Genomic DNA, 57,671 nt, shown 5'->3' with positions numbered 1-57,671 from the left:
CCGTCGCGACGGCGGCCGTGCGACAGGACGAAATCCACACCGCCCAGGTCCGGCAGACCCGGCCTGGCCGGCACCGGCGCCAGGCCCGGCGGGATCAATCCCCGACTGTGGGCCATCACGCCCAGCCCCGCGTGGGCCGCCGCGATCAGCCCGCTCAGACTGGTGCTCGTGCAGGCGACCCGCCAGGACCGGCCGTGCTCCTCCAGGACCTCCAGGGCGCGGGCCCGGGTGATGCCCGGTGGCGGAAAGAGGATCAGCGGCACCGGACGGTCCGGGGCGATCCGCAGCTGCGGTGCGCCGATCCAGGCCAGCGCGTCCTGCCAGACCAGCTCGCCGTGCGTGTCACCGGCGCGCCGCTTGGCGAGCACCAGATCGAGCCGGCCGGCCGCGAGGCGCTGATGCAGCGTCCCGGAGAGCTCCACCGTCAGCTCCAGCTCGACCTCCGGGTGGTCGCGGCGGAACGACTCCAGGATCTCCGGCAGCCGGGTCAGCACGAAGTCCTCGGAAACCCCGAACCGCAGCCGCCCGCGCAACCGGGTGCCGGTGAAGAAGGCCGCGGCCCGCTCATGGGCCGCGAGTATCGTCCGGGCGAAGCCGAGCATGGCCTCGCCGTCCACGGTGAGATCGACCCGGTGCGTGTCCCGGGTGAACAACTGCCGCCCCGCCGCATCCTCCAGGCGCCGCACGTGCTGGCTCACCGTGGACTGCCGCACCCCCAGCCGGCGGGCGGCCCGGGTGAAACTCAGCGTCTGGGCGACGGCGAGAAAGGTACGCAGCTGTGCGGGGTCGTACATGGCGCCAGGCTATCGCGGGCCGTGATGACAGTGAGAGCGGTGTGCGGGATTCCCGATCACGCCGATCGGGGGCAGCATGGAGAGGGCACGACCAGAACCAAGAGAACATGTGGAGCACATGAGCCGCCGTACCCCGAAGCTGCCGTCCTGGCTGCCGCTCGACCCGTACATCCTGGCACTGATCGGCACCGTCGTGCTCGCGGCGATAATGCCCGCGTCGGGCACCGCCGCGGATGTGGCGGGCGGTGCCTCCACCGGAGCGGTCGCCTTCCTCTTCTTCCTGTACGGCGCGCGGCTCTCCACCGCCGAGGCGCTGGACGGGCTCAGGCACTGGCGGCTCCACCTCACCGTGCTGATCTGCACCTTCGTGGCGTTCCCGCTGCTCGGGCTGGCCGGCAGGGGGCTGGTCCCGTACGTCCTGACGCCGCACCTCTACAGCGGCTTCCTCTTCCTCTGCCTCGTCCCGTCGACCATCCAGTCGTCGATCGCCTTCACCTCGATCGCCCGCGGCAACGTGCCCGCGGCGATCTGCGCGGGCTCCTTCTCCTCGATCGCCGGGATCTTCCTCACCCCGCTGCTCGCCGCCGGCCTGCTCGGCAACAGCGGGGACGGATTCTCCGCGGACGCGCTGCTGAAGATCGGGGTCCAGCTGCTGCTGCCGTTCGTCGCCGGGCAGCTGTTGCGCCGCTGGATCGGCGGCTTCCTCGCCCGTCACAAGAAGGTCCTCGGCTATGTCGACCGCGGCTCGATCCTGCTCGTCGTCTACACGGCCTTCAGTGAGGGCATGGTCGCGGGCATCTGGCACCAGCTCACCCCGGCCCGGCTCGGGGCGCTGCTCGGCGCCGAAGTGCTGCTGCTCGCCCTGATGCTCGCGCTGACCTGGTACGGGGCGAAGTGGTTCGGCTTCGACCGCGAGGACCGGATCACCATCCAGTTCGCCGGTTCGAAGAAGAGCCTGGCCTCGGGGCTGCCCATGGCGAGCGTGCTGTTCGGGGCGCAGGCTTCCCTCGCCGTGCTGCCGCTGATGCTCTTCCACCAGATGCAGCTGATGGTGTGCGCCGTGATCGCCAAGCGCCGCTCGCGCGACGCGCAGGAGGAGGGTCCGGCGAGCGGTGCGGTGTCGCGGGAGCCCGCCGCGGTGGGCTGAGCCGGAACCGGCCGGCGCGGGGGCGCTCCTCGCCGGCCGGACACGGGGCGCCTCAGAGGCTGTCGGGTGACCTCGGACCGGGCTGCCACGCCCTGGTGCGCACGCTTCCCGCGTTGTCGTCGGTCGACGACGCTCCGCGTCGCCTCCCTCCTCCGCCTTGGAATCGCACGCACCGGACCGCGTCCGCTTTTCCGATCCGAGGTCACCCGACAGCCTCTCAGCCCTGGCCGACCGTCGCCTCCAGGGCGATCCGGTGCTCGCCCGTGTACACGTTCATCGAAGGACCCCGCAGGAAGCCGACCAGAGTCAGTCCGGCCTCGGCCGCCAGATCGACGGCGAGGGACGAGGGCGCGGAGACCGCCGCGAGCATCGGGATCCCGGCCATCACCGCCTTCTGGGCCAGCTCGAACGAGGCCCGTCCCGACACCAGCAGAATGGCCCGGGACAGCGGCAGCCGGTGGTCGGTCAGGGCCCGGCCGACGAGTTTGTCGACCGCGTTGTGCCGGCCGACGTCCTCGCGGATGTCGAGCAGTTCGCCCGTCTCGGAGAACAGCGCCGCCGCGTGCAGCCCCCCGGTCCGGTCGAAGACCCGCTGCGCGGCGCGCAGCCGGTCGGGGAGGACGGCGAGCAGGGCGGGCCCGACCCGCAGCGGGGGCGTGTCGGCGACCGGGTGCCGGGTCGTGGTGCGTACGGCGTCGAGACTCGCCTTGCCGCACAGCCCGCAGGACGAGGTGGTGTACACATTGCGTTCGAGCGTGATGTCGGGGACCGGGACACCGGGCGCGAGCTTCACGTCCACCACGTTGTACGTGTTGACGCCGTCGGCGGTCGCTCCGGCGCAGTAGACGATCGACTGCACCTCGGAGCCGTCACCGATGACGCCCTCGCTCACCAGGAACCCCGCAGCCAGTGCGAAGTCGTCACCCGGCGTGCGCATCGTGATGGCGAGCGGCTTGCCGTTCAGCCGGATCTCCAGGGGCTCCTCGGCGACGAGCGTGTCCGGGCGGGTGGAGACGGCCCCGTCCCGGATGCGGATGGTGCGGCGACGCTCGGTGACCCGTCCCATAGCGGTTAAACCCGATTCTGTACGTGTGGGAAGCCGAACCGGCCTCTGGGGATCCCATTGTCCGGTACGGACCGGGCCGGGCAAGGCGCGGGAATCCGTGCCAAGTCGACAGAATATTGTCTACAGAATCCTTTCTGCGCGTCAATGCTGTTGTCAAGCCTCCAATGGCCGGGCGCTATTCCTGTGGGAACACGTGCCCCTGTACCGGGTAGTAGCGACCAAGACTGGATGGTTCCTGCCATACGTAGCGAGGGGACCCCGTACATGACCGGCTCACGTGTCGTGGCGCTCGGCCACTATCAGCCCGCGAAAGTGCTCACCAACGACGATCTGGCGGCCATGGTCGATACCAGCGACGAGTGGATCACCAGTCGCGTCGGCATCAGGACCCGTCATGTCGGGGGGCCGGACGAGCCGGTGGACGAGATGGCCGCGCACGCGGGGGCCAAGGCGCTGGCCGCGGCGGGGCTCCAGCCGACCGAGGTCGATCTGGTCCTGGTCGCCACCTCGACCGCGATCGACCGCTCGCCGAGCATGTCGGCGCGCGTCGCCGCCCGGCTCGGGATGGGCTCTCCCGCGGTGATGGACATCAATGTGGTCTGCTCCGGCTTCACCCATGCCCTCGCCACCGCCGACCACGCGATCCGGGCCGGCGCCGCCCAGCGCGTCCTGGTCATCGGCGCCGACAAGATGGCGGACATCGCGGACTGGACCGACCGCAGCACCTGCGTCCTGCTCGGCGACGGAGCCGGTGCGGCGGTCGTGGTCGCGGAACCGGACGGGGACGACCGGCCCGGGATCGGTCCGGTCCTGTGGGGTTCGGTGCCGGGGATGGGGAACGCGGTACGGATCGAGGGGACGCCGCCGCGCTTCGCGCAGGAAGGGCAGTCCGTCTACCGCTGGGCCACCACGCAGTTGCCGCCCATCGCCCGCAAGGTGTGCGAGAAGGCCGGTGTGACGCCCGAGGAGCTCGGGGCGGTGGTGCTGCACCAGGCCAACCTGAGGATCATCGAGCCCGTCGCCAGGAAGATCGGCGCGGTCAACGCGGTCATCGCCAGGGACGTCGTGGACTCCGGCAATACGTCCGCGGCCTCGATCCCGATGGCCCTGTCCAAACTGGTGGAACGCGGCGAGGTCCACAGCGGTGCGCCGGTTCTGCTCTTCGGCTTCGGCGGGAATCTTTCGTACGCGGGTCAGGTGATCCGCTGCCCCTGAGGGGTCCTGTGCTCGGTAGACTGTAGACGATAAGCAATCGCTGCTCGTCGGCCGGAGGGGGACCGCGATGTTGTCCGCAGGACTGCCGCAAGGGGCTGTGCCGAGGCTGGAACGGCCCGGTCCGCTGCGCGAACGCGTGTATGAGGCGCTGCTCGAACTCATAACGACGCGTGCGCTCCGTCCCGGCCAGCACCTGGTCGAGAGCGAGCTGGCAGGCCATCTCGGGGTGTCCCGTCAGCCGGTGCGCGAGGCGCTGCAGCGGCTGAACACCGAGGGCTGGGTCGATCTCCGGCCCGCCCAGGGCGCGTTCGTGCACGAGCCCACGGAGGAGGAGGCGGACCAGCTGCTCTCGGTCCGCACCCTTCTGGAGGCCGAGGCGGCACGTCTCGCCGCGGCCAACTCCGGCACCGCCGGCATCGCCGCGCTGGAGGAGCTCTGCGCCGAGGGCGAGCAGGCCGTCGCCGACGACGACGTGGACCTGGCGGTCGCCACCAACGCGGCCTTCCACGCCAAGGTCATGGAGCTGGCGGGCAACGTCGTCCTCGCCGAGCTCGCCGGCCAGGTGGACCGCAGGGTCCGCTGGTACTACACCCCGGTGGCCCGCCAACGCGGCATCCAGTCCTGGATCGAGCACCGCTCGCTCATCGCGGCGATCTCCTCGCGCGACGGACAGCGGGCCACGGAGATCATGCGGTCCCACACGGAACACACGCGCAAGACGTACCACCAGCGCGGGGACAGCGCTTAGGTCTTTCGTCCGGATCAGGGCCGGCCCCGGCGGGGGCAGACGAGGTGGTGGCTGATCCTGCAGCACTCCCCGGGGCCCGGTTCCCGGTCCTGCGCGTTCCACACCGTGCCGTCCCGGTCGAGGTGCCACCGCTGTCCGGGCGGCACGTCGTGTGCCAGGAGCGGCGCGGGCCCTTCGGGTTCGAGACGGACCCACCACCGGTAGTGGGTGGGGCGGATGTCGACGGCGAGCCCGCAGTCCGGGCAGTCGGGTGCGGGTTCCGGGCCGGGGACCGCCCCGTCCCGGAGGCCCTGTTCGTGATCGGTCGAGTGTTGGAGATCGGTCCATTCCTCAGCGGTCCGCAGCGTTCCGGTAACCCCCATGGTCAAAGGGTGCAGACAGGGCGTGAGGCGCGGTAGGTCGCGATCCGGCCGTGCCCGGTGGGAGACAACAGTGAGGCCGGACGGTGCGTGGGGCACGTGGGGCACCGCGCGTCGGCCCTGACCGAGGGGAGCCGCGGGGCCGTCGGCCCGGGTGTGCCGGACAGCGGGCAGACTTGCTGGTGTGACGATACTGAGCAAAGGTGCCAACGTGCCGGTCGCGGCTTCCGCAGTCAGGGCCGTACTTGACTGGTCGGCAGGGTCCGGAGTGCCTGATGTGGATGCTTCCGCTCTGCTGCTGACCGGCGGCGGGCGGGTGCGGTCCGATGAGGACTTCGTCTTCTACAACCAGCCGCGGCACGCTTCGGGCGCGGTGAGTCACGTCGGCAAACGACCCGGCAGCGACTCGCTGGACGTCCACCTGGGTGCGCTGGGGCCGGACGTCGAACGTGTCGCGCTCTGTGCGTCTGCCGACGGCGGCACGTTCGGCCAGGTGCCGGGGCTGTGCCTGCGGCTGCTCGACTCGGCGTCCGGTGCCGAACTGGCACGCTTCGACATCACCGCCGCGACGGAGACCGCGCTGGTCGGCGGCGAGCTCTACCGCCGCGACGGCGGCTGGAAGTTCCGTGCGGTCGGCCAGGGTTACACCAGCGGGCTGGCGGGACTGGCGACCGACTTCGGGATCAGCGTCGACGAGGAACAGCCCGCGGCCGGATCCGGCTCCCGGCCCGTGACGGCTCCGGACCCCGCCCCGGCACCCTCGCCCGACGCCTCGCCGGTGCACGCCCGAGGCGGATCCCGCCCCCGGCTCGCCAAGGGCGAGGAGAACCTGCCCGTGGACATGCGCGAGCGCCTGTCGCTGCGCAAGCAGCAGGTCCTGGTCAGCCTGAGCAAACACGGCGTACCGGAGTTGCGCGCACGCGTCGTCCTCGTCCTCGACGCATCGGGTTCGATGGGCGGTCTCTACCGGCGGGGCACGGTGGCGGGTGTCACCGAGCGGATGGTGGCCGTCGCGGCGCAGCTCGACGACGACGGCGAGATGCAGGCGTGGACGTTCGCCAGCAATCCGGCCCGGCTGCCCGACCTTGCCGTGGGCGACCTGCCCGAGTGGCTCAGGCTGCACGTGCGCGTGGGGCAGACCTACGGCTTCGGGCGCCGGAAACCGCCCAGGGGACTGGTCCCCGGTCAGATCGACATGCGTGCGGTCGGTATCCAGAACGAGGAACAGAAGGTCATCGCCGAGGTGCGGGCCTTCGTGCGCGATCACCCGGTGCCCGACCCGACGCTGGTCCTGTTCTTCTCGGACGGTGGTGTGCACCGCAACCAGGAGATCGAGCAGGAGCTGCGGGCTGCCGCCGAGGAGCCCGTGTTCTGGCAGTTCGTCGGCCTCGGCAGTTCTCAATACGGTGTGCTGGAACGCTTCGACACCATGCCGGGCCGGCGGGTCGACAACGTCGGCTTCTTCGCTGTCGACGACATCGAGAGGATCTCCGACCAGGAGCTGTACGACAGGGTCCTGTCGGAGTTCCCGTCCTGGCTGCGGGCCGCCCGGCAGGCCGGAATCCTGCGCTGAACCGGCCGGCCCCCAGCGGCCGGCCCGTTCCGGCGCCCGGCCCATGACGCGACCGACCGGCTTTGTCCTCGGTGTGGAGAAAGTTGTAGTGGATTCCTGCGCAACTTCTTCCCACTCCCGGCAACCGCTGCTACGTTCCCCTCGAAAGCCCGACGGACAGGCCGATGTGGCGGGGAGGGGCGCGTGAGACGTATGACGGCACGACCCGCGAATGCGCATCAGGCGCGACTGCTGCGGCTGTTGCGCGACGGCGGGCCCAACTCACGGGCACAGCTGGGGGATCAGGTCGATCTCTCCCGCTCCAAGCTCGCCGTCGAGGTCGACAGACTGCTGGAGACCGGGCTCGTCGTGGCCGACGGTCTCGCCGCATCCCGCGGCGGGCGCCGCTCGCACAACATCCGGCTCGCACCACAACTGCGGTTCCTCGGCGTCGACATCGGTGCCACATCCGTCGATGTGGCCGTCACCAACGCCGAGTTGGAGGTCCTGGGACACCTCAACCACCCGATGGACGTACGCGAAGGCCCCGTCGCCATCTTCGAGCAGATGCTGTCCATGGCGGCCAAGCTCCGGGCCTCGGGGCTCGCCGAGGGTTTCGACGGTGCCGGCATCGGCGTACCCGGACCGGTCCGCTTCCCCGAAGGCGTACCGGTCGCACCGCCGATCATGCCCGGCTGGGACGGCTTCCCGGTCCGCGAGGCGCTCAGTCAGGAACTGGGCTGCCCCGTCATGGTCGACAACGATGTGAACCTGATGGCGATGGGGGAGCAGCATGCGGGCGTCGCACGCTCCGTGGGCGACTTCCTCTGCGTCAAGATCGGCACCGGAATCGGCTGCGGAATCGTCGTCGGCGGCGAGGTCCACCGCGGTACGACGGGCAGCGCCGGAGACATCGGCCATATCCAGGTGGAACCCGAGGGCCGCGCCTGCGCCTGCGGCAACCGGGGCTGCCTGGAGGCCCACTTCAGCGGTGCCGCGCTCGCCCGCGACGCCGAGGACGCGGCGCGCACCGGACGGTCGGCGGAGCTCGCCGGCCGGCTGGAGGCCGCCGGAAAACTCACCGCCGCCGATGTGGCCGCCGCCGCGGCGGCCGGTGACGCCACCTCGCTCGACCTGATCCGCGAAGGCGGCAACCGGGTCGGCCAGGTCATCGCGGGACTCGTCAGCTTCTTCAATCCCGGCCTGGTGGTGATCGGCGGCGGTGTGACCGGCCTCGGCCACACGCTCCTCGCCAGTGTCCGGACCCAGGTCTACCGCCAGTCGTTGCCACTGGCCACCGGCAATCTGCCCATCGTGCTGGGCGAGTTGGGACCGGCCGCCGGAGTGATCGGCGCCGCCCGGCTCATCAGCGACCACCTCTTCTCACCGGCCTGACCCCGGACCGGCCGCACACGGGCGCACCCCGGAAACACCGGGAGCGCCGGGAACACCCGCACCACCGCACCTGGTACAGCCCTGCCCGCTCACCGGCCCTTCCCAAGCTCCCGGCTGCGCCCGGGCAGGGGAGACCCCACTTGCCGAGGGGATTCGTCATGGCACCAGAACCGCCCCTGCTCACCATGTCCGGCATCACCAAGTCGTTCCCCGGAGTGCGCGCCCTCGACGGCGTGGACCTGGAGGTCCAGGCCGGCGAAGTCCACTGTCTCCTCGGGCAGAACGGCGCCGGCAAGTCCACCCTCATCAAGGTGCTCGCCGGGGCCCACCAGCCCGACGGCGGCGAGATCACCTGGCGCGGCGAACCGGCCGCGCTGAAGTCGCCCATCGCCGCCATGCGGCTGGGCATCGCCACGATCTACCAGGAACTCGACCTGGTCGAGGGCCTCTCGGTCGCCGAGAACATCTTCCTCGGCCACGAGCCAACCACCGCCCGCTTCGTCGTCCGTACCCGCGAGGGCCGCACGTCCGCCGCGGCGCTGCTGAAGCGGCTCGGCCATCCGGAGATCGACCCGGCCCGCCCGGTCGGTGACCTGTCCGCCGCCCAGCAGCAGATCGTCTCCATGGCACGGGCGCTCTCGCACGACGTACGGCTCATCGTCATGGACGAGCCGTCCGCCGCACTCGACCCGGACGAGGTCGACAACCTCTTCCGCACCGTCGCCGCACTCACCGCCGACGGCGTCGCCGTCGTCTACATCTCGCACCGCCTGGAGGAGATCCGCCGGATCGGCGATCGGGTGACCGTGCTCAAGGACGGCCGCGCCGTGGCCGTCGGGCTGCCCGCCGAGTCCACACCGACACGCGACATCGTTGCCATGATGACCGGCCGCAATGTCGAGTACGTCTTCCCGCCACGCTCCACGGACCGCGCGGGAGCGACCGCTGCTGCGGAGCCCGTCCTGAAGATCGAAGGGCTGGCCAGGAAGGGCGAATTCGCCCCGGTGGACCTTGAGTTGAGGCCCGGAGAGATCGTGGGTCTGGCCGGACTCGTCGGATCGGGGCGCTCCGAGATCCTGGAGACCGTCTACGGCGCCCGCAGGCCGAGCGCCGGACGGGTGACCGTGGCCGGCAAGCAGCTGCGGCCCGGCAGCGTCCGCGCGGCCGTCGCCGCCGGAATCGGCCTCGCCCCCGAGGAACGCAAGGCACAGGCCCTGCTGATGCTCGAATCCGTCACCCGCAACGTCTCCGTCTCCTCGATGTCCCGCTTCTCCAGGGCCGGCTGGATCGACCGCGGTGCCGAACGCCGGGCGGCCCGCGAAGCCACCCGCGAGCTCTCGCTGCGCCCCGACAACCCGGACACCCCCGTCCGCACGCTCTCCGGCGGCAACCAGCAGAAGGCGGTCCTGGCCCGCTGGCTGCTGCGCGGCTGCCGGGTCCTGCTGCTCGACGAACCGACCCGCGGTGTCGACGTCGGCGCCCGCGCCGAGCTGTACGCCGTGATCCGCCGGCTGGCCGACGAAGGCCTCGCCGTCCTGCTCGTCTCCAGCGAGGTGCCCGAAGTGCTGGGCCTCGCCGACCGGGTGCTGGTGCTCCGCGAGGGCCGCGTCGTGCACACGGCGGACGCCCGGGAGCTCGACGAGCACCGCGTACTCGACCTAGTGATGGAAGGGAGCCCTACGTCATGACGCAGCCCGTCTCCTCGGCGCAGCAGGGCGGGCCGGACAAGGGGGCCGACCCCGCCCCGGTCTCCGAGCCCCGGAAGAAGGACGGACCCGCGCGCACCTCCGGCCCGCGCCTGGACGTCCGCAGCCTCTCGCTCCTCGGCGTCCTCGCCGTACTGGTCGCCGTCGGCGGATTCACCGAGCCCGACGCCTTCCTGGACACCGGGAACCTTCAGCTGATCCTGACCCAGGCGTCCGTCATCGGTGTCGTCACCGTCGGGATGACCTTCGTCATCACCAGCGGCGGAATCGATCTCTCGGTCGGTGCGATGGTCGCGCTCGCCTCGGTCTGGGCGACCACGGTCGCCACCCAGGAGTACGGCTTCGCGGGGATCCTGTTCACCGCGGTGATCGTCGGACTCGCCGCCGGGCTGGTGAACGGGCTGCTCATCGCGTACGGGCGGATGGTGCCGTTCATCGCGACACTGGCCATGCTCGCCTCGGCCCGCGGGCTCGCCCTCCAGATCACCGACGGCAAGACCCAGATCGTCACCGTCAAGTCGGTCCTCGACCTGGGCCTGCCCGACTCCTACGTCCTCGGCATCCCGCCCCTGGTCATGATGTTCGCGGCGGTCACCGTCATCGGCTGGCTGGTGCTGAACCGTACGACCTTCGGACGGCGCACGCTCGCGGTCGGCGGCAACGCGGAAGCGGCCAGGCTGGCCGGCATCGACGTACGGCGCCAGCGGCTCTGCCTCTATCTGCTCTCCGGGCTGTGCTGCGGCATCGCCGCCTTCATGCTGATCATCCTGTCCGGCTCGGGACAGAACACCAACGGCAATCTGTACGAGCTCGACGCCATCGCGGCCGCGATCATCGGCGGCACCCTGCTCAGTGGCGGGCGCGGCACCATCGTCGGCTCCGTACTCGGTGTCCTGGTCTTCACCACCATCACCAACATCTTCGCGCTCAACAATCTGCAGAGCGACGTCCAGCAGATCGCCAAGGGCGCGATCATCGTCGCCGCCGTCCTGGTCCAGCGCCGCACCTCGGCGCACGGGGAGACCTGACGCTCCGCATCCCTCCCGCCGCCCCGTTCGCCCCATGTGACATGTCACGCACCGGATGAAGGGTTTGACAGCCATGCCAGAAACCAGCCGCAGACGACTGCTCCTCGGCACCGCAGCCGTCTCCGCGGGTGCCCTCCTCACCGCCTGCACCAGCAATGACCCCAAGACCGAGGACACCGCCAAGAGCACCGGACCCGCCGCCGACGACAAGCCCGGCAAGCCCGTCACCATCGGCTTCGCGGGTCCGCAGGCCGACCACGGCTGGCTCAACGCCATCAACGAGAACGCCAAGTCACGGGCGGCCAAGTACTCCGAGGTGACACTGGAGACCACCGAGGGCTCCAACGACACCGCCGCCCAGATCGGCCAGGTCAAGACCCTCATCAACAAGAAGGTCGACGTCCTCGTCATCCTCCCGGCCGACGGCAAGGCGCTCACCCAGGTCGGTCTGGAAGCCATGCGGGCGGGCATCCCCGTCGTCAACCTGGACCGGATCTTCGCCTCCCCGCAGGCCTACCGCTGCTGGGTCGGCGGCGACAACTACGGCATGGGCCTCAACGCCGGTACGTACATCGGCGAGCAGCTCAAGGGCAAGGCGGGCGCCAAGGTCGTCGAGCTGGCGGGCATCGACAACCTGGAGCTCACCAAGCAGCGCAGCCAGGGCTTCGCCGACGCGCTGAAGAACTACTCCAACGTCGAGCTGGTGGCCCGTCAGGCCGCCGACTTCACCGTCGAGTCGGGCCAGGCCAAGATGGCCCAGCTCCTCCAGGCGCAGAAGAGGATCGACGCCGTGTGGAACCACGACGACGACCAGGGAGTGGGCGCGCTGCGCGCCATCCAGCAGGCCGGCCGTGACGAGTTCCTGATGGTCGGCGGGGCCGGGGCCAAGTCCGCGATGGACGCCATCAAGGCCGACAACAGCGTCCTGAGGGCCACCGTTCTCTACCCGCCGACGATGGCCGCGTCCGCCATCGACCTGGCCCGCGCACTGGCCCAGGGCAAGGGGGTCGGCGGCCTGGCCGAGCTGGAGATTCCGACCAGTCTCACCCTCTACTCGGCCGTGGTCACCAAGGAGAACGTCGACCAGTACCTGCCGACGGGCTTCAGCTGATCAGCCCCGCGGGAGGGTGCTGACCCTCCTGCCGCACCCATCGAACGACCGACGAGGAGGAAGCCCGGATGGCCCGTAGGGAAGAGACGGATCAGGAGGCCGCAGCGCCGCCGACGCACCGGCCGGCGACGAGTGTGCCGGTGCTCGGGGTCGGCATGGTCGGATACGCGTTCATGGGCGCCGCCCACTCGCAGGGCTGGCGCACCGCGGGACACGTCTTCGACCTGCCGATGAGACCGGCTCTCGCCGCGATCTGCGGACGCGACCGGGCGGCGGTCGACGCGGCGGCCGCCCGCCACGGCTGGGCGGCGGCCGAGACCGACTGGCGCGCCCTCATCGCCCGGGACGATGTGCAACTCGTCGACATCTGCACCCCCGGCGACAGCCACGCCGAGATCGCCATCGCCGCCCTGGAGGCGGGAAAGCACGTGCTGTGCGAGAAGCCGCTCGCCAACACGGTCGCCGAGGCGGCGGCGATGACCGAGGCCGCGGAGCACGCCGCGGCCCGCGGCCAGATCGCGATGGTGGGCTTCAACTACCGCAGGGTGCCCGCGATCGCCTACGCCCGACAGCTGATCGCCGAGGGGCGGATCGGCACCCTGCGGCATGTCCGCGCCGCCTACCTCCAGGACTGGCTCGTCGACCCCGAATCGCCGCTCACCTGGCGGCTGGAGCGGGAACGCGCCGGCTCGGGCGCGCTCGGCGACCTGGGCGCGCACATCGTCGACCTGGCCCAGTATCTGGCGGGGGAGCCACTGGTCGGGGTGTCGGCGGTCAGCGAGACGTTCGTACGCGAACGGCCGCGGCTCACGGGCCCGGCGGCCGGGCTCTCCGGAGCGGCGGACACGGGCACGCGAGGAGCAGTGACCGTCGACGACGCGGCCCTGTTCACCGGCCGGCTCGCCTCCGGGGCGCTGGCCTCCTTCGAGGCGACCCGGATGGCGGCCGGGCGGAAGAACGCACTGCGGCTGGAGATCAACGGGGAGCGCGGCTCGCTCGCCTTCGATCTGGAACGGCTCAACGAACTGTCCTTCCACGACCACACCGAACCCGCCGCCACGGCGGGATTCCGGCGCGTCCTCGTCACCGAACCCCAACACCCCTACCTGGAGGCGTGGTGGCCGCCGGGCCACGCCCTCGGCTACGAGCACACCTTCGTCCACCAGGCCCGCGACCTGGTGCGGACGATCGCCGAAGGGACTGCCCCGGCACCGTCGTTCGCCGACGGACTGCAGGTGCAGCGGGTGCTCGCAGCAGTGGAGGAGAGCGCCGAGAAGAACTCCGTACACACCCCCGTGGTTCTCTAGGAGGTCCCGCTCATGCCCCGTCCCTTCACACTCTTCACCGGCCAGTGGGCCGACCTGCCGCTGGAGGAGGTCTGCCGGCTCGCCCGGGACTTCGGCTACGACGGGCTCGAACTCGCCTGCTGGGGCGATCACTTCGAGGTCGACAAGGCGCTGTCCGACCCCGGCTATCTGGACGGCCGGCGGCAGCTGCTCGACAAGTACGGGCTGAAGTGCTGGGCGATCTCCAACCACCTCGTCGGCCAGGCCGTGTGCGACGACCCGATCGACGAGCGGCACCGGGGGATCCTGCCCGCGCGGATCTGGGGCGACGGCGAGCCCGAAGGGGTCCGCCGCCGGGCCGCCGAGGAGCTCAAGGACACCGCGCGGGCGGCCGCCGCCTTCGGGGTGCGCACCGTCATCGGTTTCACCGGCTCGTCGATCTGGCACCTGGTCGCGATGTTCCCGCCGGTTCCGCCGCACATGATCGAGCGGGGATACGAGGACTTCGCCGAGCGCTGGAACCCGATCCTGGACGTCTTCGACGCGGAGGGCGTGCGGTTCGCCCATGAGGTGCACCCCAGCGAGATCGCGTACGACTACTGGACCACGCACCGCGCACTGGAGGCCGTCGGGCACCGGGCGGCGTTCGGGCTGAACTTCGACCCGAGCCACTTCATCTGGCAGGACCTGGACCCGGTGAGCTTCCTGTACGACTTCCGGGACCGGATCTACCACGTGGACTGCAAGGAGGCACGCAAGCGCCTCGACGGCCGCAACGGCCGGCTCGGCTCGCATCTGCCCTGGGGCGATCCGCGGCGCGGCTGGGACTTCGTCTCGGCCGGGCACGGTGACGTGCCCTGGGAGGACGTCTTCCGGATGCTCCGGTCCATCGGCTACGAGGGACCGGTCTCCGTGGAGTGGGAGGACGCGGGGATGGACCGGCTGACGGGTGCGCCGGAGGCGCTGGCCACGCTGAAGCGGTACGACTTCGATCCGCCGTCGGCGTCGTTCGACGCGGCGTTCGGGGGCGGGGACTGACGGTCTCCCACCGGGGACGGTCCGGGCCCCGGTCCGGGCCGGGACGGGCCGGGGGCGAGAGCTTCGCGGCCGTCCCGCACCCACCCCTGCCCTCGCCCCGCTTTGTCCTGGCGCAGGAAAAAGTTCGAGCGGACCGCTGCGCAAGGGCTTTCCGTCCCGGACGAACAGGTCTACGGTCAAGAACGTGTACATGACATGACTCGGGTCGCCGGTGTCCCACGCACCCCGGACGACCCGCGCGGCAGTCCCCGCGCAGAACGGCACGGCAGCACCCCGCCCGTACAACCGGCACTCTCCGGAGGACACTCGTGCACAGAACCCCAACCGGAAACAGGAGCAGAACACGGCTCCGCGTCCGCAAATCCCTCGCACTGCTCACCGGCGGCCTGCTCGCCGCGGCCACCCTGGCCCTGGGCGCCACGCCCGGAGCAGCGGCGGGACCGTCCTCGCCGGCCGCCACCGACGCGGCGGCCGAGGAATTCCAGCAGGTCACCCTCGCCAAGGGAGTGGCCGAGACCGGCGAACCCATGACACTGGCGGTGCTCCCCGACCGCAGCGTCCTGCACACCGCGCGCGGTGGCGAGCTGTGGCTCACCGACAGCGGCGGCGACACCACCCTCGCCGGTGTCCTCCCCGTCTACTCCCACGACGAGGAGGGCCTCCAGGGCGTCGGCATCGACCCGGACTTCAGCAAGAACCGGGCGATCTACCTCTACTACGCGCCCCCGCTGGACACCCCGTCCGGCGACGCCCCCGAGAACGGCACTGCCGCCGACTTCGCCAAGTTCGACGGAGTGAACCGGCTCTCGCGCTTCGTCCTCAAGGAGGACGGCACGCTCGACACCGCCAGCGAGAAGAAGGTCCTCGACATCCCGACCTCGCGCGGCATCTGCTGCCACGTGGGCGGCGACATCGACTTCGACGCGCAGGGCAACCTGTACCTGTCGACCGGCGACGACTCCAACCCCTTCGCCTCCGACGGCTACACCCCGATCGACGACCGGCCCGACCGCAACCCCGCGTTCGACGCCCGACGCACCGCCGGGAACACCAACGACCTGCGCGGCAAGATCCTCCGCATCAAGGTCGCCGACGACGGCACGTACACCGTCCCCGAAGGCAATCTCTTCGCCCCGGGCACGGACAAGACCCGCCCCGAGATCTACGCGATGGGCTTCCGCAACCCCTTCCGCTTCACCGTCGACAAGCCCACCGGCACCGTGTACGTCGGTGACTACGGGCCCGACGCCGGTGCGGCCGACCCCAAGCGCGGACCGGGCGGCCAGGTCGAGTTCGCCCGCGTCACCAAGGCCGGCAACTTCGGCTGGCCGTTCTGCACGGGCAAGAACGACCCGTTCGTCGACTACGACTTCGCGACCAAGACCTCCGGCGCGACCTTCGACTGCGCCGCACCCAAGAACACCTCCCGGTACAACACCGGACTGGTCGACCTGCCGCCGTCCCAGCCCGCCTGGATCCCGTACGACGGCGGGTCCGTGCCCGAGTTCGGCAGCGGCTCCGAGTCCCCGATGGGCGGACCGGTCTACCACTACGACGCCGCCCTCGACTCGCCCGTGAAGTTCCCCGAGGCCTACGACGGCAACTTCTTCGCCGGTGAGTTCGGCCGGCGCTGGATCAAGCGCATCGACCAGGACACCGACGGCATGGTGAAGTCCATCAACGCCTTCCCGTGGTCGGGAACCCAGGTGATGGACATGACGTTCGGCCCCGACGGCGCGCTCTACGTCCTGGACTACGGGACCGGCTACTTCGGAGGCGACCAGAACTCGGCGCTCTACCGCATCGAGAACGCCACCGGCGGACGCTCCCCGATCGCCGAGGCGACGTCCAACAAGACCTCGGGCACCGCACCCCTCAAGGTCGCCTTCTCCTCGGCCGGAACCACCGACGCCGACGGCGACACGCTCAGCTACAGCTGGGACTTCGGTGACGGCGGCACATCGACCGCCGCCAACCCCACGTACACGTACAAGAAGAACGGCACCTACACCGCCACCGTCACCGCCACGGACCCCACCGGCCGCACCGGCTCGGCGAACGTCCATGTGACGGTCGGCAACACCGCTCCCGAGGTCGAGCTGGAACTCCCCGGTGACGGGAAGCTGTTCTCCTTCGGCGACGAGATCCCGTTCAAGGTGACCGTCACCGATCCCGAGGACGGAACCATCGACTGCTCGAAGATCGAGGTCCGCTTCATCCTCGGACACGACAGCCACGGCCACCCCATCACCTCGGCGCACGGCTGCACCGGCACCATCAAGACCGAGATGGACGGCGGACACGACCCCAACGCCAACATCTTCGGCGTCATCGACGCCTCGTACACGGACGGAGGGGGAGGCGGCCAGGCATCCCTGTCCGGCCACGACCAGGCCGAACTCCAGCCGCGCCACCGGCAGGCCGAGCACTACGGCGACTCCCACGGCGTCGCCCCGCAGAACAAGGCGACCGCCCACGGTGGCAAGACGGTCGGCGACATCCACAACGACGACTGGATCTCCTTCAAGCCGTACCTCCTGGCCGGTTCCACCAAGCTGACCGCCCGGATCTCCTCCGGCGGCGCCGGCGGCTTCCTCGAAGTCCGGACCGGCTCGGCGACCGGCAAGATCCTCGGCTCCGCACCCGTCCCGGTGACCGGTGCCTGGGACAACTTCCAGGATATCGACGTACCGCTGCGCGGAGTCCCGAAGAAGTCCACCGAACTCTTCCTGGTCTTCAAGGGAGGTGACGGAGCGCTCTTCGACATCGACGACTTCGAGCTCTCCGACAGCGCCCCCGACAAGACCGCCAAGCGGGTCCTGGTCTTCTCGAAGACGGCCGGTTTCCGCCACGACGCGATTCCGGACGGCATCGCGGCGCTCAAGGAACTCGGCAAGGACAGCAACATCACCGTCGACGCCACGGAGACGGCCGGCCAGTTCACCACCAGCAACCTGGCCCGCTACGACGCCGTCGTCTTCCTCTCGACGACCGGTGACGTACTGAACGCCGACCAGCAGAAGGCATTCGAGAACTACGTGGCCACCGGCGGCGGCTACATGGGCGTCCACGCGGCGGCGGACACCGAGTACGACTGGGCGTTCTACGGCGGACTCGTCGGGGCCTACTTCTCCTCGCACCCCGCCATCCAGCCCGCCACCGTCCGGGTCGAGGACCACAGGCATCCGGCCACCGCAGACCTCGGCGACGAGTGGAACCGCACCGACGAGTGGTACAACTACCGCACGAATCCCCGAGGTCAGGCGAAGGTCCTCGCCACACTCGACGAGACGACCTACACGGGCGGCACCATGAAGGGCGACCACCCCATCACCTGGTGCCAGACCTACCAGGGCGGCCGCTCCTTCTACACCGGTCTCGGCCACACCAAGGAGTCCTACGCCGAACCGGACTTCCGCAAGCTGCTCCTCGGCGGCATGCGGTACGCGGCCGGCCAGGTGAAGGCCGACTGCAAGCCCGACACCGGCTACCGGTCGATCTTCAACGGCAAGACGCTCGAAGGCTGGAAGCAGGCAGGCCCCGGCAAGTTCGACGTCGTCGACGGTGAACTCCGCTCCCAGGGCGGCATGGGCCTGCTCACCTACCAGGCCAAGGAGCTGAGCTCGTACTCGCTCAAGCTCGACTGGAAGATGCAGGGCGACGACAACTCCGGCGTCTTCGTCGGCTTCCCGGAGTCCGACGACCCCTGGTCCGCGGTGAACAACGGCTACGAGGTCCAGATCGACGCCAGCGACGCACCCGACCGCACCACGGGTTCGATCTACACCTTCAAGGCCGCGAACGCCAAGGCCCGTGACCAGGTCCTGCGCCCGCCCGGCCAGTGGAACAGCTACGAGATCAAGGTCCGGGGCGAACGTCTCCAGGTCTTCCTCAACGGGGTGAAGATCAACGACTTCACCAACACCGATCCGGTACGGAGCCTGAAGAGCGGCTACATCGGCATCCAGAACCACGGTGCCGACGACCATGTGTCGTTCCGCAACATCCAGCTGAAGGAACTGCCCTCGGCGTAGGGCGCCCACCGCGGCGACGGCGGGTGGGGGGAGAGAACGCACCGCCCCACCCGCCGTCCCCGCCCGATCCCGTCCCCCGTCGCACAGCGCCACCCGCTCTGCCCAGCCAGCACCCCCAGCCAGGGAGGCAGTCCGTGTCAGCACCCGCCGTACGTACCGGAGTCTGGTTCATCGGAGCACGCGGCTCCGTCGCCACCACCGCCACCGCAGGGTGCGCGGCGGTCGCGGCAGGGCTCCACCCGGCGGCAGGCATGGTCACCGAGACCCCACCCTTCACCGACAGCGGGCTGCCCGCACTCACCTCGCTCGTCTTCGGCGGACATGACACGGCCGGCTGCCCGCTGCCGAAACGGGCCGAGGAACTGGCGGCCGGGGGAGTGCTGCCGCACGGCCTGCCTTCGGCGGTGCACGCCGAACTGGCCGCCGCGGACGCGGAGATACGGCCCGGCGGCCCGTTGCCCGGCGACACCCGAGGCGACGAGGAACTCATCACCGCGTTCGCGGCCGACCTCACCGACTTCGGGCACCGGCACGACCTGGCCAGGACGGTCGTCATCAACGTGGCGTCCACGGAACCCGTCCCGGCCCCCGGCGAACAGAGGCTGCCCGCCAGCTCGCTCTACGCGGCGGCGGCACTGAGGGCCGGCTGCCCCTACATCAACTTCACCCCCTCCACCGGGCTGCGCACCCCCGCCCTCCAGGACGCCGTCGCGGCCTGCGGACTTCCTCACGCGGGCCGCGACGGCAAGACCGGCCAGACGCTGCTCCGCTCCGTACTCGCCCCGATGTTCGTGCAACGCGCCCTGCCCGTACGGGCCTGGTCGGGCACCAACCTGCTCGGCGGCGGGGACGGAGCGGCGCTGGCCGACCCGGGCGCGGCGGCCGCCAAGAACGCCGGCAAGGAACGCGTCCTCGCCGACACCCTGGGCACCGCCCCCGAGGGCGAGGTCCACATCGACGACGTACCGGCCCTCGGCGACTGGAAGACCGCCTGGGACCACATCGCGTTCGACGGGTTCCTCGGTGCGCGGATGGTGCTCCAGACCACCTGGCAGGGCTGCGACTCCGCACTGGCCGCGCCCCTGGTCCTGGACCTGGCCAGGCTGGTGGCCCGCGCCCACGAGCAGGGCATGAGCGGCCCCCTTCCCCAGCTCGGCTTCTACTTCAAGGACCCGGACGGCGGCCCGGCCGCGCTCTTCGAGCAGTACCTGGCACTGCTCGCCTTCGCCGAGACGCTGCGGGGGGAACGGTGACGATACGCGCCTGGGCGGAACTGCTACGGGTGTCCGCCCTCTTCACCGTCCCCGGCGACGCGCTCGCCGGGGCGGCGGCGAGCGGCCGGCGTCCCGACCGCGGAACCGTGCTCGCCGTCGGCGCCTCGCTCTGCCTGTACGAGGCGGGCATGGCGCTCAACGACTGGGCCGACCGCGAGGAGGACGCCATCGACCGCCCGCACCGGCCGATTCCCTCGGGCCGGATCGCACCCGGTGCGGCCCTCACGGCGGCGGGCGCGCTGACGGCCGCGGGGCTGGGCCTCGCCGCCGGGGCCGGCCGGTCGGCCCTCGCGGTGGCCACGGGGCTGGCGGCGACCGTGTGGGCGTACGACCTCCGGTTGAAGCACACCCCGGCCGGGCCGGCCGCGATGGCGGCGGCACGCGGCCTGGACCTGCTGCTCGGGGCCACCGCAACCGGGGCGGCGAAGCGGGCCATGGGGGCGCGGGCGGGTTCGGGAGCCGTCCCCGGCCCGGGAGCCGACTCCGGCCCAGGAGCCGCCGCTGGGCCGGAATCGGCTGGGCGCGGCTCCGTCCGCGCGGCGCTTCCGGCCGCCGGCCTGCTGGGCGCGCACACCTACGCCGTCACCGCCGTCTCCCGGCACGAGGCGCACGGCGGATCCACCACTGCACCCCTCGCCGCGCTCGCGGCCGTGGCCGCACTGGGCGCGGCGGCCGTGCACGAGCAGCGCGGGCGGTGCGGAGCCCAGAGAGCGGACCCGCGCACGGGGAGCGGCAGCCAGGACGAGTCGCCCCGCCCGCACCCCTCGCACCGTTCACCGACGCCCCTCGCCCCCACGGCCCCCGGTCTCGTGCGCACCGCGCTCACCGGCTCCTACTTCCGGACCGCCGCGGTCCCCCTCCTCCACGCCGCGCTCAACCCGTCCCCGCCGCTCACCCAGCGCGCCGTCGGCGGCGGCATCCGGGCGATGATCCCGCTCCAGGCCGCCCTCGCCGCCCGCGCGGGAGCGGTCGGCACGGGGCTCGCCGTCATGGGACTCGTACCGATCGCCCGCACCCTCGCCCGGAAGGTGAGCCCGACATGACGATCCGCTACGGCTACGGCACCAACGGGCTCACCGACCTCCGCCTGGACGACGCCCTCGGACTCCTCGCCGACCTCGGGTACGACGGGGTCGGCCTGACCCTCGACCACATGCACCTCGACCCCCTCGCCCCGGACGTCGCCACCCGCACCCGACACGTGGCGTCGAGGCTCCAGGAGCTGGGGCTCGGCGTCACGGTCGAGACCGGTGCCCGCTACGTCCTCGACCCACGCCGCAAGCACGGCCCGTCCCTCCTCGATCCGGACCCGGAGGCCCGCGCCGCCCGCACCCGGCTGCTCGTCCGGGCCGTCGGCATCGCCGCCGACCTCGGCGCCCACGCCGTGCACTGCTTCAGCGGCATCACCCCACCGGACACCACCCCCGACACCGCCTGGCAGCGGCTCACCGGCTCCCTCGCCCCGGTCCTGGAGGCCGCCGACCGCTCCGGTATTCCCCTGGCGATCGAACCCGAGCCCGGACACCTCCTCGCCAACCTCGCCGACTTCCACCATCTGCGCGTCCTCAGCGGAGATCCGCCCCCGCTCGGGCTCACCCTCGACATCGGCCACTGCCAGTGCCTGGAGCCCGCCCTGCCCGTCGACTGCGTCCGCGACGCCGCGCCCTGGCTGCGCCACGTCCAGATCGAGGACATGCGCCGCGGCGTCCATGAACACCTTCCGTTCGGCGAGGGCGAGATCGACTTCCCGCCGGTACTCGAAGCACTCGACACCCTCTCCGGCACCGGATATCGCGGCCTCACCGTCGTCGAACTGCCCCGCCACTCCCACGCCGGCCCCGAACTCGCCCGCACCTCCATCGAGTTCCTCCGCGAAAACAGTCCGTCGAGCCACAGTCCGTCGAGCCGCTGAACCGCCGAAGGGAGGACGCCATGCCGATGTCCCCGACGAACCCCCCGCTGCTGACCCGCAAGGAACTCGACGCACAGTTCGGCGGAGCCGCGCGCGCCTGGCTCGACGAGGCCCTCGCCGAGGCGGAGCACTCCGCCACCCACCAGGACGCCGAACAGTCCGGCGGACCCTATGCCGCCCCGTCGTGGGAACTGCGGTACGCCGCGGCCGGCCGGCACTGCGGACTCGAACACGCCGACTCCGTACGTGCCCTGCTGCTCGTCGAAGCCCGTGCCGCGCTGCCGGCCCTGACCAGGCTCTACGAACAGGGCACCGCCGCCGAACGACGGGCCGTCCTGCTCACCCTGCACCGCCTCGACCTCGGCCCCACCGCCCTTCCCGTCGTCGAGGACGCCCTGCGCACCAACGACACCCGGCTGATCGCCGCGGCCGTCGGCCCGTACGCCGCCACCCATCTCGATCCGCACAGCTGGCGCCACGCCATTCTCAAGTGCCTCTTCACCGGGGTCCCCGTCGATGCCGTCGACGGACTGGCCGGACGCGCGCGCGGCGACGCCGAACTCGCCCGCATGCTCGGCGACTTCGCCGCCGAACGCGTCGCAGCCGGCCGCAGTGTCCCCACCGATCTCACCCGCGTCCTCGAACTCACCACCCCCGGTGCCGCCGCCCCCACGGAGGAGTCCTGATGCGCATCTTCGACCCGCACATCCATATGAGCTCCCGCACCACGGACGACTACCAGGCGATGTACGACGCGGGGGTCCGCGCCCTCGTCGAACCCTCCTTCTGGCTCGGCCAGCCACGCACCTCGCCCGCCAGCTTCTTCGACTACTTCGATGCCCTGCTCGGCTGGGAACCCTTCCGCGCCGCCCAGTACGGCATCGCCCACCACTGCACACTCGCCCTCAACCCCAAGGAGGCGAACGACCCGCGCTGCGTCCCCGTCCTGGACGCCCTGCCCCGCTATCTCGTCAAGGACTCGGTCGTCGCCGTAGGCGAGATCGGCTACGACTCCATGACCCCGGCCGAGGACACCGCCCTGGCCGCCCAGCTCCAGCTCGCCGCCGACCACGGCCTGCCCGCCCTCGTGCACACCCCGCACCGGGACAAGCTCGCCGGGCTGCACCGCACCCTCGACGTCATCCGCGAATCCCACCTCTCCCCGGAGCGGGTCCTGCTCGACCACCTCAACGAGACCACCGTGAAGGACGCCCTGGACAGCGGCTGCTGGGCCGGATTCTCCATCTACCCCGACACCAAGATGGACGAGGACCGCATGATCGCGATCCTCAGGATCCACGGCACCGAGAAGGTCCTGGTCAACTCGGCGGCCGACTGGGGCAGAAGCGATCCGCTCAAGACCCGCAAGGTGGGCGACGCGATGCTCGCCGCCGGATTCAGCGACGACGACATCGACCAGGTGCTCTGGCGCAATCCCGTCGCCTTCTACGGACAGAGCGGCCGGCTCCAGCTCGGCCCCGCCGCACCGGAACCGCTCCACGAAGGCAACTCCATCCTGCGCGGCGGGGAGTGAGGCGATGCGCTTCCGCCACCCCGACGGCTCCACCGTCCACCTCTCGTACTGCACCAACGTCCACCCCGCCGAGACGCTCGACGGCGTCCGCGCCCAACTGCGCGACCACTGCGAACCGGTCCGCAGACGCCTCGGCCGCGACCGGCTCGGCATCGGCCTCTGGCTCGCCAGGGACGCGGCCCGCACCCTGGTCAACGACCCCGCCGAGCTGCGGTCCCTCCGCGCCGAACTGGACCGCCGAGGCCTGGAGGTCGTCACCCTCAACGGCTTCCCGTACGAGGGATTCGGTGCCGACGAGGTCAAGTACCGCGTGTACAAGCCCGACTGGACGGATCCGGAGCGGCTCGCCCACACCACCGACCTCGCCCGGCTGCTGGCCGGCCTGCTCCCCGACGACGCCACCGAAGGAACCATCTCCACCCTCCCGATCGCCTGGCGCACCCCCTTCGACTCGGACCCGGAGGCGGCCCGAGCGGCACACACCGCGCTCACCACCCTCGGCGAACGCCTTGACGCACTCGCCGAACTCACCGGCAAGTCCATCCGTATCGGCCTCGAACCCGAGCCGGGCTGCACGGTCGAGACCACCGCCGACGCCATCGCACCCCTCACCGCCGTCGGACACCCACGCATCGGCATCTGCATCGACACCTGCCACCTGGCCACTTCCTTCGAGGACCCCGACACCGCCGTCGACGCGCTCGACGCGGCGGGCATCCCGATCGCCAAGGCACAGCTCTCCGCCGCCCTGCACGCCGAACACCCCCACCTTCCCGAGGTGCGCGCCGCACTCGCCGCCTTCGCCGAGCCCCGCTTCCTGCACCAGACCCGCACCGGCACCGCTGCCGGGCTGCGCGGCACCGACGACCTCGGCGAGGCCGTCACCGGCCGGGCCCTGCCGGACGGAGCCCCCTGGCGCTCCCACTTCCACGTCCCCCTGCACGCACCCCCCGCACCACCGCTCACCTCCACCCTTCCCGTGCTCCGTTCAGCGCTGACCCGACTGGTGGGCGGCGCACGGCCCCTCACCAGGCATCTGGAGGTCGAGACGTACACCTGGCAGGCGCTCCCGGCCGCGCTGCGCCCCCGGACCCGCACCCAGCTCGCCGACGGCATCGCCGCCGAACTCACCCTCGCCCGCGACCTCCTGGTCGACCTCGGCCTCAAGGAGCTCCCGTGACCACAGCCGAGCAGCCCACCGGGCCCATGACTCCCAACCCGCTCCTCGTCATTGACGTCGTCGGCCTCACCCCACGGCTCCTCGACCACATGCCGCACCTGAAGGCCCTGGGGCAGTCCGGCACCCACGCGCCCCTCGGCACCGTCCTGCCCGCCGTCACCTGCGCGGCCCAGTCCACCTTCCTCACCGGCACCACCCCCGCCGAACACGGCATCGTCGCCAACGGCTGGTACTTCCGCGAACTCGGCGACGTCCTGCTCTGGCGCCAGCACAACGGACTGGTCGCGGGCGACAAACTCTGGGACGCCGCCCGCCGCGCCCACCCCGGCTACACGGTCGCCAACATCTGCTGGTGGTACGCGATGGGCGCCGACACCGACATCACCGTCACCCCGCGCCCCGTCTACTACGCCGACGGCCGCAAGGAACCCGACTGCTACACCCGGCCGCCCGCCCTGCACGACGAACTCACCGAGAAATTCGGCACATTCCCCCTCTTCCACTTCTGGGGCCCCGGCGCGGACCTCGTCTCCTCGCAGTGGATCATCGACGCGACCCGGCACATCCTCGACACCCGCCACCCCGACCTGGCCCTGTGCTACCTCCCGCACCTCGACTACGACCTCCAGCGCTACGGCCCCGACGACCCGCGCTCCTACCGGGCCGCGGCCGAACTCGACCGCGCCATGGCCCCCCTCCTGGACGACGCCCGCCGCGAGGGCCGCACCGTCGTCGCCCTCTCCGAATACGGCATCACCCGTGTCGACCGGCCCGTGGACATCAACCGGGCCCTGCGCCGCGCCGGACTCCTGGAGGTCCACACCCAGGACGGCATGGAATACCTCGACCCGATGGCTTCCCGCGCCTTCGCCGTCGCCGACCACCAGCTCGCCCACATCTACGTACGCCGCCCCGAGGACCTCGAAGCGACCCGCGAAGCCCTCCGGGAGGTCCAGGGCATCGAGCAGCTCCTCGACGACGAGGGCAAGAAGGCACACGGCCTCGACCATCCGCGCTCCGGCGAGCTGGTCGCCGTCGCGGACCCGGATGCCTGGTTCACGTACTACTACTGGCTCGACGACGCCCGCGCGCCCGACTTCGCGCAGCTCGTCGAGATCCACCGCAAACCCGGCTACGACCCCGTCGAACTCTTCCTGGACCCCCAGGACCCGTACGTCCGCGTCAAGGCGGCCACGGCCGTCGCCCGCAAGAAGCTCGGCATGCGCTACCGCATGGCGGTCGTACCCCTGGACCCATCACCTATTCGCGGCAGCCACGGCCGCCTTCCGCAGAGCGACGAAGAAGGTCCGCTCATCCTGTGCTCCACCCCCCACGCGTTCACCGGCCCCGTCCGGGCCACCGAAGTGAAGTCCTTGCTCCTCGAGCTTGCCGGACTGCACTGACAACGCCCCGCCCCCAGAAGGAGTTCCCCCATGAGCCGCCGCACCCCCGTCGACGCCGAACTCGCCCACAAGCTCAGTCGGCGCTCCATGCTCGGCGTGGCCGCCGGAGCCACCGCAGCCGCCCTCCTCGGTGCCGCGGCCCCCGCCGCAACCGCCCAGGGCAGGCCCCAGGGCGACCCGCTGCTGCCGCCCGGCCGTCTCGGAATCCAGCTCTACACCCTCCGCGACAAGGTTTCGACCCTCGGCTTCGACAAGGTCTTCGCCGAACTGGAGGCGTACGGCTACGACGAGGTCGAGTACGCCGGCTACACCCAGGGTTCGGCCGGTGCCATCACCCTCGCCCAGCTCAAGCAGCTCACCCGCGACCACGGGCTCAAGGGCATCGGCAGCCACGTCGGCTACTACGACGACAACAACCCGAACGCCTACACCTTCGCGCAGAACCTCACCAAGGTCCTCGACGACGCCCAGGCCCTCGGCCTCAAGCATGTCGGTACCGCCTCGGGACCGTTCCGCTACGGATCGACGGTCGACGCCTGGAAGCGCGCCGCCGCGGACTTCAACACCTATGGCGCCGCGGCCAGGGCACGCGGCATGAAGTTCTACCAGCACAACCACGCCGAGGAGTTCTCCTTCGCCACCGACCGGCCCGATGTCCGCCTCTACGACGTACTGCTCGCCGAGACCGACCCCGATCTGGTCTTCCTGGAGATGGACATCTACTGGGCCTACGTCGGCCAGTTCCGGTTCGGCAAGCGGGCCGACGGCACCCCCGACACCTTCGACCCGTTGCACTACGTACTGAAGCAGCCCGACCGCTACCCGCTCTTCCACGTCAAGGACGGCGAGCACGACATCGCGGCCCGCGACGGATACCGCATGGTGGACGTCGGGGACGGCGACATCGACTACAAGAAGTTCCTCAGTGCCGTCACCAGGACCCACGGCGGCCGCCGTGACCACCACTGGCAGGTGGAGCACGACCAGCCGATCGTGGACTCCTTCACCACGGCCCGCCGCTCGGCCGCCTACCTGCACACACTGCGCCGCAAGGGCTGCTAGCCCACCACACGCACGACGGCCCTCCCCGCAAAGGGCGGGGAGGACCGTCGTCGTCGGTATCCGCGGAGAAGGGCTCAGACGGATTCCCGGCCGACCGGCACCGGATCCGGGGCCGTGCCGCGCACCCGTGGATGTCCCGGCTGCTTCAGTATCAGCGCGATACCCGCCGCCGCCATGGAGATCCCACCGGCGAGCGCGTAGGCACCGTCGTGGCCCCAGGCGTCCACCATCGAGCCGAGACCGCCGCCGAACAGACCACTGACCAGCTTCCCGCTGTACACGAGGCCGTAGTTGCTGGCGTTGTAGTTCGCGCCGAAGCAGTCCGGGGTCAGTGCCGCGAACATCGGGTAGAAGGCGCCACCGCCGAAGCCGGAGAGGAAGGCGAAGAACAGGAACAGCCATTCATTGCGCGTGTGGCCTGCCCAGATCACACCGAACTGGGCCGGCCCCAGCACGACGATGACGAACACCAGGGTCGGCTTGCGGCCCCAGAGGTCCGACAGCCAGCCCACGACGGCACGGCCGACGCCGTTGATGACGGACATGATGCCCATGGACGACGCCGCGACGAGCGGGCCGAAACCCACCTCCTTGGCGAAGTCCACCTGGAATGAGATGCCGAATATGGACACACCCGCGGTCAGCACGATGGTGAGCCACATCAGCGGGAGCATGCCCGTCCTGATGGCCTCCTTCGGTGTGTACTGCTTCACCGCCGGTGGGTTCTTCATCAGACCGGCCGCGCTCTTCGTGTTGCCCGCGACCGGCTTCTCGGTGGTATAGGGGTAGGCCACGACACCCTGCTCGAAGAGATACGCACAGGCCTCCTCCACCTCGGTGTCACCGGCCAGCGACGCGCATCCGTTGGGTGGTGTCCAGAGGGCGTGCGGCATTTTCCCCCATCGGTGCGATCGGGAGTGGTGGTCGTCCCGGCCGCCGTGCTGTCGACCGGGGCGGAGGTCGGGTGGAGTGCCCGGCCCTGGAGGGCGGGCTTCCTGGATCAATGCCTGATGCCGCGACTGCCGCGCCGCTTGCACTATGTGTGCGAGCGTGGCTACGGACCGTGGTCGGGGTGGGTGAAGCGGTACCGGATCGTGCCGGGCGCATCCGCCGCACCGCACTGACCACGGGAAACGCGGGTGAGGGCCACCCCGAACCCCTGGTATTGTTTTCCATGTCGCCGCGGGAAACCGGGGCCGACCACCTGGTCCGGGTGGCGGAATGGCAGACGCGCTAGCTTGAGGTGCTAGTGCCCTTTATCGGGCGTGGGGGTTCAAGTCCCCCCTCGGACACCAGCTGAGACCCCAGTTCACCTGGGGTCTTCTGCGTTTCCGGGCAGCGGTGCGATCGTTCCGCGTGACCAACGGCCACGCGGAACGAGGCCGCCGAACCCGAGGCTATTGGCTCAGAGGCGGCCTTTGGCTAATTGCTGCAGTACTCCCGACCCGGACGCGGTGCGCCGCAACATCGCCGAGCCGGCCGCGGTCCTCAGCAGCTCCTGGGACACAGGCCTCGCGCCCGAGGCGCGCATCCCGCTGCCGGACGAGCCGGATCGGGCGGTCATCGGCGTTGCGGCAACTGCGCGGCGGGGGCTGACCCTGCCCCCAGGCGGGGCGGTCGCTGCCGCCGCCGGGGCTGTCGCCCGGATGTCGAACGTGACGCGGCGTCCCCACTCGTGTGCCCGGAGCACGCCGCACCTCCGTTCCGTCCCACTCGTTACGATCCGGTCTCGGACAGTGGGTGGGGTCTTGTTTCCGGCCATGTAATCGTTTCCAATCATCCGTGTAATCGATTCCACGGCTGTGATCCGCTGGTTTCGAGGCGTACGGAAACCACAAGGAGGTGGTCCGGACATGACGAGCATCAAGGACGTCGCGGCCCAGGCGGGAGTCTCTGTCGCCACGGTCTCCCGTGTTCTCAACAGCCATCCGTCCGTCAGCCCGGACGCGCGGACCCGAGTACTCGCCGCCGTCGACGCACTCGGCTACCGGCCCAACGCCGTCGCCCGCTCGCTGCGCACCGATCAGACGCGCACCCTCGGCCTGGTCATCAGCGATGTGCTGAACCCGTACTTCACCGAACTGGCCCGCTTCGTCGAGGAGGAGGCCCGAGCCCTCGGCTACAGCGTCATCATCGGCAACGCCGACGAGCGGCCGGAGCTGCAGGACCACCACGTCCGTACGCTCCTCGACCGAAGGATCGACGGGCTTCTCGTCTCTCCCGCGGACGGTGACTCCCCGCTGATGGCGGATGTGGCACGCGACGGCACCCCGATGGTCTTCGTGGACCGCTGGATGCCCGGTGTCGACGTCCCTGTCGTACGCGCCGACGGCCGCCGCGCGATCCGGGACCTGGTCGCCCATCTGCACGCGCTGGGCCGCCGCAGACTCGCCATCATCGCCGGCCCCGCGGCCACCACCACGGGCAACGAGCGCGTCGAGGCCTTCCGCGAAGCGCTGTGCGCCTACGAACTCACCCTGCCCGACGTCTACATCGGCCAGGGCGACTTCCAGGCGGACAGCGGCCGACGCGTCACCGAGCGCTTCCTGGCGCTCCCAGAACCGCCCGAGGTCGTGTTCGCCGCCGACAACCTGATGGCGCTCGGCGCGCTGGACGCCATCCGCGCAGCCGGACTGCGCGTCCCGCAGGACATCGGACTCGCCGCCTTCGACGACATCCCGTGGTTCGTCCACACCGACCCGCCGATCACGGCGATCGCGCAGCCGACCGGCGACCTCGGCCGTGCCGCCGTCCGCGCACTGGTCGACATCGTCGAAGGCCGGTCCCCGCAGTCCGTCACCCTTCCCGCCCGCCTCGTCGTACGCCGTTCCTGCGGCGAGCCCGCTTCGGACCAGAGGAGCAACTTGTGAGCAGTCCCGACGAGTTGCTGCGCATCGAAGGCGTACGCAAGACCTTCCCCGGTGTGGTCGCGCTGGACAGCGTGGACTTCGACCTGCGCAGCGGCGAAGTACATGTGCTGCTCGGCGAGAACGGAGCCGGCAAGAGCACGCTCATCAAAATGCTCTCCGGCGCCTACCGCCCGGACAGCGGCCGGATCTTCGCCCAGGGGCGCGAGGTCCGTATCCACGGCGCACAGGACGCCGAACGGCTCGGAATCGCCACGATCTACCAGGAGTTCAACCTGGTACCCGATCTCACCGTCGCCGAGAACATCTTCCTCGGCCGGCAGCCGCGCCGCTTCGGGATGATCGACCGGCGTCGCATGGAGGCGGACGCCGAGGTGCTCCTGCGCCGCGTCGGCCTGCATGTCTCACCGAAGGCCAAGATCCGCGAACTGGGCATCGCCCGGCTGCAGATGGTGGAGATCGCCAAGGCGCTCAGCCTGGACGCCCGCGTCCTGATCATGGACGAGCCGACCGCGGTCCTCACCTCGGAAGAGGTCGACAAGCTCTTCCGGATCGTGCGGCAGCTGCGTGCGGACGGGGTCGGGGTCGTCTTCATCACCCACCACCTGGAGGAGATCGCGGCACTCGGTGACCGGGTCACGGTGCTGCGCGACGGCCGGAGCATCGACCAGGTGCCCGCCTCGACCCCCGAGGCGGAACTCGTCCAACTGATGGTGGGACGCAGCATCGACCAGCAGTACCCCCGCGAACGCCCCGAAACCGGCAGCCCGTTGCTGTCCGTGCGCGGCCTGACCCGCAACGGCGTGTTCCACGACATCAGCTTCGAGGTGCGGGCCGGAGAGGTGGTCGGTCTCGCCGGCCTCGTCGGCGCCGGGCGCACCGAGGTCGCACGCGCCGTCTTCGGCGCCGACCCCTACGACGGCGGCACCGTCGACGTGCTCGGCGAGCGGCTGGCCAGGCACGACGTCACCGCGGCGATGGGCGCCGGAATCGGCCTCGTACCCGAGGACCGCAAGGGGCAGGGCCTGGTACTCGACGCCTCGGTGCAGGAGAACCTCGGCCTGGTCACCCTGCGCTCGGCCAGCCGCTCCGGACTCGTGGACCTCAAGGGGCAGCGCGTGGCCGCTGCCCGGATCGCCGAACAACTCGGCGTACGGATGGCGGGTCTCGGCCAGCACGTCCGCACGCTCTCCGGTGGCAACCAGCAGAAGGTCGTCATCGGCAAGTGGTTGCTCGCCGACACCAGGGTGCTGATCCTCGACGAACCGACCCGCGGTATCGACGTCGGCGCCAAGGTCGAGATCTACCAGCTCATCAACGAACTCACGGCATCGGGCCACGCGGTTCTGATGATCTCCAGCGACCTGCCCGAAGTTCTCGGCATGAGCGACCGGGTGCTGGTCATGTCCCAGGGCCGGATCGCGGGGGAGCTCCCCGCGCACGAAGCGACCCAGGACGCCGTGATGGCCCTCGCCGTCAGCGCACCCCCCACAACACCCCCCACAACACCCCCCACAACACCCCCCACGACAACTGCGGTAGCAGATCCGACTGCGAACGAAGAGGAGAGCCCTCGTGGCCACTGACACGCTCAAGAGCAATACGGGCGCCAGTGGCGCCGCAGGGCACACGGTCCGCCGGCTCCTGCTCGACAACGGCGCGCTCAGCGCCCTGGTCGTACTGCTGGTGGCGATGTCGCTGCTCTCCAGCGACTTCCTGACCACCCAGAACCTGCTGAACATCGGTGTGCAGGCCGCCGTCACCGCGATCCTCGCGTTCGGTGTCACCTTCGTGATCGTCTCGGCAGGCATCGACCTGTCCGTGGGCTCGGTCGCCGCGCTCTCGGCGACCGTCCTCGCCTGGACGGCGACCTCGGAGGGGGTGCCGGTCTGGCTGGCGTTCATCCTCGCCGCGGCCACCGGCATCGCGTGCGGCTTCGTCAACGGGGCGCTCGTCTCGTACGGCAAACTGCCGCCGTTCATCGCGACGCTGGCGATGCTGTCGATCGCGCGCGGTCTGTCCCTGGTCATCTCTCAGGGCAAGCCGATCGACTTCCCCGGCTCGGTCTCCGTGCTCGGCGACACGCTCGGTGGCTGGCTGCCCGTCCCGGTCCTCGTGATGATCGTGATGGGACTGATCGCGGCGCTGATCCTGGCCCGTACCTACATCGGCCGTTCGATGTACGCGATCGGCGGCAACGAGGAGGCGGCCCGGCTCTCCGGACTGCGCGTCAAGCGGCAGAAGCTGGCCATCTACGCCCTGTCCGGCCTCTTCGCCGCGGTCGCGGGCATCGTCCTCGCCTCCCGGCTGACCTCCGCGCAGCCGCAGGCCGCGCAGGGTTACGAACTCGACGCGATCGCCGCAGTGGTCATCGGCGGCGCCAGCCTCGCGGGCGGTGTCGGCAAGGCGTCCGGAACCCTGATCGGCGCACTCATCCTCGCCGTCCTGCGCAACGGGCTGAACCTCCTCTCCGTCTCCGCGTTCTGGCAGCAGGTCGTCATCGGTGTCGTCATCGCGCTCGCGGTGCTGCTGGACACACTCCGCCGCAAGGCCGGTTCCGGAGCCGCTGCACCGGGCGGTTCGTCCGCCGCGCCGGGCTCGCCGGGATCCGGGCGCAAGGGAGCGGGAGCGGTCAAGTTCGCTGTCGCCGCCCTGTGCGTGGCCGTCGTCGTGGGCGGGGTGTCCTACTTCAACTCCGGCTCCTCCGGCGGCAACACCAAGGTGGGCATGTCGCTCTCCACGCTCAACAACCCCTTCTTCGTACAGATGAAGGCGGGCGCGCAGGCGGAGGCGAAGGCGGCCGGGGTCGACCTCACCGTCACCGACGCGCAGAACGACGCCTCGCAGCAGGCCAACCAGCTCCAGAACTTCACGAGTTCGGGCATGAAGTCGATCATCGTCAATCCGGTGGACTCGGATGCGGCGGGCCCCGCCGTCCAGGGCGCCAACAAGGCGGACATCCCGGTGGTCGCCGCCGACCGAGGCGTCAACAAGGCACGGACCGCGACGCTGGTGGCATCCGACAACGTCGCGGGCGGCAGGCTCGCCGCCAAGGCACTGGCCGACAAGCTCGGGGGCAAGGGCAGTATCGCCATCCTGCAGGGGACGGCCGGCACCTCGGCCAGTCGCGAGCGCGGCGCTGGTTTCGCCGAAGGCCTCAAGGCGTATCCGGGCATCAAGGTCGTGGCCAAGCAGCCGGCGGACTTCGACCGCACGAAGGGCCTGGACGTCATGACCAACCTGCTCCAGTCCCACCCCGGTATCACCGGTGTCTTCGCCGAGAACGACGAGATGGCGCTCGGTGCGGTCAAGGCACTCGGCAGCAAGGCGGGAAAGTCGGTGTCCGTCGTCGGATTCGACGGAACTCCGGACGGCCTGAAGGCGGTTGCCGCAGGCACGCTGTACGCGTCCGTGGCACAGCAGCCGAAGGAGCTGGGCAGGATCGCCGTACAGAACGCGGTGAAGGCGGCAGAGGGCAAGAAGGTCGAGACCACGGTGAAGGTGCCGGTCAAGGTCGTCACCAAGAGCAACGTCGCCGACTTCTCCTGAGCGAGACCGAACGGGACCCGGTGCGCCTGAACGGGACCGGGCTCGACCCGAGCAACGCCTGACCACGGAAAGCAGGAACCATGCACGAGAGCGACCACGACCACGACCGGTACGACCTGCTGGTCGTGGGCTCCGCCAACGCCGACCTGGTCGTCGGTGTCGAACGCCGCCCCGCACCCGGCGAGACCGTGCTCGGCTCCGATCTCGCCGTCCACCCGGGCGGCAAGGGCGGAAACCAGGCAGTCGCCGCCGCCCGCCTCGGAGCCCGTACGGCCCTGCTGGCCCGGGTCGGTGACGACGCGCATGGCCGCCTGCTGCTGGATTCACAACGGGCGGCGGGCGTCGAAACCGCCGGCGTCCTCGTGGGCGGGGCCCCCACCGGCGTCGCGCTGATCACCGTGGACCCCTCGGGTGACAACAGCATCGTGGTGTCGCCGGGGGCCAATGCCCGCCTCACCCCGGAGGACATCCGGGCGGCCGGCCCCCTGTTCGGCGCGGCCCGGGTCGTCTCCGTACAGCTGGAGATCCCGTTGGAGACCGTCGCGGAGGTGGCCGGTGCGATGTCACCCGGTACCCGACTGGTGCTGAACCCGTCACCGCCCGCTCCCCTGCCCGACCATGTGCTGGCAGCCTGCGACCCGCTGGTGGTCAACGAGCACGAAGCGCGCTACATGCTGGGCGAGGCCGCGGGTACCACGCCCCAGGAGTGGGCGCGGGCACTGCTCGCGCTCGGCTCGCGTTCGGTCGTGATCACGCTGGGGGCGGCGGGGGCGCTCGTCGCGGACGGCCGCACGGGCGATGCCGTACCCGTACCGAGCATCGAGGTCGAAGCCGTGGACACGACCGGGGCCGGCGACGCGTTCACGGCCGCCCTGGCCTGGCGGCTCGGCCTGGGCGAGGAACTCGCCGAAGCCGCTGCGTTCGCCGTGCGGGTGGGCGCGGCCGCAGTCACCAGGCAGGGCGCGCAGGCTTCCTTCCCGACGGCAGAGGAACTCCCGACAGCAGGGGAACTCCCGACCGCAGAGGAAGTTCCGGCCCCGTGAAGAAGGCAGGAATTCTCAACCGCCACCTCGCCGGAGCGCTGGCCGAACTGGGCCACGGCGACGGAGTGCTGATCTGCGACGTGGGCATGCCCATCCCGGCCGGTCCCCGGGTTGTTGACCTGGCCTTCCGGGCCGGCGTCCCCTCGTTCGCCGAGGTGCTCGACGGGCTGCTGGACGAACTGGTGGTGGAGGACGCGACAGCGGCGCACGAGGTGCGGGAGGCCAACCCGGAGGCCGCACGCCTCCTGGAGGAGCGCCTCCCGGAACTCGCCCACGTACCCCACGAGGAGCTGAAGGCACTCGCGGCGGGTGCCCGGCTGGTGGTGCGGACGGGGGAGGCGCGGCCGTACGCGAATGTGCTGCTGCGGTGCGGGGTCTTCTTCTGACAAGGACGGCAGGCACCGGGCGCGCGAATCACGGACGCCGGGTCTGCGCGGCCGTCCCGAGCCTCGGGTGAGGCAACGCACCATCAGTAACCCCCGGCTGCGGTTGCTTTGGGGCTGACGTGACGTAGCGTTGCCCTTTTGGTGGTGTTCGAAAGAGCACCGCGAGGCACCGTTGTGCCCTCATCAGGCATGGGGCACCGAGGGGTATTGGGATGAAGCTCTGCTTCCTCGTCGAAGAGCTGTACCGGCATGACGGCATGCCGCTTGACGTGGTCCGGCGACTGTCGTCGTGGGGACACCAGGTGGACGTGGTGCGCCCCGGCGGCTCTCTCCTGCGGATCTCGGAGGAGGTGAGGGCGGGGACCCATGACGCCTGGGTGCTCAAGACCGTGTCCGGCGGCCCCGGGCTCACCTTGTTGGAGGCCGCGGCGACGGTTGGCCTGACCACGGTGAACGACGCGCGGTCGATCCGCGCGGTGCGTGACAAGGTCTTCACATCGGTCATCGCTCGACAGCACGGGCTACCGGTTCCGGTGACCTATTCGGCACCGAGGGCCACGCTGTTCGCGGATGTTCCCGACGAGCTCTTCCCTCTGGTGGTCAAGCCCGCCGACGGCAGCTCGGGGCGCGGGGTGCGGCTCGTGGCGGACCCCGGGCGGCTGGCGGAGGCGGAGCGGGCGGGGGAGGGCCAACTCATCGCACAGCCCTATGTGTCCAATCCGGGCTCCGATCTGAAGGTCTACTGTCTCGCGGGTGAGTTTCACGCGACCTTGCGCCGCTCCCCGCTCCACCCGGACGGGTCCGTCGACGAGGGAGCCGTCCCCCTGCCCGCCGAGGTGGCCGCAGTGGCGGCGAAGGTGGGAGCGGTCTTCGGGCTCGATCTGTACGGCATCGACGTGGTGCTCGGTCCCGACGGCCCCGTGATCGTCGACATCAACGACTTCCCGAGTTTCCGTCAGGTCCCCGACGCCGTATCCAGGTTGGCCGGAGCCGTCCTCGACCTGGCCAGGGCGGGCGGCGCCGATCGGAGGGGCGTGCTCGCCCCGGCCCCGCGCATTCCCGCGCAGCCGCAGATCCCCCATGGTCGGCTTCAACCGCACCCCGTCCCCGGCCCCGAGGCGGACGTGCTGGCAGCCGTGCCGGAGGCCGCGCAGATATGAGGGTGTGTCTGCTGACCGACAAGCCGGATCATCCACTGCTCGCCGCAGTCTCTTCCGCGCTGACCGAGGCGAAGCACCGGGTGACGTTCCTGAACCCGGACACCGGAACCGGGTCCCCGTCGCAACTGGTGACCCCGGACGATCTCGCCGACGTCTACCTCCTCAAGGCCCATACCCCCCGGGCCCTGGCGCTGGCCCGTTTCCTCGAAGCACGCGGCGCCCGGGTGCTGAACTCCGCCGCCTCGACGGAGCTGTGCCAGGACAGGAGCCGGATCGCCGCCGTGGCGGAGGGCGCCGGCCTGCCGATGCCCCGGACAAGGACCCTGGACGCGCTGTCCGAAGCCCTCCACGGAGCGGAGCCGGCGGAGAGCGGCTTCCCGCTCATGGTCAAGAGCCGCCACAGCCGACGCGCGGACCTGGTCGCCCGCGTGGACGGTCCGGCCGAGCTCCGGGACCTCGCGGCAAAGTGGCCCAACGAGCCCGTCGTCCTGCAGGAGTTCGTCGCGAACAGCGGCTGGGACCACAAGCTGTGGGTGATCGCGGGCGAGGTGTTCGCGGGGGTGCGCCCGGGACCGGTGGGCGTACCCCCGGACGGTACGCCGTCCGCGCCACTGGTCCGTGATCTTCCGCAGGCCTGGACCGAACTCGCCCTCCACACAGGGGAGGTCTTCGGCCTGGACGTCTACGGTGTCGACCTGCTGGACCGCGAGGGGGCGCCCGTCGCGGTCGACATCAACGCCTTCCCGGGCATCCGCGGACCGAAGGGCGCCCCTGCGGCACTGGCAGCCTTGGCACTGCGACGCTCCCGGCCGCGAGCCGATGCTCCGCCTTGTCGCAGCTCTTGTCGAACCGTGCGCTGACATCCGTAGCCAGCCTTCCGAACCCGGCGGATTCCCCCACGGAGAGCTGCACCTGATCTTTCGTAGAGCCGGCAGTCGGTGGGCTTGCGCGGGCCCGCTCCGGATGCCTCCGGGGTCGCCGCATGCGGTGGTGAGGTCTTCGCCGGTACAGGTCCTCGGCGCCGCCGTCAGCTCCGGTTCGCGTACACGATGAGGTTGTCCACCGGATGGCCCTGGGCGTCGAAGGCGCCGTCACAGGTGATCAGACGCAGGGTGCGTGTCTTGGTGGCGCCGTAGACCTTCTCGGTCGGGAAGGTCTTCTTGCTGACCGTCTCGGTGCCGGTGACCCTGAAGTGGAGTTCCGCGCCGCGGTCGTTTTTGACGGCGATGTCCGCTCCCTTGCCGATCTTCTTGAGATCGTGGAAGACGGCCTTCCCGAAGCGGGTGTTGTTGTGTCCGATGATGACCGCGGCGCCGGGCTCACCGGGAGTGGCGCCGCCGGTGTACCAGCCGGCGGTCATGCCCTTGTCTGCGGGCGGGACCTCGACGGTGCCGTCCCCGTTGAGGCCGAGGCGCATCAGCTCGCTGTCGATGCCGAGCGACGGGATGCTGACGCGGACGGGGGCCGCCGCCGAGGAACGGGAACCCCCGGCCTTCCCGGCTCCCTTCGAACCGGTCTGCTCCGGAGCGTCGAGAGCGGCGCTCGCGCTGCTGCCGGGCCCCGCGGCGGACGAGTCGTCCGTGGCATCGGAGGAGCAACCGGCGAGGAAGAGGCAGGCGAGCAGCGGCAGCGCGGCGCGTCGGAGCGAAGACGATGTGCGGAACATGGGGGCTCCAGGTCTGGGCGGAGATCGGCAGTGGCGCCGCCCGGGAACGGACGGCGCCACGAAGGACGGGCGACTGCGGTGAGCGTCGCGACTGCCTCGGCAGCCGGTCGGCTCCCGGGTATCGGCCGTGAGGTCCGGCTGGTCAGCCGTTGCGCTGGGCGGCCGAGCGGCGGCGCAGCACGACGGTTCCCGCTCCGGCGAGCATCAGTGCGGCAGTGGCCGATCCGGCGATCACGGTGGTGCTGTCGCCCGAGGTGCCGGCCGTCCGCTCACCCGCGGCGACGCCACCGCGCGGAGCGGGGGTGGCCGAAGCCTTGGCGTCGGCCTTCCTGCCCTCGACCACGGCCGGAGCGGGGCTGTCGCCGGCGGCCACACCCCCACGGGGTGTCACGGCCGGCTGCGAGCCCCGTACGGGAGTGCTGGTGGGCTTCTTGGCCGGGGCTGCCGCGGCGGACCGCTCGACGGACGGAGCCGAAGGCGAGGGCGCGGAGTCGGCGAAGGCCGCGGCGGACGGTACGAGCACCGCGCCCGCCGCGACGGCGGCGAGGACGGCGGTGCGCAGGAGACGGTTGGGCATGGGGATGACTCCATTCCAGGTCGGCCCCGGTGGTGCCCGGTGTCTGGTTCGCACCGGGCGCGGGGCATGCCGACAGGCTGGCGTGAAGTTATGAAGAAGCTGTCAGAACGTTGTGGTCATCGCATCAGGCCTGGTCCGCGCCCTTCGGCGCCCTGCCGTCCGCCTCTTCCGGTCGGAATTCCGCCGGGCCGGTGGGACCTGCCGGGCCGACCGGACCCATTGGGTCTGCCGGACCCGCCGGACCCGCCGGACCCATCGGACCCGCCGGGCCTCCTGGATCCGCCGGCAGCCGGAGCGTGAACACCGAGCCCTGCCCCTCGACGCTGACCGCGCTCACCGATCCCCCGTGCGCCTCCACGAGTTTCCGTACGATCGCCAGCCCCAGCCCACTGCCCCCGGTGCGGCGGCTGCGCGACTTCTCGGCGCGCCAGAAGCGGTCGAAGACATGCGGCAGGTTCTCCGCCGAGATGCCACTGCCCGTATCGGCGACCTCGACCACGACCTCTTCGCTCTCTGCTTCAGCCGTCGCCACGTCCATCGATGCCCCCGCGCCGTACGCGCGCACCGTCACGCGTCCGCCCGACGGGGTGTGACGTACGGCGTTGGAGACCAGGTTGCCGATGGCCTGGCGCAGCCGGACCGGGTCGGCCCACATCACGGGGGAGGGGTTGTCGGCCACCGCCGACAGTGCCGAGAGCGCGACGCCCGCGGTTTCGGCCCGTCCCTGGTGCGCCGCGGCGACCTGCGCGAGGACGTCCTCGATACGGACCGGCTCGGGGTGCAGACGCAACGCGCCCGCGTCCGCCGCGGCGAGATCCTGGAGGTCGTCGATGATGTGCTGCAACTGCACGGCTTCCGTGTGCAGCGAGGCGATGAACGCCGGGTCGGGCTCCGCCAGGCCGTCCTGCGCCGCCTCCAGCCAGCCCCGGATATTGCTCAGCGGGGTCCGTAGCTCGTGGGCGACGTCGCTGACCATGTCCTTGCGCTGCGCCTCCAGACGCGCGCGGTGGTCGGCCATGTCGTTGAAGGCCGCTGCGAGCCGGCCGATCTCGTTGTCGTCGGCGACCAGCACGGGCGCGGAGTCCTCCCCGTCCCGCATCCGTTGTGCCGCGCCCGTCAGGGCGTGCAGCGGCCGTACGAGCCGGGACCCGGCAAGCACCGTGGCTCCGACGGTGAGCGCCAGGACGAGCGCCGCCGCGCCCGCGATCTTCGCGGTGTTCGCGGGGGAGAGGTCGAAGCCGGGAACGGTCGTGCCGCCCTCGTCGCCGATGAACAGCAGCGCGGGCGAGGCGACGTAGGAGCTGAGCTGTTCCCGGCGCGCCGTGTCCACGCAGGAGGCGGCGGCCCGGTCGTCCTCGCCGGTCCGGACGCTCGGTACGGGGGTGGGAACCCGGACGGCGGGAACGGGGGCGTCCGCCGGCCCGGTGCCGTCACCCCAGGACAGGTCCGGATTGAGTTGGATGCCCGAGCGGTCCTGACGTTTCAGGCAGGCGTTGGCGAGTCCATTGAGCGCGTCCAGCGCCTTTTGTTCGGTCGCCGTCGGGGAGTCCAGGTCGTCGGACGTGCACCGCGTGTCCTGAGCCCGGTCCGGATCATTGCCCACGACCTGTACGCGCGGCCGTCCACTCGGACCGCGGACCACGTCCGCCGCGACCCCGACGCGGCTGAGGCACGCCGCGCGCCGATCGGCGGCGCGCTGCAAGGCCGTACGTTCGGCGGTGGGCAACCGGAACGGACCGACCGCGCGCGGGTCGACACGGTCGGCCGCGGCACCCGCCCGATCGACCGTCCGGGACAGGGCGGTGTCCACGGACAGCGGGTCGACGATCGCCGAAGCCTGGGGCGGCAGCGCCGGCGGTGACGAGAGGGAAGCGGAGTCGGCGAGGGGCCGGCGCTGCTCGGTGGTCAGCGTGATCCGCCGGCCGGACTGCCTCGCCAGGTCGCGCACGGTGGTGTCGACGCCCTCCCAGGTGGGGTGGCCCGCCGCATATCCGAGCAGGGTGTTGTAGATCCGGGCGTCAGCGGTGAGATTCTGGCCCTGCTCCTGCTTGATGGCGCCGGAGGTGGTCTGCACGGCGAGCCAGGCGGTGGCGACCACCGAACAGGCGGCGACCAGCGCGGACACCGCCAGCAGACGGCCGAACAGACTCTTGCGGAGCGGGAGCCTGGTCCGCCGCTGCTCACGACGCACGCGAAGCATTCCTCGCCGGGTCCGTCAGCTTGTAGCCGACACCGAAGACGGTGAGCAGCCGGGCCGGCCGACGGGGTGCGGGCTCGATCTTCTTGCGCAGGTTCATGATGTGCACGTCGACCGTGCGGAAGCTGATGTACCGGTCGAAACCGTGCAGCTCCTCGAGGAGCCGCTGCCGGGTGAAGACCCGGTCGGGCTCGGTCGCCATGGCGGCGAGAATCCGGAACTCACCGGGTGTGCAATCCACGGACCGGCCCTCGACGGACACCTCGTGCCGGTCCGGATCGACGATGAGCGCACCGACCCGCAGCGCCTGATTCGCGGCAGGACCGGTGTCCTGACCGCCCCGCCGGCTGCGCCGCAGCAGCGTCCGTACCCGAGCCATCAACTCACGCGGGCTGTACGGCTTGGTCATGTAGTCGTCGGCGCCGAGATCCAGCCCCAGCAGCAGATCGTCCTCGGTGCTGCGGGCCGTCAGCATCAGCACCGGCAGCTCCCGGTGCTCGGCGCGCAGCACACGTACCACGTCCAGACCGTCGGCCCGCGGCATCATTACATCGAGCACCAGCAGATCGGGCTCCCGGTGCCGGACCTCGGCGAGAGCCGCGAGGCCGTCACCGACGACCGTGACCGCGTGACCCTCGTGCTCCAGGTAGCGGCGTACGAGTTCGGCCTGCATTTCGTCGTCTTCGGCGACTATGACATTTGCGCACACCCGGTGATCGTAGATGACTGGACGGAGACCACTCATGACACCGGACAATCGGCACGGGGCCCAGGCTGCGGTCGGGTTCCCGTTCGGCTCGGAGGGGGGTGGAAAGTGGTGCCGCCCATCAAAGCAGGGGAGTTACCCGTGGGTAGACATCGGATGCCGTCAGTCTTGCCGCAGCTGAAACGAATGGGCGCCGGCTCTTGCCGCAGGCCCCGCCGACTGGTGTTGTGTACCGCGGGCGGCCTGTTCACGTCAGGCAGGCAACAGCCGGGCAGGCATCAGGTCGGCAAGCAGACGAGCAGGCTCGGCCGAGGCGGGGAGAAACATGGAATCGGTGACCGGACACGATGCACTCGGCGCACTGCCCGAAGGGCTCGGCGACGCCGTACGGACCACCGCCGAGGAGATCGCAGCGCTGTTGCGCGGGGTTGCCGACACAAGCGTTCCGGTACCCGGCTCGGAGTGGACGGTGGGCGAGGCCGCGGCGCATCTGGCGCAGGCCAACGAGCTGATGGCCGAGCTCGCGGCCGGGCAGGAACGCGGCTACGGGGACGGCACGCCGCAGAGTCTGGCCGCTGCCAATGAGCGCGCGCTCGCCGGGTTCGAGGAGCGGGCCGCCGAGCCGCTCGCCGGGATGATCGTGGCGCACGCGGACACCTGCCTCACGGCCATGGACAGCACCGCGGCCGGGAGCGTGGTCACCCCGCTGGGTCCGATGAGCCGGGCGGTGCTGGGCTCGTACCTGCTGACGCACATGCTCGGCCACGGCTACGACCTCGCCCGTGCGCTGGGGCGCCGTCACATGATCGACCGCGAACGCGTCGCACTCTCCCTGCCGTTCCTGATGACGGCCATGCCCAGGGTCACCGATGCCGCGGCCACCGCCCGGCTCACCGCCGGGTACGCGATCCGCCTGTGGGGCGGCGCCCGATTCGGTGTCACGTTCACCGGCGGCGCCGCAACCGTCACTCCTCGACCGCCGGCCCGCCCGGACTGCACCATCCTCATCGAGCCGGTCACCTTCTTCCTGATGGCGCTCGGCCGCACCGACCCCTACGGCGCCATCGCCCGGGGCAAGGTGTTCGCCTGGGGCCGCAAGCCCTGGCTCGCCCTCCGATTCCCGGAGCTGTTCAAGGCACCCTGATCCCTACGCCGGGGTCCCGTGGGACTCCATGAGCTCCTGGTGGGCCGCCCTCACGTCCGGGGCGAGCACGGTGACGATCTCCTCCCTGGTGGGCGTCGTGCCGCCCGCGTGCTCGGCGTACAGCCGCAGATCCCGTTGCGCGGCGGCCTTCTGGCAGAGTTCCCGGGCGAAGCGGGCATTGCCCAGCGTGTCGGCCATGCCTTCGTCCACGGCCGCGGCGAAGAAGTCGCCGAGTGCGGCTGCGGCTTCCTCATCGGGTTCGTCGCCCTGACCGGACAGGACGGACCGGGCGATCAGGAGCAGCTCCTGCGCGGAGTACGAGGGGAAGTCGACGCGGGTGTTGAACCGGGACACCAGACCCGGGTTGGCGGCGAGCAGACCGGTCATCTCCTCGCGATATCCGGCGAGGACGACCACGAGCCGGTCCCGGTCGTCCTCGGCCCGCTTCAGGAGCACCTGGAGCGCCTCGTCGCCGAACGCGTCGCCACCGCTGTACCCGCTGTTGGACAGGGCGTACGCCTCGTCGATGAACAGCACTCCGTTCAGGGCGGAGTCGATGACCTCGCTGGTCTTGATGGCGGTGGATCCGAGGTGCTGCCCGACGAGGTCGACGCGCTGGGCCTCGATGACATGGCCGGAACGCAGCAGCCCCAGACCGGCGAAGACCTTGCCGATGATGCGGGCGACGGTGGTCTTCCCGGTGCCGGGCGGTCCCGCGAAGACGAAGTGCCGGGGCCGGGCGCCGCTGGGCAGCCCCTGTTCCTCCCGGAACGCCGCCATGCGCAGCTGAGCGATCAGGGTGAGGACCTGCCGCTTCACCGGCTCCAGACCGATCATGCCGTCCAGCGCTTCCTGGGCCTCCGCGAGCAGGCGCGCCATCTCCTCCCGCGACAGCCCGTCCCCGTCGCCCTCCTGAGGACCGGAAGCGGCCTCGGGGACCGTGGGTGCGGAGGCGGGCGCGGCCGTGCGGACCTCCGGGGTCCCCGCAGGGGACGGGGCGGAAGGGGCGGGGGAGGCCGTGGAAGGTGCCCCGGCCACCGACGAAGCCGTCGGAGCCGTGGAACGCGCCTGAGCCCGTACATCCACGTCGAAGAGGCCCGGCGCACACCGGAACGCGTACTGGTACCGCTTCAGCGCCTCCTCGGGCCGGCCCAGCGACTCCAGGGAGCGGCCCATGAAGTACTTGACCTCCGCGTCGAAACGGCTCCCGGACTCCAACTTCCTCGGCAGCTCCGCCAGCACGTTCAGGGCCTCGTGACAGACACCCTGCGCGAACAGCGCCGCACCCACGTACAGCTGAGCCTCGTCGTGCAGGAACGCGTCACGGATCCCCGGGGCGAAACGCAGGACCAGGGACCAGTCCTCCTTGAGGAAGGCATACCGCGTACAGACGAACCGGGTCTCGTCGCAGTCCAGTTGCGCCGTCGAGAGCCCGGCCCAGGCCTCGTCGAGCTTCCCGGCGTCCAGCAGTGAGGTCATGGCCGCCACCCAGAGGTCACGGGCGCCTTCGAGCCGGAAGGTGACGAAGTGGCCGAGCTGGAACCGGGAGCGGAGCGGCATCCCGAACTTCGAACGCAAGGCGCCGAACGATCCGGCGGAGCGGACCATGCCGTCCAGCGCCTCCTTCTGACGCTGCCCGGTCGCGTGCAGCCCCAGCCAGGCATCGGCGGCCAGCGGATCGTGCGCGGTGGCGAGCGAGAACCGTTCGGCGGCAGCCGCTTCGTCGCCCTGCTGCAACAGGCCCATCGCCTGCTGCCAAGCCTGCTCGGCCTTCTTGGCCGAACCCCGGCGTGCGGCTGCTCCCTGCACAGTCTCTCCCCTCGACGGGCCCTGGGCCCTGTCGTCAAACTGCCGTCTGCCGCGCGGTTTGACGACAGGGCCTGGGCCCGCGCGCCGACGGCCGACGGGGCTCGCCGTGATGACCTGGAACAACCGCCAGGATATCCAACACCACGTGGCGGCCGGTGAACACTCCCGAGGCCCGTTCGACGGCCTCGGCGGCATGACAGCGGTACCGACGCGCCGAATCCGCCCGGACATCGGTGAAAGGTCCATTTCAGGACAGGTGAACGGCCGGTCCGCGCCGGCCCGGATGATCACCATCGCGATGTCCGGAGGACATTGACCCGTCTGACGCTAACGTTGATCCGCACGGTGGCAGCGACGGTGCCGGGGAGGGCGCACCGCGCGGAACACCGGGAACGAGGAGTGCGCGACATGCTGGATCCCACTTCGGTGGCGGCGATTTCGGCGGTACTCGGTGCGGTCGGCTCGGGGATGGCCAACGAGGCCGGCAAATGGGCCTGGGAGTCCACCGGCAGTGCCGTACGGAGAATCGTCGGCCGTGAGGTCCCCGCCCCCGTGGCTCCTGACGAACGGGACGACGTGGCCCGCATGGTCCACGACCGGATCCGCGCCGATCCGCAACTCGCCGCACACTGGGCCGTGTTCGCTGCACGGGTGCGCCGCACCCCTGCCCCGGCCACAGCCGCGCGGTCCGACCTCCCCGCCTCCATAAGGTTCTTCACGGATCGCAAGGAGGCGATGAGACGACTCCAGCGAGAGGCGTCCCGCCGCCCGGACGGACGGCCCCGGCTCGCACTGGTGCACGGTCCGGACGGAATGGGTTCCAGCACGCTCGCCGTGCACTTCGGAGCACAGCCGACCCGCCTCTTCCCGGACGGGCAGATCTACGCCGACCTCGGCGGCGGAGGCGCCGGTGGCGCGCGCGACGTCGGAACCGTACTGCGTGCGCTGCTGCGTCAACTGCGGGTGCCGGACGAGGAGATGCCGACCGGGACCGATGAGCTCGGCGAGTTCTTCCGGGACCGGGTGGCGGACCGCAGGCTCCTGGTCGTGCTCGACCACGCGTACTCCGCCCCGCAGGTGCGGCCGTTCCTCACCCCGGCGCCCGGGGTGTTCACCATCCTGGTCGCCCGTGCCCCCTTCCCCGGCATCGACGCGGTGCGTGTGCCCGTGGGTCCGCTCTCGGACCGGGACGCGGTGCGGCTGCTCACCGACATCACCGACAAGTCCACGGTCGCCGCCGCTCGTGCCACGCTGCCCTCGCTGCTCCAGCGCTGCGGCGGGTCACCGTACGCCCTGCGCGCCGCGGCGTACCAGCTCTCCGCACCCACGCTTCCGCCACGCCGTTCCGAGGCGGACGGCGACCCGGTACGAGGGGCCGCCGAGGACAACTACCGGCTCCTGGCGCCGGAATCCGCCAGGCTGTACCGGCTGATGGCGCTGCGCGTCTGGCCCGCCTTCGACGCCGCCGCTGCCGCACGGACCACCGGCCGGGACCCTGAGGCCGTGGCGGAGTCCCTGGAGGACCTCGCCGACCGGATGCTCCTGGAGCGCGGCGGCGGGAGCGGCAACGGACGCTACCGCTACCGCCACGGGGTCCGCGCACACGCCGAGGCGGTCGCGATCCGGGAGGACGGAATCGCGGCGTGCTCGGCGGCTCTCGCCCGCACCCTGAGCGCCTACGCCGATCTGGCGGCATCGGCCGCCCACCAGGCGCTCCCGGAGAGCTGGCGCGTCCCCGCGCCCGCCGAGGAACGCGTCGGGCGGAGGTACGAGGACCGGGGCGCCGCCCTCGACGCGCTGCTCGCGGAGTCGGGCAACCTGGTCGAGGCGGTGCGCTGTGCCGAGGAGTCCGGCGACCCGGACACCGCCGTACGCCTGTGCCGCGCCCTGTGGCCACTACAGCTCAAGTCGGGCCACCACGAGATGCTGCTGCCGGCGCTCCGCATAGGTGCGCGTCTCGCCGACACCCATCGCCCCACGAGCCCCGACGCCGGAGCGCTGCACGCGCAACTCGCCCATACCCTCACCGAGCTGAAGCGCTGGGACGAGGCGGAGACGGAGGCGAGGGCAGCGGCACGTGCCGAGGAGGCGGCCGGCCACAAGCGGGGCCACGCCTCGGCCGTCGAGTTCCTCGGGCTGCTGAGACTGCGCCAGTGGCGGTACCCGGAGGCGTACGAGTGCTTCGACGAGGCGGGCGGCATCTTGGACACCATGGGCGATCAGGACGAGGGGACCGCCGACCTGCCGCGTGCGCGGGCCCTGCTGGAGCGCCATCGCGGACGGGCGCTGCGCGGTTTCGGGCCGCGGGAGGAGGCCCGGGAGAAGCTGGAGACCGCCCTGCGGTACTTCCGGTCGAGCGGCGATACGTACAACACGGCGCGGACGCTCACGGACCTCGCCGAGAGCCGGCTGGACGAGGAGAACGCCGAAGCGGCGCTGCCGCTGATCGAGGCGGCGATCACGACACTCGACGGGCAGAACGCGGAGTACCAACTGCGGTACCTCCGGCGTATGCGAGAGGCCTGCGTCACCGGGTGAACCCTCGTTCCCGGCCCACTCACCCCTTTGCTTCTGGAGGTGCCAGAGGAACGACCCGTACGCGGTGGAGCCGGGCACCCGTCCGCACGGCGAGTCCCTCGGCCACCGTCCGGGCGAGCCGCCGGCCGGCCGCGGCCGGATCGTGACCGCCGGTGGTCAGCCAGGCGTGCAAGGCAGAGGCGTACGCGGCGGGGGCCGCGGCGGACACGTCTTCCGCAGCGGACACGTCCTCCGTAGCGGACGGGGCTTCCGCATCGGTGACGGGCAACGCCTCCAGACGGAGCGGCGCCTCGCCACGCACCCGGACCACGCACGCGGACGGGCCGGTCACATAGGCCGCCAGGGAACAGCCCCGGTGGCGGCGGAGCACCTCGGCGGTCCAGACCGACGGGGAGCCGAAGCGTGGATCGTCGGGTGCGCCCTCCCGGAAGATGACATCGGCCAGATCCAACTGGTCCACGTCACGGGTGTCCTCGTGCACGGCGATGTGCAGTTCGCTGTCGGGATCCGATCCGGCCTCCGGCCGCGACCCCGCCCAGCGTCTGATCGCGACCTCTCCCGGCCCGAGCACCCGCGACAGGACCCGCAACGGGACAGTGGCCGTCGCGGCCTCGTGATCGGGCAGCGGGAGCGGCTCCAGCGATGCGGGCCGGCCGGGCTCCGGCGCACCCATCATCGAGTAGAAGAGCTGCCGGAGCCGGACCGCGGACTCGCCCGGCACGGAGGTGGTGAACTCGGCGGGCCCCGGCAACGGCCGGTGACGGCCGATGAGTTCCTCGATCTGCGCCGCCAGGGGCGCGCCGGGGTCGAGCCGCGGTGCCTCCCGCATGAACGCGGAGATCGGCGCGTCGGGGTCGAGGGCGTCGAGCGGCACGGCTCCCAGGAGCACGGGGGTGCCGAGGGCGGCGGCGTAGAAGGTGACGGATCCGTGGTCCCCGATCACGGCATCGGCGGCCAGCAGGGCCTGCCGCCACCCCCTCAGCGGATCGATCAGCGCCATCCCGCCGCGCCGTGCCCGATCGAGCCAGGCACGGATCTGACCGGGGCCGTGCCCGTGCCAGATGTTGGGGTGGAGTACGGCCGCGAACCGGTATTCGTCCACGGGGAACTCGTCGGCGACCCGGTCCAGCAGGGCGGCGACGACATCGCCGCCGTCCGGGGCCTTCCCGCCGTCACCGAAGAGCGACTCGGGGCTCCAGGTCGAGTTGAGCAGGACGAGCCGCTGTCCCGGCCGGACCCCCAGCGCACGGCGGAAGCGTTCGCGGTAGGGCCGTGCCGCGAGGATCCGGTCGTAGCAGGGGTCCCCGGCGAGCACCGCGGTCGGCGCCGCCTCGGGGCAGGCGAGGCACAACCGTTCGTACTGCTCGGGATGGGACAGCACGAGCGCGTCCGCGACGGGAGTGCCCTGGGGCGAGAGCAACCATGGAGGCGCGAGCCCGAACACGGGCGCAGGCACCACACCCGCCCCCGCCCCGATCCGGTGTCCGGTGTCCGGTGTCCGGTGTCCGGTGTCCGGTGTCGCCAGCCTCTTAGTGTATCCGACACCATGCGAGAGGACGGCCAACTGTCCGGACAATACGTCCAGTTGGCCGCCGAAGCTGGCGGAGATCACCAGGTCCACCCGCGTCTCGGCCGCCTGCTCCCACGGCAGCACCGGGATCCCCGTGTCGGCCAGCAATTCGGCGGTGCCGGCCGCGAACGCCGAGGAGCCCGTACAGGTCACCAGCAGCTGGACCCGCAGATCGTCGTCGAACAGTGGCAGCACATCGAGCAGCCGGGTCGCGGCGGTCACGTTGTGCACGACGACCAGCACGCGCAGGCACGTGCCCCGGGTCGCCCACCGTGCCGCGTCGTCCCCCACCGGCACCCGCACCCACCCGGCCCGCCCGTAGCTCATCCGCACGCCCCTCGTCCGCCCCGGCCCGCCCGCGGGCTCCGTGCCGCCCCACGCGACCGGTCACGACAGTCAACCAGCACGCCTGCCGCACGGCCATAAAGGGGGCGTCACACAGCCATCGCCACCGTGGACTTGTTCAGCGTGTCCTCGTGCGCAGAGCCTCGAACCCGGTCGCCGAAGACGACGACCCGCAGCAACGCGAACCTTCCGACCCCCGCGAGGGCGGACGCCGACAGATAGACCGTCTGCGCGACCAGGAGCGAGGGATCGGACCGCACGGCGAACAGGCAGAGCAGCGCCCCCGTGGTGAACGCGTAGCTCACGGCGACCGTCACCCCGGACTGCAGGTGAACCCCCCACCCCCTGCGCTCGCTCCGGAAGGAGATCCGCCGGTGCAACTCGGTGGCGAGGACCGTGGAGACGACGGTGACCAGTGCGTTCGCGATGGCCATCGGTATCCGCTCGCCGAGCAGCACGACCGCCGCGCTCGACGCCAGCCCGACTCCGCCACCGCACACGACGAACCGCACGAAGGCCGTGAGGAGAGGGCGAAAGGCGCGCGTCCGTCGACGGGTTGGGGCGGTCACCGGCAAGCCTCCGGAAGGTGGGTCGGGGAACGATGTTTCGATTCCACCTCAGAACCTACGGAGTCGGCGTCGTCCGAGCGACCGGATAAACCCCGACTCGAGTGGGGGACAACCCGGAAACAACCCTGGGCCGACCAGGCGAGACATGCCCTGTGACGTATGCGGCCATAACTCTCGCGACGCCCAGGTAGGTTAAGGCCATAGCTTGATCGCTTTCGCGTTCGGAGGTCTCCATGAGCGAGCAGCAGTCGTCCGCCATCCCGCCTGCCGAGCGGGTATCGGACCGCATCGACACCACGAGGCCGCATCCCGCGCGGGTGTACGACTGGTTCCTCGGCGGGAAGGACAATTATCCCGTCGACGAGGAGCTCGGCAAACAGATCGCCGGGCTCTCTCCGGACACGAAGCGCATCGCGCGCCACAACCGGTGGTTCATGCACCGTGCGATGCGCTGGCTCGCCGGCGAGGCGGGGATACGCCAGTTCCTCGACATCGGCTCCGGTATTCCCACCGAGCCCAACCTGCACCAGATCGTCCAGAGCGTGGCTCCCGACGCACGGGTCGTGTACGTGGACAACGACCCCATCGTCCTGGCCCACGCCGAAGCGCTGTTGAGCGGGAGCGCCGAAGGGGTGACGGCGTATCTCGACGCCGATGTGCGGGAGCCGGAGAGGATCCTCGAACTCGCCGCCGACGTGATCGACTTCGACCGGCCCGTCGCGCTCTCCCTCATCGCCCTGCTGCACTTCGTCGGCGACGGCGACGGCGACGGCGACGGCGAGGGGGCGGGGAGGAGCGAGGGGGCGTACGCCCTGGTGGAACGGCTGGTGGAGCGGCTTCCCGCCGGCAGTTTCCTCGTGCTGTCGCAGCTCACCGGCGACTTCGACCCCGAGAGTGTGGAGAAGGGCGTGGCCTCGTACGCGGCGGGCGGTGTGACGCTCGTACCGAGGTCGCGCCGCGGCGTCAGCCGGTTCTTCGACGCGCTGGAAGTGGTGGAGCCGGGCCTCGTCCAGGTCGTCGACTGGCATCCGGAACTCAGCCTCGGCGATCTTCCGGTGGAGACGCAGCCGGTGCCGATCTACGGTGCGGTCGCCCGCAAGCCGTAGCGTGCCGGGCGCACGGACCGGGGGCCGTCCGGAGACGGCCCCCGGCCATGTGCCGTTGCGCATGCGTGGGCTGCGCTCGTTGCCTACTTCCGCAGCTCGACGGTGAAGCCGCGCCCGGTGGAGACGGACAGCGTCTTGATCTCCGTGACCCCGGTCGCCGGGTCGGTGAACCAGCCGGAGCCGGCCGCGGCGAGCTCCGCCGCCGAGTTCAGCCGGTGCAGACGGCTGTGGTCCATGACGACCTGCGACGGGGCGCTCCCGCCATGCACGGTGAGGTCGTACGAGCGGGCGGACACCTTGCCCACGTAACGTCCCACGCTCGCACCGATCCTGACGGTGGTGCTGCCCTTCTTGCCGTGGGCGGGTGCCTGGACCCTTACGTGCTGGGTGGCCGAGGCTCCCTCCGCGAACTTCCTCGTCACGCCGTCGTCCTCGTAGAGCGTGTAGTCCGTGGTGCCCTGCGGGTGGATGTCGTAGCCGAGCCGGGTCCTGTCCCGGGACTCCCAGGACAGGGTGCCCTTGGGCCACATCGGCACGATCGACCCGCCCTTGACGAAGAGCGGCAGGGTGTCGAGCGGCGCCTTGTACCCGTTGACCGTGGTCGGGCCCTGGTAGGTCCTGCCCGTCCAGTAGTCGGTCCAGGTGCCCTTCGGCAGATAGATGCCGTTGCGGACGTCCGTGTCGCTGTACACGGGCGCGACCAGGAAGTCGGGTCCGGCCAGGAACTCGTACTTCGCGTCCGGGCCGAGCGTCGCCGGGTCGTCGGGGTACTCCAGCGAGAGCGGCCGGACCGCGCCGACGCCGGTCCTCGTGGCCTCCTTCGACAGGGTGTACATGTACGGCAGCAGCCGCTCCTTCAGCTGCAGGTACTTGCGGTTGATGGAGGTGTACGGCTCGCCGTCCAGCCACGGCTGCTGGTCGTGCGGCTGCTTGGTGGTGATGTCACCGGCCCAGCCGTCCATGGTCATGATGGCCGGGAGGAATGCCTTCCACTGCAGGTCACGGGTGTACATCTTGGGGTCGTGACGGTAGATGCTGCCGACATCACCCGTGTTGTACGCGATGCCGGACATCGTCGCGCCAGCATACGTCGGGATCTGCCAGCGGATGAAGTCCCAGGACAGGCTCTGGTCACCGCTCCACAGCACACCGCAGCGCTGCGCACCGGCCCAGGAGACGGGCAGCCAGACGAAGCCGCGGGCGTCGCTGTTGTTCTCGATGCCGGCCTTGGCCTGGTCGCAGGCGTCCAGCGCGAAGCCGTAGCCGCCGCCGACCCAGGCGACGTCCAGCTTGCGCACGCGTACGCCGGCCTTGGCCTCCTCGGCCTCGTCGGGCAGGCCGTTCTGTGTCCAGAGGCCGAGCTGGGCATGGTTCTTGTTGAGACCCGTACCCGTCTGGGGAAGGTTCTCGTATCCGCAGCCGTAGCCGTCGTTGACGAGCATCCAGCCGAGCGGCATCCCGTTGTCGACGTAGCTGTCGGAGACCTTCAGCGCGTCGAGGGTGTGGCGCTCGCCCCGGTTGGCGTTGTGGAGGTAGCAGTCGGCGGAGCCGGGCTCCAGCCCGTACACCGGTGGCATGAACGGCTTGCCCACCAGGGAGGTGTACTTGCCGATGACCGACTTGGTGTCACCGGTGAAGTAGTACGCGTCCAGGCGTCGTTCCTGCTGACCGGTCCGTACCGGCGAGTCGAAGTCGTAGATGCCGGGCGTCATGGTGTTGCGGAAGACGCCGTAGCCGGCCGTGGAGATGTAGAACGGCTGGGAGTTGTTGTAACCGCCCTCGTTCCAGTCGGTGTTGTTGCCGACGTTCATCACCTGGTCGCGGTGCGAGAAGCTGCCGTTCTGCTCGCCCCCGCCGAAGAACTGTTCGTCGGTGCCGCGCTTCAGGCTCTGCCGCATGCCGCCGCCGGTCCAGCGCAGCGGATCGGCCTCCTGCCAGATGGCCGTGCGGTTGTCGGCCTTGTAGAGGCCGAAGCGCAGCGGCTTCTTGTAGACGCGCATCACCACGCCCTTGGAGCGGATGCCGTAGTAGGTGCCCGCGTCGAAGGACTTGGTGTGCGGCTGGGCGGTGGGCTGCCGCCGGATCATGTGGCTGTCCTTCGGGTCGGCGAGTACGCCGTCCGGGGATGCCTGCAGCCGCAGGGTGTCGTCGGTGAAGAACTCGGCGCGGGCCTTGAGCGCACCGGCCTCGATCTCGTACCTGCCGTGCGAACCGCTGAAACCGGTGAGGTTCCCGGCATCGGTGGCCTCGGGGAGGTAGGCCTCTCCGCTGAAGGAGTTGTTGTGCACGTCGTAGGGGACGACGACCACGTGGTAGGTCCCGGAGGCCTTCGGGATGACCGTGGACTCGGGGTCGGCGGTGCCCGCGCTGGAAGCCACCTGCTTATTGGCCGAGTCGTAGATGTACATGTCGAAGTCGTCCGTGGGCGTCTCCCATTGGATGGAGACGGGGACGCCGCCCTCGGGGTTGTCGTCCCACTGACCCGCGGGCGGGTCGACAGTCAGGTCGAACCGGGCGCAGACCGCGTTGTCGGGGTCCTCGGCGGCCGTGCCGCACTTGGCGGGAGAGTCGACGGTCCCCTTGGCGTAAACCGGGCTCTGCCATGTCACGTTCTTCGTGGCGCTGTCCAGGGTGCCCGAAGGCGTGGCCGCGGCGTGCGCCTGCGGCGCGGGGGCGGTCAGGGCGGTGAGTGCGAGGACGATCACCGACAGCGTGCCGACCGCCGTCCGGCTGGGACGGTTCTGAAGGATCCGCAAGGAGTGTTCTCCGTTCGTACCGAACAGTGAAATAGGTGATGCCTGCGCAGACATGCTTGGAACGCTGGAGATTCGCGCATCAGAATTCACCGTGCGACCGGTGCATGTCAACGTTCCGGTGGCTGCTCCATGCCTGCCCGTGCCGATGCGTCGCATGGCCGCGCCACGGTGGGCGTGCGCGGCCGGAGCGTGGCACATCCCCGCCCTTTTGATCAGCCATGCTCAGAAAGCGGGCTCTTCGGATCGGAAAAGTGGCGAGATTGGTCGTGAATAGTGCCGAAAGGCTCACTGAATATCCCTATAGTGAAGCCGCGTTGATCATCCGACCACCGCAACGAGCGAAGCCTTCGTCACAGGAGATTCCGTACGATGACGACGCCCGCATCCGCGGTGCCCGAGCGCCAGTCCATGTCCCCGCCGCCCGCCGCCGGAGGCTGCCCGGCAGGTGGCGGTACGTCCGCCGTGCCGCTCGGCGGACCCGGGTTCCACACCGAACCCCACGTCGTCTACCGCGCCATGCGGAGCGAACACGGACCTGTCGTACCCGTCGAACTGCCGGGCGGGGTTCCGGCCTGGCTGGTCATCGGCTACCGCGAACTCCACCAGGTCACCAGCGACGGCGAGTTGTTCCCCAGGGACGTCGGGCTGTGGAACCAGTGGGGGAACATCCCCGAGGACTGGCCGCTGCTACCGATGGTCGGCCGCCCGATGCCCTCCATCTACTTCACCGCCGGGGCCGAGCACCGGCGTCACGCCGCGATGGTCGGGCACGCGCTGGAGGAGGTCGAGCACTTCGAACTCCGCATGGCCTGTGAGGAGTTGGCCGACCGGCTCGTCGACGGGTTCTGCGACCGCGGTACGGCGGACCTGGTCGCCGATTTCGCCGTGCCGCTGCCGGTGCTCGTCCTCGCCCGTCTGGTCGGATTCCCCGATGCGGACGGGCCGCGGATCGCCGAGGTGCTCCGGGATCTGGCCGACGGCGGACCGGGCGCGCAGGAGGCCCATCTGCGGTTCGGCGAACACATGCAGCGGCTGCTGGCGGCACGGCGGGCCGCGCCCGGGAACGACGTGGCCTCGCGCATGCTGGCGTACGCCGGTGAGTTCACCGACGAGGAGTACGTACTCGACCTGATGGCCATCACGGCCGCCGGGCACCTCGCCACGGCCGACTGGATCGGCAACTCGCTCCGGCTGATGCTCACCGACGACCAGTTCGCCGTCGCGCTCTCCGGCGGCCGGCACAGCGTCGCCGAAGCCATGAACGAGGTGCTCTGGGAGGAGGGCCCGACGCAGATTCTCGCCGGTCGCTGGGCGGCCCGCGACACCGGGCTGGGAGGCCGGCGCATCCGTGCCGGGGACATGTTGCTGCTGGGCCTGGGCGCCGCCAACGCCGATCCGCACATCCGGCAGCATCTCTCCGCCGCGGGAGGGCCGTCGGGCCAGCGCGGCAACAGCGCGCACCTGGCGTTCAGCCACGGCGAATACCGCTGCCCCTTCCCCGCGCAGGAGATCGCCGAAATCATCGCCCGCACCGGGATCGAGGTGCTGCTCGACCGGCTTCCCGACCTGGAACTGTCCGTGCCCGCACCGGAGTTGGTCCGGCGGCAGTCCGCCTTCCTGCGGGGGATGACCGCGTTGCCCGTCCGCTTCGCCCCCGTGCGCCCGACAGGAGACTTGTCTTGAACTGCCCGCACGCCGCTGCCCGGGAGGCCGCTTCGAGCGGCGGGCCCGTCGTCATCGACCCGCTGGTCCAGGACCTGGACGGTGAGACGGCGCGACTGCGTGACGCCGGTCCGCTCGCCGGGATCGAGCTCCTCGGCGTTCCGGCCCTGACCGTCACCCGGCATGCCCTGGCCCGCCAACTGCTCGTCGATCCCCGCCTGGTGAAGGACCTCGACGCCTGGGGACTCTGGCAGCGCGGCGAGGTCACGCACGAGTGGCCGCTGATCGGCATGATCGACGCCGGGCTTTCCATGTTCACGGTGGACGGTGCCGAGCACCGGCGACTGCGTACCAAGACCTCCCAGGCACTCACGCCGCGCCGGCTGGAGGAGATACGCCCGGACATCGAGAAGTTCACCGAGGAACTGCTCGATGCCCTCGCCGAGCAGGGCGAGAGGAGCGAGAACGGTGTGGTCGACCTCAAGTCCGTCTTCGCCCAGCCGCTGCCGATGCGGGTCGTCGGCATGCTGATGGGCGTGGACGAGGCCGAGCACCCCATGCTGATGCGGCGGTACAAGGCGTTCTTCTCCATGCTCACCCCGCAGGAGGAACGCCTGGCGCTGCTGGCCGAGTTGGACGTCTTCTACGCCGCTCTCGTACGGGAGAGGACCGCGCGCCCGACCGACGACCTCACCAGCGCGCTCATCCTTGCCGAGGAGGGCGGCGAACCGCTCACCGAGGAAGAGGTGGTGGGCAATCTCAAGGCGATGGTGGCCGCCGGTCACGAGACCACCATCGGGCTGATCCTGAACGCCGTACGCGCCCTGCTCACCCACCCCGACCAACTGCGTAGGGTGCTCGACGGCGAGATCCCGTGGGAGACGGTGATCGAGGAGACCCTGCGCTGGGACACCCCCACCACCCATCTGCTGATGCGGTTCGCCACGGAGGACATCCGGATCGGCGACGACGTGATCGCGAAGGGCGAAGGAGTGGTGATCTCCTATCGCGCCATCGGCCGCGACATCGAGCACCACGGTACGGACGCCGACGACTTCGACATCACCCGGCCGACCCCGATCCGCCACATGACCTTCGGTCACGGCCCCCACATCTGCCCCGGGGCGGCGCTCTCCCGGGTCGAGGCCGGGATCGCCCTGCCCGCACTGTTCGCGCGCTTCCCCGGGCTGCGGGCGGCCATCGCGGACGAACAGGTCCGCAAGCTGCCGGTGATGACGCAGAACGACATGGAGGCCTTCCCGGTCCTGCTGCACGGCTGAGAGGCTGTCGGGTGATCTCGGACCGGGCGGCCACGCCCTGGCACGCACGCTTCCCGCGTTGTCGTCGGTCGCCGACGCTCCGCGTCGCCTCCCTCCTCCGCCTTGGAACCGCACGCACCAGACCGCGTCCGCTTTTCCGATCCGAGGTCACCCGACAGCCTCTGAGAACTGACCACCCGTCGGGCACCGTCGCTCGTGGGATACAGTTCTCGCAGGTCATGAGTTCCAGTGCACAGCCCCGGCTAACTGGACGGCACCCCGCTCCGCTGCGGGTGCTCCGGGTGACGACCGGCCTCATGCGCGGCGTATGGGGAACAGCGGACCATCGGGGCAGAGCACCTGGGGTCCATGATCTCGGGAAGGCGGAGAACCATGCTCCCCCACCTCATCCGGAACGACGGCTGCTCCAGCCACGGCCCCGGCCACCACGTCCACTGGATCCATGCCAAGAAGTGCCACCAGGAGCCCGGCCAGGCCGTGGAACTCCTGCTCACCTCCGGTGACGTCGGCGCCGACGGCTGGGTCGGGCTGCGCCCCGCCTTCGACCACGCCGAGGACTTGCCGAAGGTGTGGACGCATGCTCCGGCAGCCCTCACGGAACTGCTCACGGAGCACCGCGGACGGGTGTTCTGGCTGCCGCGGTGGCACGCCCTGAAGCTGGTGGACTCCGCCGGCCGTGCCACCGCCCTGGTCAACGCCGGTTTCGACGGCGGGCCGCTGTGCGCGACGACGGCCCCCGACCCGCGGCGGACGGTCGGCGGCACGTCCTACGGCCTGTAGGACCCGCCCGGCCCGCAGAGCCCGCTCGTCAGCCCAGCGCGTCCGCCAGCGCGCTGTCCGCCGCGGTGCGCGATTCCTGCCACAGGGTGGTCACCGGCACCCACACGTGGACTCCCTCGGGCATGCCCACGGTGGCCGCGCGGAAGGCGACGCCCAGATGGGAGGGGTCCGCCGCCACGGACAGGCTGCCGACGACGTGGCCTTCGGCGGCCGCCGGGTCCGCGGTGCGCACGGCGGCGTACGCCCGCTCGCCGCCGGCCAGTGCGTAGGGTCCGCTCCCGGCGGGCGGGACGGCCTCGGCGGAGCCGTCGAGGCCCCTGAAGGTAATGGTGGGGACCCGGTCCACCACACAGGCCCGGTCGCCGTTGTTGGTGACGCTAAGACGGGCGACGTTCCGCTGTCCGCCGGGTGCGGCGTGCACTTCGAGGTCCTTCTCCTGGCAGGTTCCGAGGCGGCTCGTGGTGTCGGCGGACGCGGCGCCGGTCGTTGCCGACGCCGCGGTGGCGGTCAGTGTCAGGGCGGCTGTGACGGAGAGCGCGGCGGCGAGAGCGGAGCGGAGACGCATGGTGTTTCTCCCGTTGGATCGACAGCCTGCGGAAACGGCCGGGCGGCCCGTCGGCCGGTGGGACCGACATGGACAGTGTGAACCGCATGACCCGATCTCCGCGACAGATCGGACATATCGGTTCGGCATATCTGGTGTCGGGACGGGCCATGTGTCCGGTGCCGGGACGGGGTGCGCGTCCGGACCCGGGAGGGTCACCCGGGTCCTGTCGCGCCGTCCCGCCTCGCGCGACCGCGGGTGCGCAGGACGAAGGCGGTGACCATCAGTGCTCCCGTGACGAGCGCCGCCAGCAGCGCCACGGCCCAGATCCACGCGTCGTGCTCATGGGCCCGACCACCCGTCCGGTCGTGGTGCCTGCGGCTGGTGCCCGGCATCTCGTCGCACGCCGTGCCGAGCAGCACCGGCACGGACGGCGTGCGGCGCCTCGGGCCGCGGCAGCCTACGGGGCGGCCCAGGGGGACCGGCGCCCCCACCGCGCGGCACCCCGCCCCGTGTGCCTCACCGTGTCCGGACCGTCGCCATCACTTCCCGGTCCGGCTGTAGCGTCAGCGA

Annotated in this window: 47 protein-coding genes, 1 tRNA gene, 2 pseudogenes and 1 riboswitch (2 of these 51 running past the window's edge); of the genes and pseudogenes, 34 read left to right on the top strand and 16 right to left on the bottom strand. The window is 70.8% G+C overall.

The annotated features are described in order from the left end of the window. A protein-coding gene (locus ACFVX4_RS14700) for a LysR substrate-binding domain-containing protein (RefSeq protein WP_389976254.1) crosses the window boundary here: on the bottom strand, positions 1–794 show its 5' portion. 109 nt of this gene lie to the left of the window's left edge; 794 of the gene's 903 nt are visible here — the first part of the coding sequence; the start codon lies at positions 792–794; its stop codon lies off the left edge, out of view. Positions 795–912: 118 nt separating this feature from the next. On the opposite strand from ACFVX4_RS14700, the gene ACFVX4_RS14695 reads away from it, so the two are divergent. Next, complete coding sequence (locus tag ACFVX4_RS14695; RefSeq protein WP_389976251.1) at positions 913–1,941, top strand: bile acid:sodium symporter family protein; 1,029 nt, start codon at positions 913–915, stop codon at positions 1,939–1,941. Between the two features lie 217 nt (positions 1,942–2,158). Here the strand turns inward: ACFVX4_RS14695 and fdhD are convergent, their stop codons facing one another. After that, complete coding sequence (fdhD, locus tag ACFVX4_RS14690) at positions 2,159–3,007, bottom strand: formate dehydrogenase accessory sulfurtransferase FdhD (RefSeq protein ID WP_389976248.1); 849 nt, start codon at positions 3,005–3,007, stop codon at positions 2,159–2,161. A gap of 264 nt (positions 3,008–3,271) precedes the next feature. On the opposite strand from fdhD, the gene ACFVX4_RS14685 reads away from it, so the two are divergent. After that, positions 3,272–4,222: a beta-ketoacyl-ACP synthase III gene (locus tag ACFVX4_RS14685; RefSeq protein WP_389976245.1), complete on the top strand. Its 951-nt coding sequence runs from the start codon at positions 3,272–3,274 to the stop codon at positions 4,220–4,222. 67 nt (positions 4,223–4,289) lie between these two features. Further along, positions 4,290–4,970: a GntR family transcriptional regulator gene (locus ACFVX4_RS14680; RefSeq protein WP_389976242.1), complete on the top strand. Its 681-nt coding sequence runs from the start codon at positions 4,290–4,292 to the stop codon at positions 4,968–4,970. A gap of 14 nt (positions 4,971–4,984) precedes the next feature. Here ACFVX4_RS14680 and ACFVX4_RS14675 read toward each other — a convergent pair whose 3' ends face one another. Then, complete coding sequence (locus tag ACFVX4_RS14675) at positions 4,985–5,332, bottom strand: DUF6083 domain-containing protein (RefSeq protein ID WP_389976238.1); 348 nt, start codon at positions 5,330–5,332, stop codon at positions 4,985–4,987. A gap of 181 nt (positions 5,333–5,513) precedes the next feature. Here ACFVX4_RS14675 and ACFVX4_RS14670 point away from each other — a divergent pair, with 181 nt between their 5' ends. From ACFVX4_RS14670 to ACFVX4_RS14595, 16 genes are all read left to right on the top strand, one after another. After that, complete coding sequence (locus ACFVX4_RS14670) at positions 5,514–6,902, top strand: VWA domain-containing protein (RefSeq protein WP_389976235.1); 1,389 nt, start codon at positions 5,514–5,516, stop codon at positions 6,900–6,902. Between the two features lie 192 nt (positions 6,903–7,094). Next, on the top strand, positions 7,095–8,276 hold the full coding sequence (locus ACFVX4_RS14665) for an ROK family protein (protein WP_389976232.1): 1,182 nt from the start codon (positions 7,095–7,097) through the stop codon (positions 8,274–8,276). 158 nt (positions 8,277–8,434) lie between these two features. Next, positions 8,435–9,964: a sugar ABC transporter ATP-binding protein gene (locus ACFVX4_RS14660; RefSeq protein ID WP_389976229.1), complete on the top strand. Its 1,530-nt coding sequence runs from the start codon at positions 8,435–8,437 to the stop codon at positions 9,962–9,964. Further along, a complete protein-coding gene (locus ACFVX4_RS14655) occupies positions 9,961–11,010 on the top strand; it encodes an ABC transporter permease (protein ID WP_389976226.1) in 1,050 nt (349 codons plus the stop codon). The genes ACFVX4_RS14660 and ACFVX4_RS14655 overlap by 4 nt, the downstream gene beginning before the upstream one ends. 73 nt (positions 11,011–11,083) lie before the next feature. Continuing rightward, positions 11,084–12,121, top strand: coding sequence for a substrate-binding domain-containing protein (locus ACFVX4_RS14650; protein WP_389976223.1), 1,038 nt, complete (start codon positions 11,084–11,086; stop codon positions 12,119–12,121). Between the two features lie 68 nt (positions 12,122–12,189). Further along, positions 12,190–13,428, top strand: a complete 1,239-nt coding sequence (locus tag ACFVX4_RS14645; RefSeq protein WP_389976221.1) for a Gfo/Idh/MocA family protein — start codon at positions 12,190–12,192, stop codon at positions 13,426–13,428. 12 nt (positions 13,429–13,440) lie between these two features. Then, positions 13,441–14,445 (top strand): sugar phosphate isomerase/epimerase family protein, encoded by a 1,005-nt coding sequence (locus ACFVX4_RS14640; RefSeq protein ID WP_389976218.1) that lies wholly within the window; start codon positions 13,441–13,443, stop codon positions 14,443–14,445. Positions 14,446–14,753: 308 nt separating this feature from the next. Beyond that, positions 14,754–18,479 carry a ThuA domain-containing protein gene (locus tag ACFVX4_RS14635; RefSeq protein WP_389976216.1) on the top strand — a complete coding sequence of 1,242 codons (3,726 nt, stop codon included), beginning with the start codon at positions 14,754–14,756 and terminating at the stop codon, positions 18,477–18,479. A 134-nt stretch (positions 18,480–18,613) separates the two neighbouring features. After that, positions 18,614–19,732 carry an inositol-3-phosphate synthase gene (locus ACFVX4_RS14630; protein WP_389976213.1) on the top strand — a complete coding sequence of 373 codons (1,119 nt, stop codon included), beginning with the start codon at positions 18,614–18,616 and terminating at the stop codon, positions 19,730–19,732. Continuing rightward, positions 19,729–20,796, top strand: a complete 1,068-nt coding sequence (locus ACFVX4_RS14625; protein WP_389976210.1) for an SCO3242 family prenyltransferase — start codon at positions 19,729–19,731, stop codon at positions 20,794–20,796. Before ACFVX4_RS14630 ends, ACFVX4_RS14625 begins: the two co-directional genes overlap by 4 nt. After that, the gene (locus ACFVX4_RS14620; protein WP_389976208.1) at positions 20,793–21,665 is read left to right on the top strand and encodes a sugar phosphate isomerase/epimerase family protein; all 873 of its coding nucleotides are present in this window, start codon (positions 20,793–20,795) and stop codon (positions 21,663–21,665) included. Before ACFVX4_RS14625 ends, ACFVX4_RS14620 begins: the two co-directional genes overlap by 4 nt. A gap of 20 nt (positions 21,666–21,685) precedes the next feature. Next, positions 21,686–22,351 carry an EboA domain-containing protein gene (locus ACFVX4_RS14615; protein WP_389976205.1) on the top strand — a complete coding sequence of 222 codons (666 nt, stop codon included), beginning with the start codon at positions 21,686–21,688 and terminating at the stop codon, positions 22,349–22,351. Then, on the top strand, positions 22,351–23,199 hold the full coding sequence (locus ACFVX4_RS14610) for a TatD family hydrolase (RefSeq protein WP_389976202.1): 849 nt from the start codon (positions 22,351–22,353) through the stop codon (positions 23,197–23,199). The genes ACFVX4_RS14615 and ACFVX4_RS14610 overlap by 1 nt, the downstream gene beginning before the upstream one ends. A 4-nt stretch (positions 23,200–23,203) precedes the next feature. Next, a complete protein-coding gene (gene eboE, locus ACFVX4_RS14605; protein WP_389976200.1) occupies positions 23,204–24,379 on the top strand; it encodes a metabolite traffic protein EboE in 1,176 nt (391 codons plus the stop codon). A 26-nt stretch (positions 24,380–24,405) separates the two neighbouring features. Continuing rightward, the gene (locus ACFVX4_RS14600) at positions 24,406–25,782 is read left to right on the top strand and encodes an alkaline phosphatase family protein (RefSeq protein WP_389976476.1); all 1,377 of its coding nucleotides are present in this window, start codon (positions 24,406–24,408) and stop codon (positions 25,780–25,782) included. 30 nt (positions 25,783–25,812) lie between these two features. Beyond that, positions 25,813–26,844, top strand: coding sequence for a sugar phosphate isomerase/epimerase family protein (locus ACFVX4_RS14595; protein ID WP_389976197.1), 1,032 nt, complete (start codon positions 25,813–25,815; stop codon positions 26,842–26,844). Positions 26,845–26,918: 74 nt separating this feature from the next. Here ACFVX4_RS14595 and ACFVX4_RS14590 read toward each other — a convergent pair. Together ACFVX4_RS14590 and ACFVX4_RS14585 are read right to left on the bottom strand one after the other, a co-directional pair. Then, a pseudogene (locus tag ACFVX4_RS14590) lies at positions 26,919–27,637 on the bottom strand (MFS transporter); the annotation flags it as partial. A gap of 10 nt (positions 27,638–27,647) precedes the next feature. Next, positions 27,648–27,737, bottom strand: a pseudogene (locus tag ACFVX4_RS14585) (hypothetical protein); the annotation flags it as partial. Positions 27,738–28,051: 314 nt separating this feature from the next. Between ACFVX4_RS14585 and ACFVX4_RS14580 the strand changes: the two are divergent. The 8 genes from ACFVX4_RS14580 to ACFVX4_RS14545 all read left to right on the top strand — a co-directional run bounded on the left by ACFVX4_RS14580 (position 28,052) and on the right by ACFVX4_RS14545 (position 36,709). Then, positions 28,052–28,139: transfer RNA gene (locus tag ACFVX4_RS14580), tRNA-Leu, on the top strand. Positions 28,140–28,697: 558 nt separating this feature from the next. Beyond that, the gene (locus ACFVX4_RS14575) at positions 28,698–29,714 is read left to right on the top strand and encodes a LacI family DNA-binding transcriptional regulator (RefSeq protein WP_389976194.1); all 1,017 of its coding nucleotides are present in this window, start codon (positions 28,698–28,700) and stop codon (positions 29,712–29,714) included. Next, positions 29,711–31,297, top strand: coding sequence for a sugar ABC transporter ATP-binding protein (locus ACFVX4_RS14570; RefSeq protein WP_389976191.1), 1,587 nt, complete (start codon positions 29,711–29,713; stop codon positions 31,295–31,297). Before ACFVX4_RS14575 ends, ACFVX4_RS14570 begins: the two co-directional genes overlap by 4 nt. Further along, entirely contained in the window at positions 31,287–33,260 is a 1,974-nt protein-coding gene (locus tag ACFVX4_RS14565; protein ID WP_389976188.1) for a substrate-binding domain-containing protein, read from the top strand. Before ACFVX4_RS14570 ends, ACFVX4_RS14565 begins: the two co-directional genes overlap by 11 nt. 80 nt (positions 33,261–33,340) lie before the next feature. After that, on the top strand, positions 33,341–34,303 hold the full coding sequence (locus tag ACFVX4_RS14560) for a ribokinase (protein ID WP_389976185.1): 963 nt from the start codon (positions 33,341–33,343) through the stop codon (positions 34,301–34,303). Continuing rightward, on the top strand, positions 34,300–34,689 hold the full coding sequence (gene rbsD / locus ACFVX4_RS14555) for a D-ribose pyranase (RefSeq protein ID WP_389976182.1): 390 nt from the start codon (positions 34,300–34,302) through the stop codon (positions 34,687–34,689). The genes ACFVX4_RS14560 and rbsD overlap by 4 nt, the downstream gene beginning before the upstream one ends. 212 nt (positions 34,690–34,901) lie before the next feature. Further along, positions 34,902–35,849, top strand: a complete 948-nt coding sequence (locus tag ACFVX4_RS14550) for a RimK family alpha-L-glutamate ligase (protein ID WP_389976180.1) — start codon at positions 34,902–34,904, stop codon at positions 35,847–35,849. Further along, a complete protein-coding gene (locus ACFVX4_RS14545) occupies positions 35,846–36,709 on the top strand; it encodes a RimK family alpha-L-glutamate ligase (RefSeq protein WP_389976177.1) in 864 nt (287 codons plus the stop codon). Before ACFVX4_RS14550 ends, ACFVX4_RS14545 begins: the two co-directional genes overlap by 4 nt. 167 nt (positions 36,710–36,876) lie before the next feature. Here the strand turns inward: ACFVX4_RS14545 and ACFVX4_RS14540 are convergent, their stop codons facing one another. From ACFVX4_RS14540 to ACFVX4_RS14525, 4 genes are all read right to left on the bottom strand, one after another. Beyond that, positions 36,877–37,515, bottom strand: coding sequence for a class F sortase (locus ACFVX4_RS14540; protein WP_389976174.1), 639 nt, complete (start codon positions 37,513–37,515; stop codon positions 36,877–36,879). Positions 37,516–37,657: 142 nt separating this feature from the next. Then, positions 37,658–38,092 (bottom strand): hypothetical protein, encoded by a 435-nt coding sequence (locus ACFVX4_RS14535; protein ID WP_389976172.1) that lies wholly within the window; start codon positions 38,090–38,092, stop codon positions 37,658–37,660. 124 nt (positions 38,093–38,216) lie between these two features. After that, on the bottom strand, positions 38,217–40,292 hold the full coding sequence (locus ACFVX4_RS14530) for a sensor histidine kinase (RefSeq protein WP_389976169.1): 2,076 nt from the start codon (positions 40,290–40,292) through the stop codon (positions 38,217–38,219). Beyond that, the gene (locus ACFVX4_RS14525; RefSeq protein ID WP_389976166.1) at positions 40,273–41,034 is read right to left on the bottom strand and encodes a response regulator transcription factor; all 762 of its coding nucleotides are present in this window, start codon (positions 41,032–41,034) and stop codon (positions 40,273–40,275) included. The genes ACFVX4_RS14530 and ACFVX4_RS14525 overlap by 20 nt, the downstream gene beginning before the upstream one ends. Positions 41,035–41,320: 286 nt before the next feature. On the opposite strand from ACFVX4_RS14525, the gene ACFVX4_RS14520 reads away from it, so the two are divergent. Continuing rightward, complete coding sequence (locus ACFVX4_RS14520) at positions 41,321–42,139, top strand: maleylpyruvate isomerase family mycothiol-dependent enzyme (protein ID WP_389976164.1); 819 nt, start codon at positions 41,321–41,323, stop codon at positions 42,137–42,139. A gap of 3 nt (positions 42,140–42,142) precedes the next feature. Here the strand turns inward: ACFVX4_RS14520 and ACFVX4_RS14515 are convergent, their stop codons facing one another. Next, on the bottom strand, positions 42,143–43,948 hold the full coding sequence (locus ACFVX4_RS14515) for an AAA family ATPase (RefSeq protein ID WP_389976161.1): 1,806 nt from the start codon (positions 43,946–43,948) through the stop codon (positions 42,143–42,145). A 109-nt stretch (positions 43,949–44,057) separates the two neighbouring features. Here ACFVX4_RS14515 and ACFVX4_RS14510 point away from each other — a divergent pair, with 109 nt between their 5' ends. Together ACFVX4_RS14510 and ACFVX4_RS14505 are read left to right on the top strand one after the other, a co-directional pair. Beyond that, positions 44,058–44,264: a hypothetical protein gene (locus tag ACFVX4_RS14510; protein ID WP_389976159.1), complete on the top strand. Its 207-nt coding sequence runs from the start codon at positions 44,058–44,060 to the stop codon at positions 44,262–44,264. A gap of 92 nt (positions 44,265–44,356) precedes the next feature. Next, on the top strand, positions 44,357–46,486 hold the full coding sequence (locus ACFVX4_RS14505; protein WP_389976156.1) for a tetratricopeptide repeat protein: 2,130 nt from the start codon (positions 44,357–44,359) through the stop codon (positions 46,484–46,486). Positions 46,487–46,505: 19 nt separating this feature from the next. On the opposite strand, the gene ACFVX4_RS14500 is transcribed toward ACFVX4_RS14505, so the two are convergent. Together ACFVX4_RS14500 and ACFVX4_RS14495 are read right to left on the bottom strand one after the other, a co-directional pair. After that, a complete protein-coding gene (locus ACFVX4_RS14500) occupies positions 46,506–48,383 on the bottom strand; it encodes a hypothetical protein (protein ID WP_389976154.1) in 1,878 nt (625 codons plus the stop codon). A 107-nt stretch (positions 48,384–48,490) separates the two neighbouring features. Continuing rightward, the gene (locus ACFVX4_RS14495) at positions 48,491–48,913 is read right to left on the bottom strand and encodes a GtrA family protein (protein ID WP_389976151.1); all 423 of its coding nucleotides are present in this window, start codon (positions 48,911–48,913) and stop codon (positions 48,491–48,493) included. A gap of 290 nt (positions 48,914–49,203) precedes the next feature. On the opposite strand from ACFVX4_RS14495, the gene ACFVX4_RS14490 reads away from it, so the two are divergent. Then, on the top strand, positions 49,204–50,076 hold the full coding sequence (locus tag ACFVX4_RS14490; protein WP_389976148.1) for an SAM-dependent methyltransferase: 873 nt from the start codon (positions 49,204–49,206) through the stop codon (positions 50,074–50,076). Between the two features lie 83 nt (positions 50,077–50,159). Here the strand turns inward: ACFVX4_RS14490 and ACFVX4_RS14485 are convergent, their stop codons facing one another. Further along, positions 50,160–52,832: a TIM-barrel domain-containing protein gene (locus ACFVX4_RS14485; RefSeq protein ID WP_389976145.1), complete on the bottom strand. Its 2,673-nt coding sequence runs from the start codon at positions 52,830–52,832 to the stop codon at positions 50,160–50,162. A 369-nt stretch (positions 52,833–53,201) separates the two neighbouring features. Between ACFVX4_RS14485 and ACFVX4_RS14480 the strand changes: the two genes are divergently transcribed. The 3 genes from ACFVX4_RS14480 (at position 53,202) to ACFVX4_RS14470 (ending at position 56,554) form a co-directional block, all read left to right on the top strand. Then, the gene (locus tag ACFVX4_RS14480) at positions 53,202–54,515 is read left to right on the top strand and encodes a cytochrome P450 (protein ID WP_389976142.1); all 1,314 of its coding nucleotides are present in this window, start codon (positions 53,202–53,204) and stop codon (positions 54,513–54,515) included. Next, positions 54,512–55,774, top strand: coding sequence for a cytochrome P450 (locus tag ACFVX4_RS14475; protein WP_389976139.1), 1,263 nt, complete (start codon positions 54,512–54,514; stop codon positions 55,772–55,774). Before ACFVX4_RS14480 ends, ACFVX4_RS14475 begins: the two co-directional genes overlap by 4 nt. Positions 55,775–55,988: 214 nt before the next feature. After that, positions 55,989–56,098, top strand: a riboswitch (SAM riboswitch). A 48-nt stretch (positions 56,099–56,146) separates the two neighbouring features. Continuing rightward, a complete protein-coding gene (locus ACFVX4_RS14470; RefSeq protein ID WP_389976137.1) occupies positions 56,147–56,554 on the top strand; it encodes a hypothetical protein in 408 nt (135 codons plus the stop codon). Between the two features lie 28 nt (positions 56,555–56,582). Here the strand turns inward: ACFVX4_RS14470 and ACFVX4_RS14465 are convergent, their stop codons facing one another. From ACFVX4_RS14465 to ACFVX4_RS14455, 3 genes are all read right to left on the bottom strand, one after another. After that, positions 56,583–57,119 carry a DUF4232 domain-containing protein gene (locus ACFVX4_RS14465; protein WP_389976134.1) on the bottom strand — a complete coding sequence of 179 codons (537 nt, stop codon included), beginning with the start codon at positions 57,117–57,119 and terminating at the stop codon, positions 56,583–56,585. Between the two features lie 194 nt (positions 57,120–57,313). Continuing rightward, positions 57,314–57,526, bottom strand: coding sequence for a hypothetical protein (locus tag ACFVX4_RS14460; protein WP_389976131.1), 213 nt, complete (start codon positions 57,524–57,526; stop codon positions 57,314–57,316). A gap of 91 nt (positions 57,527–57,617) precedes the next feature. Continuing rightward, positions 57,618–57,671, bottom strand: the 3' portion of a protein-coding gene (locus ACFVX4_RS14455) for a cytochrome P450 (protein WP_389976128.1). The gene runs 1,314 nt beyond the window's last position; 54 of the gene's 1,368 nt are visible here — the last part of the coding sequence; its start codon lies beyond the right edge, outside the window — the gene reads right to left on this strand; it ends in the stop codon at positions 57,618–57,620.

This window comes from Streptomyces sp. NPDC058240 (assembly GCF_042882135.1).
In the GTDB taxonomy this organism is placed as follows: Bacteria; Actinomycetota; Actinomycetes; order Streptomycetales; family Streptomycetaceae; genus Streptomyces.
The sequence above is the reverse complement of the archived record's forward strand: the minus strand, read 5'-3'. Positions and strand labels throughout refer to the sequence as shown.

What these genes read in the sequence shown, in the direction of transcription:
- ACFVX4_RS14695 (WP_389976251.1), top strand. Translation starts at nt 913, where the DNA reads ATGAGCCGCCGTACCCCGAAGCTGCCGTCCTGGCTGCCGCTCGACCCG.
- fdhD (WP_389976248.1), bottom strand. Translation starts at nt 3,007, where the DNA reads ATGGGACGGGTCACCGAGCGTCGCCGCACCATCCGCATCCGGGACGGG.
- ACFVX4_RS14685 (WP_389976245.1), top strand. Translation starts at nt 3,272, where the DNA reads ATGACCGGCTCACGTGTCGTGGCGCTCGGCCACTATCAGCCCGCGAAA.
- ACFVX4_RS14680 (WP_389976242.1), top strand. Translation starts at nt 4,290, where the DNA reads ATGTTGTCCGCAGGACTGCCGCAAGGGGCTGTGCCGAGGCTGGAACGG.
- ACFVX4_RS14675 (WP_389976238.1), bottom strand. Translation starts at nt 5,332, where the DNA reads ATGGGGGTTACCGGAACGCTGCGGACCGCTGAGGAATGGACCGATCTC.
- ACFVX4_RS14665 (WP_389976232.1), top strand. Translation starts at nt 7,095, where the DNA reads ATGACGGCACGACCCGCGAATGCGCATCAGGCGCGACTGCTGCGGCTG.
- ACFVX4_RS14660 (WP_389976229.1), top strand. Translation starts at nt 8,435, where the DNA reads ATGGCACCAGAACCGCCCCTGCTCACCATGTCCGGCATCACCAAGTCG.
- ACFVX4_RS14655 (WP_389976226.1), top strand. Translation starts at nt 9,961, where the DNA reads ATGACGCAGCCCGTCTCCTCGGCGCAGCAGGGCGGGCCGGACAAGGGG.
- ACFVX4_RS14650 (WP_389976223.1), top strand. Translation starts at nt 11,084, where the DNA reads ATGCCAGAAACCAGCCGCAGACGACTGCTCCTCGGCACCGCAGCCGTC.
- ACFVX4_RS14645 (WP_389976221.1), top strand. Translation starts at nt 12,190, where the DNA reads ATGGCCCGTAGGGAAGAGACGGATCAGGAGGCCGCAGCGCCGCCGACG.
- ACFVX4_RS14640 (WP_389976218.1), top strand. Translation starts at nt 13,441, where the DNA reads ATGCCCCGTCCCTTCACACTCTTCACCGGCCAGTGGGCCGACCTGCCG.
- ACFVX4_RS14620 (WP_389976208.1), top strand. Translation starts at nt 20,793, where the DNA reads ATGACGATCCGCTACGGCTACGGCACCAACGGGCTCACCGACCTCCGC.
- ACFVX4_RS14615 (WP_389976205.1), top strand. Translation starts at nt 21,686, where the DNA reads ATGCCGATGTCCCCGACGAACCCCCCGCTGCTGACCCGCAAGGAACTC.
- ACFVX4_RS14610 (WP_389976202.1), top strand. Translation starts at nt 22,351, where the DNA reads ATGCGCATCTTCGACCCGCACATCCATATGAGCTCCCGCACCACGGAC.
- eboE (WP_389976200.1), top strand. Translation starts at nt 23,204, where the DNA reads ATGCGCTTCCGCCACCCCGACGGCTCCACCGTCCACCTCTCGTACTGC.
- ACFVX4_RS14600 (WP_389976476.1), top strand. Translation starts at nt 24,406, where the DNA reads ATGACTCCCAACCCGCTCCTCGTCATTGACGTCGTCGGCCTCACCCCA.
- ACFVX4_RS14595 (WP_389976197.1), top strand. Translation starts at nt 25,813, where the DNA reads ATGAGCCGCCGCACCCCCGTCGACGCCGAACTCGCCCACAAGCTCAGT.
- ACFVX4_RS14575 (WP_389976194.1), top strand. Translation starts at nt 28,698, where the DNA reads ATGACGAGCATCAAGGACGTCGCGGCCCAGGCGGGAGTCTCTGTCGCC.
- ACFVX4_RS14560 (WP_389976185.1), top strand. Translation starts at nt 33,341, where the DNA reads ATGCACGAGAGCGACCACGACCACGACCGGTACGACCTGCTGGTCGTG.
- ACFVX4_RS14550 (WP_389976180.1), top strand. Translation starts at nt 34,902, where the DNA reads ATGAAGCTCTGCTTCCTCGTCGAAGAGCTGTACCGGCATGACGGCATG.
- ACFVX4_RS14545 (WP_389976177.1), top strand. Translation starts at nt 35,846, where the DNA reads ATGAGGGTGTGTCTGCTGACCGACAAGCCGGATCATCCACTGCTCGCC.
- ACFVX4_RS14540 (WP_389976174.1), bottom strand. Translation starts at nt 37,515, where the DNA reads ATGTTCCGCACATCGTCTTCGCTCCGACGCGCCGCGCTGCCGCTGCTC.
- ACFVX4_RS14535 (WP_389976172.1), bottom strand. Translation starts at nt 38,092, where the DNA reads ATGCCCAACCGTCTCCTGCGCACCGCCGTCCTCGCCGCCGTCGCGGCG.
- ACFVX4_RS14530 (WP_389976169.1), bottom strand. Translation starts at nt 40,292, where the DNA reads ATGCTTCGCGTGCGTCGTGAGCAGCGGCGGACCAGGCTCCCGCTCCGC.
- ACFVX4_RS14525 (WP_389976166.1), bottom strand. Translation starts at nt 41,034, where the DNA reads ATGAGTGGTCTCCGTCCAGTCATCTACGATCACCGGGTGTGCGCAAAT.
- ACFVX4_RS14520 (WP_389976164.1), top strand. Translation starts at nt 41,321, where the DNA reads ATGGAATCGGTGACCGGACACGATGCACTCGGCGCACTGCCCGAAGGG.
- ACFVX4_RS14510 (WP_389976159.1), top strand. Translation starts at nt 44,058, where the DNA reads ATGACCTGGAACAACCGCCAGGATATCCAACACCACGTGGCGGCCGGT.
- ACFVX4_RS14505 (WP_389976156.1), top strand. Translation starts at nt 44,357, where the DNA reads ATGCTGGATCCCACTTCGGTGGCGGCGATTTCGGCGGTACTCGGTGCG.
- ACFVX4_RS14500 (WP_389976154.1), bottom strand. Translation starts at nt 48,383, where the DNA reads ATGAGCTACGGGCGGGCCGGGTGGGTGCGGGTGCCGGTGGGGGACGAC.
- ACFVX4_RS14490 (WP_389976148.1), top strand. Translation starts at nt 49,204, where the DNA reads ATGAGCGAGCAGCAGTCGTCCGCCATCCCGCCTGCCGAGCGGGTATCG.
- ACFVX4_RS14480 (WP_389976142.1), top strand. Translation starts at nt 53,202, where the DNA reads ATGACGACGCCCGCATCCGCGGTGCCCGAGCGCCAGTCCATGTCCCCG.
- ACFVX4_RS14470 (WP_389976137.1), top strand. Translation starts at nt 56,147, where the DNA reads ATGCTCCCCCACCTCATCCGGAACGACGGCTGCTCCAGCCACGGCCCC.
- ACFVX4_RS14465 (WP_389976134.1), bottom strand. Translation starts at nt 57,119, where the DNA reads ATGCGTCTCCGCTCCGCTCTCGCCGCCGCGCTCTCCGTCACAGCCGCC.